Consider the following 57,671-nt stretch of genomic DNA (forward strand, 5'->3'; position numbering starts at 1 on the left):
AGGAGAATCACCATGCGCAAGACCCTTATCGCTCTGATGTTCGCCGCTGCCCTGCCGACCGTTGCCATGGCCGCAATGCCAGAAGGCCCAGGCCCGATGGGCGGCCCAGAAGGCCACATGATGGGTGGCCCGGGCCACGGCGGTGAACACGGTCCGCGTGGCAAAGGCGGCCCCTTCAGCCAGTTGGACCTGACCAAGGAACAGCGCCAGCAAATCGGCAAATTGATGGGTGACCAATGGCACGCCCGCAAAGACCTGGTCAAAAAGTACCTGGACAAGCTGCCAGCCGCTGACCAGAAAGCCATGCAGGATGAAATCGCCGCCGGCAAACAGAAAACCCAGGCTGACATCCGTGCCGTGCTGAAACCCGATCAACAGAAGAAATTCGACGAGATCGTCAAGAAACAGGCCGAGCGCCGCGCCGAGTGGAAGGAATTCCAGGCCTGGAAAGCGCAACAGCCGCAAAAAGCGCAATAATGCTCTAGCGTTACCTACCCAGCCCAGTGGCCCTCGCCGCTGGGCTTTTCCTGTTTGAGGGTTTCCTGTGCGTTCATTGTTCTGGCGCATCCTGGCCAGTTTCTGGCTGGCCATCGCCTTGGTTGCCGGGTTGTCGATCCTGCTTGGGCATATGCTCAACCAGGACGCCTGGATTCTCAGCCGCCACCCCGGCCTCAACAACCTGGCGCAAGAGTGGACCCAACTCTACGAAGCGCAAGGCGAAGACGCCGCCCAGGACTTACTGCAACAGCGCAAGCGCCAGTATCACATCGACGTGCAAGTGCTGAATGAAAGCGGCGAGCCGGTAGTGCGTGGCACCTTCCCGAAGCGCGCCGCCGCCTTCGAAGCTCGGCAGAATGACAGCAAGGACGGCCACCTGCCCTGGCGCCGGCTGACCGCCGAGTACACCAGTGAAAAAACCGGCGACACCTACCTGCTGATCTATCGCATTCCGCACCCGGAACTCGACGAATGGCACCGCAGCAGCCTGACCTGGCCCTTGAGCGCGCTGGCGATTGCGCTGGTGGTGCTGACACTGTTCAGTTTGCTGGTGACGCTGTCCATTACCCGCCCGCTCAGCCGACTGCGCGGCGCGGTGCATGACCTTGGCCAAGCCACCTACCAGCAGAACAGCCTGGCGCAGCTGGCTAACCGGCGCGATGAGTTCGGCGTGCTGGCCACTGACTTCAACCGCATGGGCGCGCGCCTGCAAAGCCTCATCGGCAGCCAGCGCCAGTTGCTGCGGGACGTGTCCCACGAACTGCGCTCGCCCCTCGCCCGCTTGCGCATCGCCCTGGCCCTGGCCGAACGCGCCAGCCCCGAAGAACGGGAAAAGCTCTGGCCGCGCCTGACCCGCGAATGCGACCGCCTGGAAGCGCTGATCAGCGAAATTCTGGTATTGGCCCGCGTCGATGCCGACAACGCCAGTGCGGAAGAGGTGGACCTCAACCCACTGCTCAAAACCCTGCAAAAGGACGCCCAACTCGGTGCCCCGGACCAGACGGTGCAGCTGTCGGCTGACAACGAGCTGCACCTTAAGGGCTGGCCGACCATGATCGAACGCGCAGTGGATAACTTGCTGCGCAACGCCCAACGTTTCAACCCGCCAGGCCAGCCGATTGAGTTGAAGGCCCAACGCCAGGGCGAGCGCATTCTGATCAGCGTGCGCGACCATGGCCAAGGCGTTGACGCCGAACACCTGAGCCAACTCGGCGAGCCGTTCTACCGCGCGCCCGGCCAGACGGCCCAAGGCCACGGCCTGGGCCTGGCGATTGCGCGTCGCGCAGCAGAGCGCCATGGTGGCAGCCTGATCCTGGCCAATCACCCCGACGGCGGTTTTATCGCCAGCATCGACCTGCCGCTGGTGCCCGGAGTTGTCACACCCGTGTGAGGATCTTCTATAGTGGCCCTTCTCTTACGGAGGGCCTTTGATGACTGACCTGCTGACTCCCATCCAAGCCGCACTCGATTTACCGCAAGTCGCGCTGACCTTTACCGAAGCCGGCGCCCTGCCCTCGACCTTCGCCGTGACCGAACTGGCGGCCGCCAGTCTCGGTGCCGCCGGCCAAGCCGTCGCCCAACTTATTCAGCAGCAGACCGGGCGCTTGCCCAGCGTCAGCGTGGACCGGCGCCTAGCCTCCTTCTGGTTCTCGTCCTCGATTCGCCCGGTGGGTTGGCAAGTACCGCCGCTGTGGGACCCGGTCGCCGGCGACTATGCCTGCGCCGATGGCTGGATTCGTTTACACACCAATGCGCCCCATCACCGCGCGGCCGCCGAGCGCGTACTCGGCAAGGTCAATGACCGTGCCGAGATGGCCAGCCACGTCGCAACGTGGAACGCGGCAGAACTGGAGCAGGCGATTGTCGATGAAGGCGGCTGCGCAGCGCAGATGCGTTCGTGGCAGGCCTGGCAAACCCATCCGCAGGGGTTGGCGGTCAATGCGCAGGACCTGGTGCAGCGCCGGACCTTCGATGCCACGGCCGACAAACCCTGGCTCGGTTCCGTGGCGCGGCCGTTGGCCGGCATCAAGGTGCTGGACCTGACCCGCGTACTGGCCGGCCCCGTGGCCAGTCGTTTCCTCGCCGGCCTAGGCGCCGATGTCCTGCGCATCGACTCACCCAGCTGGAACGAGCCGGGCGTGGTGCCGGAAATGACCCTGGGCAAACGCTGCGCTCGCCTGGACCTGAAAAGCCCCCAGGACCGGCAGATTTTCGAAAGCCTGCTCAAAGAGGCCGACATCCTGTTCCACGGCTACCGCGCCGATGCCCTGGAGCAACTCGGCTACTGCGCCGATGACCTGCAAACCGTCGCCCCCGGCTTGATCGACGTAAGCCTCAATGCCTACGGCTGGAGCGGCCCATGGCGTAATCGTCGCGGCTTCGACAGCCTGGTGCAGATGAGCTGCGGGATTGCCGACGCGGGCATGGCCTGGAAACAGTCGGATAAACCGGTGCCGCTGCCGTTGCAGGCGCTGGATCACGCCACCGGGTATTTGATGGCGGCCAGTGCGATTCAGGCGTTAAGCGAGCGCTTGAAAACCGGGCGTGGCGGTTCGGCGCGGTTGTCGTTGGCACGCACCGCGAAGCTGTTGGTGGAGGCCGGGCAAGTGCCGGAGCAACCGGCGTTGCGGGCTGAAGACGCGGGCGATCAGGGTGTGTTGGTGGAGCAAACGGCCTGGGGCCAGGCCCATCGTTTGCTCGCGCCGGTGACCATCAGTGGCACGCCTTTGCAGTGGGATTTGCCAGCGGGGGAATTGGGGTCTCACCGGCCACAGTGGTGATTTGAAAACCGCTTTCGCGAGCAAGCCCCCTCCCACACTTTACCGAGTACATCCTTTGGAATACGGTCAAAATGTGGGAGCAGGCTTGCTCGCGAAGAGGCCCTGGCAGACGCTATCAATCCGCCCGACTCAACGACGTCCACAAATGCTGCGCGGCATACGCCCGCAAAGGCCGCCACGCCTCAGCCCGCGCCAACAATGCGCGCGCGGTTACCGGCCCACCTTCCAACGCCGCCAGCGCATTGATCAATCCGATATCCCCCGAGGCAAACGCATCCGGCTCGCGCAACTGGCGCATGGCGATGTACTGCGCAGTCCAGTCGCCGATTCCCGGCAACGCCACCAGCCGCGCCACGCCCTCCTTCAGGCTGGCTTTGGGCTCAAATAACTGCGGGTCATCCAATAAAGCCTGGGCAACACCCGATAAGGTGCGACCCCGAGCCTTGGGCATGCCCAACGTCGCCAGGTCCGCCGCTGCCAAGACGTCGGGCGTCGGGAAAACATGGGTGATACCGGCGTGTGGCGTGTGCAACGGCTGGCCATACTGCGCCACCAATTTACCCGCCAGGCGAATGGCCGCCACCACCGTGATCTGTTGCCCCAGCACGGCACGAATCGCCAGTTCCAGACCGTCCCACGCACCCGGCACGCGCAGGCCAGGACGGCCAGCAACAAGCTGCGCCATTAACGGGTCGGCGGCCAGTTGCGCATTGATCAATTGCGGCTGGGCATCCACATCGAACATCGCCCTCAAGCGCCGCTCGATCTCGGGAAGCGCGGCGGTGTCCGGAAACTCGACGTCGACCTCCAGCCAATCCCCGGCCCCCGGCGCAACACTGATCCAGCCGTGGGAACCTGCGACGCTGATGCTGCGCCGATACACACCGGCCTCGACAATCTCCAACCCGCTGATTGCCCGCAAGGATAAAAAGTCCACCATCGCCGCCCAGTCATAGGGTGGCTGATACGCCAGTCTCACAACGACAATACCCCGCTGTACAGCCCATACGCCGCCAGCCCCGCGCCCGCGACCACGCAACTGAAAATGCCTTTTTCCATGTGGGTAAACAAGGGCTGGCCCTGCTCGCGCTTGGCCAGGGCAAATAGAATCACACCGGGCGCATACAGCAGTGCCGAGAGCAGCAGGTACTTCAAGCCGCCTGCGTACAGCAGCCATACCGCGTAGCCGAGGGCAATCAGGCTGACCAGCAAATCCTTGCAGCGCTGGCGCGGGGCGCCGTCATAGGTTTCGCCGCGCCCGCTCAACAGCACTGCATAGGCTGCCGACCACAGGTAGGGCACCAGAATCATTGACGAGGCCAGGTAGATGAGGTTGGTGTAAGTGCTGTGGGAAAACAGCGTGATGACCAGGAAAACCTGGATCATTACGTTCGTCAGCCACAACGCGTTGGCCGGCACCTGGTTGGCGTTTTCCTTTTTCAGGAAGGCCGGCATGGTCTTGTCATGGGCCGTGGCGTAAAGAATTTCTGCGCACAGCAGCGCCCAGGACAGCAAAGCCCCCAGCAACGACAACGCCAGGCCGATGCTGATCGCCACCGCGCCCCAAGGTCCGACAATATGTTCCAGCACACCAGCCAAGGATGGGTTCTGCAATTGCGCCAGTTCCGGCTGGCTCATGATCCCCAGCGACAACACATTCACCAGCACCAGCAGCGCCAGCACCCCAAGAAACCCGATCAGCGTGGCCCGGCCTACATCCGAGCGTTTCTCGGCCCGCGCCGAATACACACTGGCGCCCTCAATGCCGATGAAGACGAACACGGTGACCAGCATCATGTTGCGCACCTGATCAACCACGCTGCCGAATTGCGGATTGCCCAAGCCCCAGATATCGCGGGTGAAGATATCGGCCTTGAACGCGACGGCGCTGATGACCACAAACATCACCAGCGGCACGATCTTCGCCACGGTGGTGATCTGGTTGATGAACGCCGCCTCCTTGATGCCGCGCAGCACCAGAAAATGCACAGCCCACAACAACAGCGACGCGCAGCCAATAGCGACCGGCGTATTGCCCTGGCCGAACACCGGGAAGAAGTAACCCAGGGTGCTGAACAGCAACACGAAATAACCGACGTTGCCCATCCAGGCACTGATCCAGTACCCCCAGGCGGACGAGAAACCCATGTAATCGCCAAAACCGGCTTTGGCGTAGGCATACACCCCGGCATCCAGTTCAGGTTTGCGATTGGCCAGCGTCTGGAACACGAAGGCCAGGGTCAACATGCCGACGGCGGTGATCGCCCAGCCGATCAACACGGCGCCCACTCCGGCGCGCGCGGCCATGTTTTGTGGCAAGGAGAAAATCCCACCGCCGATCATCGAGCCCACCACCAGGGCGATCAGCGCGCTGAGACGGAGTTTCTCGACCGATTCAGACATAACAACTCCTACAGAAACAATAATTGAGCGGACAACCGTGTACTCAACTAATTCATTCAGCGAGTGCAACGTTTATTTAAGACGGTAATAAAACCCACAGGCTCATAACATAACGGCATGAAAGTTTGTAAAGTTTAGGCTTATTAACAATTTAAAGACGCAGGCCTTTGGCCGCTATCTAGCGAGCTTCTCGGCGCGTTGTTTAAAAGTTTGCATATTCTGCAAAACAGACTAGTTTCAAACGTCCATCACACGGACTAAATCATTAGTCATCACGCAGAGACCGCTCTAGAAAGCGTCTTCCCGATAAAAGTACCCCTCAAGTGCTTCCCCCCTAAGTCATTAATTCACAATGAAATGTGCCAATGACGTGATCTAAGTCAGCTGTTTGATCAGCGCACAGAATTATTCTGTGGTCTCTCTTCTCCTGCATTGGAGTCATGCAATGTCTGAATCTCCCGGAAAACTTCGACTGGGCGCACTGGTTGCCTTGGTCGTGGGTTCAATGATTGGCGGCGGGATCTTCTCACTTCCGCAAAATATGGCGGCCAGTGCCGATGTCGGCGCGGTGCTGATCGGTTGGGTGATTACCGCCATCGGCATGCTGACCCTCGCTTTCGTGTTCCAGACCCTGGCCAATCGCAAGCCTGACCTCGACGGCGGGGTGTATGCCTATGCCAAGGCCGGCTTCGGCGACTACATGGGCTTCTCGTCCGCCTGGGGGTACTGGATCAGTGCCTGGCTGGGCAACGTCGGGTACTTCGTGTTGCTGTTCAGCACCCTCGGCTATTTCTTTCCGATCTTCGGCGAAGGCAATACGCCTGCGGCGGTGATTGGCGCCTCGGTATTGCTGTGGGCCGTGCACTTTCTGGTGCTGCGCGGGATCAAGGAAGCCGCGTTCATCAACCTGGTGACCACCGTCGCCAAGGTGGTGCCGCTGGTGCTGTTCGTGCTGATCGCCGTGTTCGCGTTCAAACTGGACATTTTCACCGCCGATATCTGGGGCGTGAAAAACCCGGACCTGGGCAGTGTGATGAACCAGGTGCGCAACATGATGCTGGTTACCGTGTGGGTATTCATCGGCATCGAAGGCGCGAGCATCTTCTCGTCCCGTGCGGAAAAACGCTCCGACGTGGGCAAGGCTACCGTCATCGGTTTTATCACCGTGCTGCTGTTCCTGATGCTGGTGAACGTGCTGTCCCTGGGGATCATGACCCAACCGGAATTGGCCAAATTGCAGAACCCGTCGATGGCCGCCGTGCTGGAGCATGTAGTCGGTCACTGGGGCGCGGTGCTGATCAGCGTCGGCTTGATCATCTCCCTGCTGGGGGCGCTGCTGTCGTGGGTGTTGCTGTGCGCGGAGATCATGTTCGCCGCCGCCAAGGACCACACCATGCCGGAGTTCCTGCGTAAGGAAAATGCCAACCATGTGCCGGTCAACGCCCTGTGGCTGACCAACGCGATGGTGCAGGTGTTCCTGGTGATCACGCTGTTTTCCGCCAGCACTTACCTGTCGCTGATTTACCTCGCCACGTCGATGATCCTGGTGCCCTACCTGTGGTCGGCAGCCTACGCCTTGCTGCTGGCGGTGCGCGGTGAGACCTACGAAAACGCGCTGCGCGAACGCAAGAAAGACCTGTTCATCGGCGCCGTCGCCCTGATCTACGCGATCTGGCTGCTCTACGCCGGTGGCACCAAGTACCTGCTGCTGTCCGCCCTGCTCTACGCGCCTGGCGCGATCCTGTTCGCCAAGGCCAAGCATGAACTGGGCAAACCGATTTTCACCAACGTCGAGAAGCTGATATTCGCCGCGGTAGTCGTGGGCGCCCTGGTGGCGGCCTACGGGCTCTACGCCGGCTTCCTGACACTGTAATTGTTCTCACTGGAGGATCTGTAATGACCACGGAAAAAGTGAAGTACGGCGTACATTCCGAAGCCGGCAAACTGCGTAAAGTCATGGTGTGCTCCCCAGGTTTGGCCCACCAGCGGCTGACCCCCAACAACTGCGATGAACTGCTGTTTGATGACGTGCTGTGGGTCGCCCAGGCCAAGCGCGATCATTTCGACTTCGTCACCAAGATGCGCGAGCGGGACATTGATGTGCTGGAAATGCACAACCTGCTGACCGATATCGTCACCATCCCCGAAGCCCTGGACTGGATCCTGCAACGCAAGATCACCGCGAATACGGTTGGCCTGGGCCTGATCGATGAAGTCAGCTCCTGGCTGCGCAGCCTGGAGCCGCGCAAAATCAGCGAATTCCTGATTGGTGGCGTGTCGGCCGATGACCTGCCGAGCAGTTTCGGTGGCAAGACCATCGAGATGTTCCGCGACTTCCTCGGCCACGCAAGCTTCATTCTGCCGCCGCTGCCGAACACGCAGTTCACTCGCGACACTACCTGCTGGATCTACGGCGGCGTGACGCTGAACCCTATGTACTGGCCGGCGCGACGCCAGGAAACCCTGCTGGCCTCGGCCATCTACAAATTCCACCCCGAGTTCACTAACGCAGACTTCCAGATCTGGTACGGCGACCCCGACCAGGAACACGGTGCCGCCACGCTGGAAGGCGGCGACGTCATGCCAATTGGCAATGGTGTCGTGCTGATCGGCATGGGCGAACGTTCGTCCCACCAGGCGATTGGCCAACTGGCACGCAACCTGTTCAAAAACAAAGCCGTGGAACGCGTGATCGTTGCCGGCCTGCCGAAGTCCCGCGCGGCGATGCACCTGGACACCGTGTTCAGCTTCTGCGACCGCGACCTGGTCACGATCTTCCCCGAAGTGGTCAACCAGATCATTCCCTTCACCCTGCGCCCTGATGACAGCAAGCCACACGGCATCGATATCCAACGGGAAAAAACCAACTTCCTCGAAACCGTGGCCGCAGCGCTCAACCTCAAGGCGCTGCGTGTGGTCGAGACCGGCGGCAACAGCTTCGCCGCCGAGCGCGAGCAATGGGATGACGGCAACAACGTGGTGGCGCTGGAGCCTGGCGTGGTGATCGGTTACGACCGCAACACCTACACCAACACCCTGCTGCGCAAGGCCGGTGTGGAAGTCATCACCATCAGCGCCGGTGAACTCGGCCGCGGCCGTGGCGGCGGCCACTGCATGACCTGCCCGATCATCCGCGACCCAATCGACTACTAAACCTAACTTTTAACTTATTACGACCCGGCGCTGTGAAAGCGTAGCGAGCGTAGGAAAGACAAGGAAAAAACAGGCGAGGAAGCGGAGTTTACTGGTTGTAAATGAGCATTCCGAGCCTGTTTTTAACGCAGAATTTCCAAGCGCAGTAGCTTTCACAGTGTCGGGGAAGGAGATCCATCATGGCTTTTAATATGCGCAACCGCAGCCTGCTCTCGCTGATGCACCACACCACTCGCGAGCTCAACTACCTGCTGGACCTGTCCCGCGACCTCAAACGCGCCAAATACACTGGCACCGAGCGTCCGCACCTGCAGGGCAAAAACATCGCGCTGATCTTCGAAAAAACCTCGACTCGCACCCGCTGCGCGTTCGAAGTGGCGGCCCATGACCAGGGCGCCCACGTCACCTATATCGACCCGGTGTCGTCGCAAATCGGCCACAAAGAAAGCATGAAAGACACTGCCCGCGTATTGGGCCGGATGTTCGACGCCATCGAGTACCGTGGCTTTGAGCAGGAAATCGTCGAAGAGTTGGCCAAGTTCGCCGGCGTGCCGGTGTTCAACGGCCTCACCGCCGAATTCCACCCGACGCAAATGATCGCCGACACCCTGACCATGCGCGAACACAGCGACAAGCCGCTGCATGACATCAGCTACGCCTACCTGGGCGACGCGCGTTACAACATGGGCAATTCGCTGCTGATGATCGGCGCCAAGCTGGGCATGGACGTGCGCATCGGCGCGCCGAAAGCGTTGTGGCCGCATGAAGATTTCATCAAGCAGTGCCAGGCGTTTGCCGAAGAAAGCGGCGCACGCATCACCATCACCGAAGACCCGAAAGAGGCGGTCAAAGGCGTCGACTTCATCCACACCGATATCTGGGTGTCGATGGGCGAGCCGGTGGAAGCGTGGGACGAGCGTATCGAGCAACTGCTGCCGTACCAGGTCAACGCCAAGATGATGAAAGCCTCGGGCAACCCTCGCGTGAAGTTCATGCACTGCCTGCCGGCGTTCCATAACAGCGAAACCAAGGTCGGCAAGGACATCGCTGCGCGCTACCCAAACCTGGCCAATGGTGTGGAAGTGACCGAGGACGTGTTCGAGTCGCCGGCCAACATCGCGTTTGAGCAAGCGGAAAACCGCATGCACACCATCAAGGCAATCCTGGTGTCGGCGCTCGCGGATATCTAACCCTCACTGTCGAAACACAGTCGGTGTAGGAGCTGGCTTGCCTGCGATGCGGGCACCTCGGTTTCTCAGGAATACCTGGGTGATGCCATCGCGGGCAAGCCCGGCTCCCACACTGATTGCTCTTCGCTCGGAGACCTCGCTGAATTCTAGAAGGACATTTATTATGCGTATCGTCGTTGCACTGGGCGGTAACGCCCTGCTCCGCCGTGGTGAACCCATGACCGCGGACAACCAACGCGCCAATATCCGAATCGCCACCGAACAGATCGCCAAGATCCACCCCGGCAACGAACTGGTGATCGCCCACGGCAATGGCCCACAAGTCGGCCTGCTGTCGTTGCAGGCAGCGGCCTACACCCAGGTTTCGCCTTACCCGCTGGACGTGCTGGGCGCTGAAACCGAAGGCATGATCGGCTACATCATCGAACAGGAACTGGGCAACCTGCTGGACTTCGAAGTGCCGTTTGCGACCCTGCTCACCCAAGTGGAAGTGGACCCCAAAGACCCGGCCTTCAAGAACCCCACCAAGCCTATCGGCCCGGTGTACACCAAAGCCGAAGCCGAAAAGCTCGCTGCCGAAAAAGGCTGGGCCATCGCCCCCGATGGCGATAAATACCGCCGCGTGGTGGCGAGCCCGCGCCCGAAACGCATCTTCGAAATTCGCCCGATCAAGTGGTTGCTGGAAAAAAGCGCCATCGTGATCTGCGCCGGTGGCGGCGGGATTCCAACGATGTATGGCGAAGACGGCACACTGCGCGGCATTGAGGCGGTCATCGACAAAGACCTGTGTTCCTCGCTATTGGCCGCGCAACTGGACGCCGATCTGCTGGTGATCGCCACCGACGTCAACGCGGCCTTTATCGACTTCGGCAAGCCAACCCAGAAGGCCATCGCCCAGGCTCACCCCGACGCAATGGAAAAACTCGGCTTCGCCGCCGGCTCCATGGGGCCGAAGGTGCAAGCGGCGTGTGAGTTCGCCCGCCAGACTGGCAAAACCGCCGTCATCGGTTCACTCTCGGACATCGAAGCCATCGTCCAGGGCAGCGCCGGCACACGCATCAGCACAGCCAAACCCGGGATCAGTTACCTGTGAAGTAGAGGAGAAATGCCTATGGCCACCTTTGAACCTGGTCACCTGCACATCGAACGCCACGCGCTCAACAAGGACGACTACAGCTACAACCTGTGTATCGACTACGAAGTCAGCCAGGATCCAGAGGAAGGCAAGGGAATGCTCTTCAAGATGCACGGCTCGGTGCAAGGCAAGGAGCTCAAGGAGGAGTTCTTCTTGCCCAAGGATCAATCTTTCGACTTCGCCAGGCACGCAATGAAAATCGCGCAGAACTATGGGATGCCGAAGGTTGCGACGCTCAATGGCACGATGCATAAACAGTACGACTTGATGTTTGAAGATGTGCGGCATCAGTTGGATGTGAAGGCGGGAGACCCCATCAAGCCGGAACACCTGGGGTAACCTGCTTGCACTGACACAACACCCTCAATGTGGGAGCGGGCTTGCTCGCGAATACGGTGTATCAGCCATCTATGTGCCGACTGACACACCGTATTCGCGAGCAAGCCCTCTCCCACATTTTGATCTCCATCAGCGCCAAGGCATACTGGCCACCCTCCGCACTCCAGAATCAAGATCCGCCCCATGCGTATCCACGTCAGCTTCATCGACCGCGTCGGCATTACCCAGGAAGTCCTGGCCTTGCTCGGTGGGCGCAATCTCAACCTGGATGCGGTGGAGATGGTGCCGCCCAACGTCTACATCGACGCGCCGACCCTCAGCGCCGAGGTGCTGGAGGAACTGCGCGACGCGTTGTTCAGCGTGCACGGCGTGCAGGCGGTCACCGTGGTGGATATCCTCCCCGGCCAACGCCGCCACCTGCAACTCGATGCCCTGCTGGCCGCTATGACGGACCCGGTGCTGGCCGTGGACAGCGCGGGCAAGATCCTGCTGGCCAACCCGGCGCTGATCGCCCTGTACGGCCGCGAGCCGGCCGGGGAAAGCATCAGCGAACTGTTCAACGACCCGGCGCTGTTGGACACCTTGCTGGAGCAAGGCTTTCGCCTGCCTCTGCGCGAGATCAGCGTCAATGGCCAGACCCTGCTGCTCGACGCCACGCCGATCACCGACGCCGGCGCCCTGCTCACCCTGTACCCACCCAACCGGATCGGCGAACAGTTGTCGGCGCTGCACCACGACCATGCCGAAGGGTTTGACGCGCTGTTGGGCGAGTCGCCAGCAATTCGCACCCTGAAGGCGCGTGCGCAACGGGTGGCGGCGTTGGATGCCCCGCTGTTGATCCAGGGCGAAACCGGCACCGGCAAAGAGCTGGTGGCGCGTGCCTGTCACGCCATCAGCGCACGCCACAGTGCGCCGTTCCTGGCCCTGAACTGCGCGGCATTGCCGGAAAACCTCGCCGAAAGCGAGCTGTTCGGTTATGCCCCGGGCGCCTTTACCGGTGCGCAACGCGGTGGCAAACCTGGGCTGATGGAACTGGCCAACCAGGGCACCGTGTTCCTGGATGAAATCGGCGAAATGTCGCCATACTTGCAGGCCAAGCTGTTGCGGTTTCTCAATGACGGCAGCTTCCGCCGCGTGGGCGGTGACCGCGAAGTGAAGGTCAATGTGCGCATTCTCAGCGCCACCCACCGCGACCTGGAAAAGATGGTCAGCGAGGGCACCTTTCGCGAAGACCTGTTCTACCGCCTCAATGTGCTCAACGTCGAAGTCCCGCCGTTGCGTGAACGCGGCCAGGACATTCTGCTGCTCGCCCGCTACTTCATGCAGCAGGCCTGTGCACAGATCCAGCGCCCCGTGTGCCGTCTGGCACCGGGCACTTACCCGGCGCTGTTGGGCAACCGCTGGCCGGGCAATGTGCGCCAGTTGCAGAACGTGATCTTCCGCGCCGCCGCCATCTGCGAAAGCAGCCTGGTGGACATCGGCGACCTGGACATCGCCGGCACCTCGGTAGCCCGCCAAAACGACGGCGAGGTCGACAGCCTGGAACAGGCGGTGGAAGACTTCGAGCGTAGCCTGCTGGAAAAGCTCTACGCCAGCTACCCCTCGACCCGCCAACTGGCGAGCCGCTTGCAAACCTCTCATACCGCCATTGCCCATCGGCTGCGCAAATACGGCATCCCCAACAAGCCCTGAACGCACCCGATCTAAATGTGGGAGCTGGCTTGCCTGCGATCGCATCACCTCGGTTCAGCTGACAGACCGAGTTGCCTGCATCGCAGGCAAGCCAGCTCCCACAGGGGACTGCATTGCGAATTTGGTCTGAGAACGACATCCGCTGTACTGAAAGCGCTACAGCGTAACGATATCGCTACAACCCTGTTTTTTGCGCGCCATGCAAGGCTTTGATCCACATAGGCTTTTTTTCGCTCGCCCAGCTGTAGCGAAATCGCTACAGCCAGAACGCATAACCTCATAACCAATCTAATTAACTAGTTGATTTATAACGATTTAATGAGATTGGCCGCGATATTGCTAAGCAACTCCCCATTATTCCAATCCCGTCCACCAGACGAATCTGGCCCTGAGGAGTTTCCATGAGCGAGTTGCGTTTCACTGAAGATCACGAATGGCTGCGCGCCGAAGCCGATGGCAGCGTCACCGTGGGTATCACCGCTTTCGCGCAGAACGCGTTGGGTGATGTGGTTTTCGTGCAACTGCCGGAGTTGCAGTCCTACGAGAAGGGCGCAGAAGCCTCCACCGTTGAATCGGTCAAGGCCGCGAGTGGCGTCTACATGCCGCTGGACGGCGAAGTCCTCGAAGTCAACGTCCAACTCGATGGCAGCCCCGAGCTGGTCAACGAAGACCCGATGGGCGAAGGTTGGTTCTTCCGCTTTAAACCCGCCGATGCCGATGCAGTGGCTAAGCTGTTGGATCAGGATGCGTACGACCGCCTGATCAAAGCCAACGCTGAAGCCTGAGGAGCGCGCCATGACTATCAATTTGAGCACCGCCAACGAATTCATCGCCCGTCATATCGGCCCGCGCCAGGAAGACGAGCAGCACATGCTTGCCAGCCTGGGCTTTGACTCCCTGGAAGCCCTGAGCGCCAGCGTGATCCCGGAAAGCATCAAGGGCACCAGCGTGCTCGGCCTGGAAGACGGCCTGAGCGAAGCCGAGGCCCTGGCCAAGATCAAGGCCATCGCCGGCAAGAACCAACTGTTCAAGACTTACATCGGCCAGGGCTACTACAACTGCCACACGCCGTCGCCGATCCTGCGTAACCTGCTGGAAAACCCGGCCTGGTACACCGCCTACACCCCGTACCAGCCAGAGATTTCCCAAGGCCGCCTGGAATCGCTGCTGAACTTCCAGACCCTGATCAGCGACCTCACCGGCCTGCCGATCGCCAACGCCTCCCTGCTCGACGAAGCCACCGCCGCCGCCGAAGCCATGACCTTCTGCAAGCGCCTGAGCAAGAACAAAGGCAGCAACGCGTTCTTCGCCTCCGTGCACAGCCACCCACAAACCCTCGACGTACTGCGCACCCGTGCCGAGCCGCTGGGCATCGACGTGGTGGTGGGCGATGAGCGCGAACTGACCGACGTCAGCCCGTTCTTCGGCGCCCTGCTGCAATACCCGGCCAGCAACGGTGACGTGTTTGATTACCGCAAGCTGACCGAACGCTTCCACGCCGCCAACGCGCTGGTCGCCGTGGCTGCCGACCTGCTGGCCCTGACCCTGCTGACTCCGCCGGGTGAGTTCGGCGCCGACGTGGCCATCGGCAGCGCGCAACGCTTCGGCGTGCCGCTGGGCTTTGGTGGCCCGCACGCGGCCTACTTCTCCACCAAGGATGCGTTCAAGCGCGACATGCCGGGCCGTCTGGTCGGTGTGTCTGTCGACCGTTTCGGCAAGCCGGCCCTGCGCCTGGCCATGCAGACTCGCGAGCAACATATCCGCCGCGAGAAAGCCACCAGCAACATCTGCACCGCCCAGGTATTGCTGGCCAACATCGCCAGCATGTACGCCGTGTACCACGGCCCTAAAGGCCTGACCCAGATCGCCCAGCGCATTCACCAGCTGACTGCGATCCTGGCCAAAGGCTTGACCGCCCTGGGCTTGAAGGTCGAGCAGGAACACTTCTTCGACACCCTGACCCTCAACACTGGCGCCCACACGGCCGCCCTGCACGACAAGGCCCGCGCCCAGCGCATCAACCTGCGTGTGGTCGATGCTCAGCGTCTGGGCCTGTCGGTCGACGAAACCACCACCCAGGCCGATATCGAAACCCTGTGGACCCTCTTTGCCGACGGCAAAACACTGCCGGACTTCAATGCCAAGGTCGACAGCACCCTGCCGGCCGCGCTGCTGCGCCAATCGCCGATCCTCAGCCACCCGGTGTTCAACCGTTATCACTCGGAAACCGAGCTGATGCGCTACCTGCGCAAGCTGGCCGACAAGGACCTGGCACTGGACCGCACCATGATCCCGCTAGGCTCGTGCACCATGAAGCTCAACGCCGCCAGCGAAATGATTCCGGTGACCTGGGCCGAGTTCGGTGCCCTGCACCCGTTCGCCCCGGCCGAGCAAAGTGCCGGCTACCTGCAACTGACGTCCGAGCTGGAGGCCATGCTCTGCGCAGCCACCGGTTATGACGCCATCTCGCTGCAACCGAACGCCGGTTCCCAGGGCGAGTACGCCGGCCTTTTGGCCATCCGTGCCTACCACCAGAGCCGTGGCGAAGAACGCCGTGACATCTGCCTGATCCCATCGTCGGCCCACGGCACCAACCCCGCTACCGCCAACATGGCCGGCATGCGCGTGGTCGTGACCGCGTGCGACGCACGTGGCAACGTGGACATCGAAGACCTGCGCGCCAAGGCCATCGAGCACCGCGAACACCTCGCCGCACTGATGATCACCTACCCGTCCACCCACGGCGTGTTCGAAGAAGGCATCCGCGAAATCTGCGGCGTCATTCACGACAACGGCGGCCAGGTGTACATCGACGGCGCCAACATGAACGCGATGGTCGGCCTGTGCGCACCGGGCAAGTTTGGCGGCGACGTGTCCCACCTGAACCTGCACAAGACCTTCTGCATTCCCCACGGCGGTGGCGGCCCGGGTGTTGGCCCGATTGGCGTCAAATCCCACCTCACGCCATTCCTGCCCGGCCACGCAGCCATGGAACGTAAGGAAGGCGCGGTGTGCGCGGCGCCATTCGGCAGCGCGAGCATCCTGCCGATCACCTGGATGTACATCAGCATGATGGGCGGCGCGGGCCTCAAGCGTGCTTCGCAGCTGGCGATCCTGAATGCCAACTACATTTCCCGTCGCCTCGAAGAGCACTACCCAGTGCTGTACACCGGCAGCAACGGCCTGGTGGCGCACGAGTGCATCCTGGACCTGCGCCCATTGAAAGACAGCAGCGGCATCAGCGTGGACGACGTGGCCAAGCGCCTGATCGACTTCGGCTTCCATGCGCCGACCATGTCGTTCCCGGTAGCGGGCACGCTGATGATCGAGCCGACCGAAAGCGAATCCAAGGAAGAGCTGGACCGCTTCTGTGACGCGATGATTGCCATCCGTGAGGAAATTCGCGCGGTGGAAAACGGCACCCTGGACAAGGAAGACAACCCACTGAAAAACGCCCCGCACACGGCGGCCGAACTGGTGGGCGAATGGAGCCACCCGTACAGCCGTGAACAAGCGGTGTACCCGGTTGCGTCGTTGATCGAAGGCAAGTACTGGCCGCCGGTTGGCCGGGTCGACAACGTGTTTGGCGATCGCAACCTGGTGTGTGCGTGCCCGTCGATCGAGCTTTACGCGTAAAGCAGTCATAAAAAAGCAGCCATAAGCTGCAAGCTTCAAGCGGCAAGTTAAGAGCCGAGTGGCTCATTCTTGCGGCTTGCGGCTTGCCGCTGCCCCTATAACAAGAAACCGGAGAACAACAATGTCTTTAAGCGTGTTCGACCTGTTCAAGATTGGCATCGGCCCCTCCAGTTCCCACACTGTTGGCCCGATGCGCGCTGCCGCCCGATTCGTCGAAGGCCTCAAGCGCGATAACCTGCTGAGCGCCACCACCGGCATCAAGGTGGAACTCTATGGATCGCTGGGCGCCACCGGCAAAGGCCACGGCAGTGACAAGGCCGTGCTACTGGGCCTGGAAGGCGAACACCCGGACACCGTCAATACTGAAACCGTGGCTGCACGCCTCGCGCAAATGCGCAGCGACGGTCGCTTGAACCTGCTCGGCGAACACAGCATTGCGTTCAATGAGAAAGAACACCTGGCGATGATTCGCAAACCCCTTGCCTACCATCCCAACGGCATGATTTTTCGTGCCTTCGATGCGGCGGGTATCCAGATTCGCAGCCGCGAGTACTACTCGGTCGGCGGCGGGTTTGTGGTGGATGAAGATGCCGCCGGCGCCGACCGCATTGTCGAAGACACCACGCCGCTGACCTTTCCCTTCAAGCACGCCAAGGACTTGTTGGGGCATTGCGCCACCTACGGGCTGTCGATCAGCCAAGTGATGCTGACCAATGAAAGTGCCTGGCGCCCGGAAGCGGAAACCCGCGCCGGTCTATTGAAAATCTGGCAAGTGATGCAGGACTGCGTCGACGCCGGCTGTCGCAACGAAGGGATTTTGCCCGGCGGCTTGAAGGTCAAGCGCCGCGCCGCCGCCCTGCATCGCCAGCTGTGCAAGAACCCGGAATCGGCGCTGCGCGATCCGCTGTCGGTGCTCGACTGGGTCAACCTGTACGCGTTGGCGGTCAACGAAGAAAACGCCAATGGCGGCCGCGTGGTGACCGCGCCCACCAACGGTGCAGCCGGGATTGTGCCGGCCGTGTTGCATTACTACATGCGGTTTATCCCCGGCGCGAACGAGGACGGCGTGGTGCGCTTTCTGCTCACCGCCGCCGCCATCGGCATTTTGTACAAGGAAAACGCTTCGATCTCCGGGGCCGAAGTCGGCTGCCAGGGTGAAGTCGGCGTGGCCTGCTCGATGGCGGCCGGCGCGTTGTGCGAAGTGCTGGGCGGCAGCGTGTCCCAAGTGGAAAACGCCGCCGAGATCGGTATGGAGCACAACCTCGGCCTGACCTGCGACCCGATTGGCGGGCTGGTGCAGGTGCCGTGCATCGAGCGCAATGCCATGGGCTCGGTCAAGGCGATCAATGCGGTGCGGATGGCTTTGCGCGGTGACGGGCAGCACTTCGTCTCGCTGGATAAAGTCATCCGCACCATGCGCCAGACCGGCGCCGATATGAAAAGCAAATACAAGGAAACCGCCCGTGGCGGTTTGGCGGTCAACATTATCGAGTGCTGACGCCTACAAGCGCGTCCGCACGTTTTTCAGGAGCTGAACATGTCCACCGAAACCCTGTTGAAAACCCCATTGCACGCCCTGCACCTCGAACTGGGCGCGCGCATGGTGCCCTTCGCCGGCTACGACATGCCGGTGCAATACCCGCTGGGCGTGATGAAAGAACACCTGCACACCCGTGAACACGCCGGGTTGTTCGACGTGTCCCACATGGGCCAAATCCGCCTGACCGGCGCCAATGCCGCCAAAGCCCTGGAAACGCTGGTGCCCGTCGACATCATCGACCTGCCGGTCGGCATGCAGCGCTACGCCATGTTCACCAACGACCAGGGCGGCATTCTCGACGACCTGATGGTGGCCAACCTGGGTAACGACGAACTGTTCCTGGTGGTCAACGCCGCCTGCAAGGACCAGGACCTGGCGCACCTGCGCAAACATATCGGCGACCAGTGCACCATTGAGTCGCTGTTCGAAGAGCGCGCCTTGCTGGCCCTGCAAGGCCCGGCGGCCGTGAAGGTCCTGGCGCGCCTGGCCCCTGAAGTGACCAAGATGACATTCATGCAGTTCGCCAGCCTGCGCCTGTTGGGTGTGGACTGCTACGTCAGCCGCTCCGGTTACACGGGCGAAGACGGTTTTGAAATCTCGGTGCCGGCCGCCAACGCCGAAAGCCTTGCGCGCAGCCTGCTGGCCGAAGCCGAAGTGCAAGCCATCGGCCTGGGCGCCCGCGACTCGCTGCGCCTGGAAGCGGGCCTGTGCCTGTACGGCCACGACATGAACACCGAGACCACCCCCATCGAAGCCAGCCTGCTGTGGGCGATCTCCAAGGCCCGCCGTGCCGACGGCGCACGTGCCGGTGGTTTCCCGGGTGCCGAGCGCATTTTCAGCCAACAGCAAGCCGGTGTGAGCCGCAAGCGTGTCGGCCTGCTGCCACAGGAACGCACGCCCGTGCGTGAAGGCGCCGAAATCGTCGATGAACACGGCACCGTGATCGGCAGCGTGTGCAGCGGTGGCTTCGGCCCGACGTTGGGCGGCCCGCTTGCCATGGGTTACCTGGACAGTGCGTTTATTGCACTCGACACCGAAGTGTCTGCGTTGGTACGTGGGAAAAAGGTGCCACTGCGTGTAAGTAAAATGCCATTTGTACCGCAGCGTTACTATCGTGGCTGATTGACTGTTCCTATAAGTAACGCGGTTGCGTTAACGTGCACTAAACTGTAACGCAACCGCCATAAAACAGTGCATCCGCGATAGTCAATGTAATAGGGGCCCACCGATAACAAGTGATCAACTCTATCGAATAAGCGGGTTCCATATTGTTGATCAAACAGTCATGAAGCCAAGCAAACGCTGGGCTTTTGGCAGGGCTTGTTTTTTCTCCATTAGTTGGCGTAGAGTTTGCTCACTGTGTTTGCATGGGTCGCTTTGAACCTGGACCTGGGCAGTAGCCAAAGTTTGCTACAACCCGTTCGACGTCTCTTACTTTCCTGCAACCCAGCCCAGTACTCTTTCATGTGAAAGGGGCTGTCATTAATTTTTAGCGTCAAGGAAATAAGAAAATGGCTGATCGTCAGAGCGGTACCGTCAAGTGGTTTAACGACGAGAAAGGGTTTGGTTTTATCACTCCAGAAAGCGGTCCGGATCTGTTCGTCCATTTCCGCGCTATTCAGGGCAACGGCTTCAAGAGCCTCAAAGAAGGCCAGAAAGTGACTTTCATCGCCGTGCAGGGCCAGAAAGGCATGCAGGCTGACGAAGTACAAGCAGAAGGCTGATCCCTGCTGCGACAAAAAGCCCCTGATGGTGACATCAGGGGCTTTTTTATAAGCGTTTATCCGTAAAATGGCTTTTTTCTTAAGAGAAACTGCCATGTCCAAACCCCTGCTGAGCCCCCAAGGCGAGTTTCCCGCCGTCGGCCTGGGCCGTCGTCTGGCAGCGATGTTCTATGACTTTCTGTTGTGCACGGCCCTGCTGATCGTCACGGCGTTTATCTACAAGATGGTGTGGATGGCGTTTATCGGCGAAGCCAAGATGCGCACGCTCACCGAATCCGGCGCGCTGGACGGCGACCCGCTGCTGTCGACGATTTTGTTTTTTGTATTGTTTGGTTTTTTTGCCAAATTCTGGACCCATTCCGGGCAGACGCTGGGCATGCAGGTGTGGGGCGTGCGCGTACAGAACGCCGACGGCTCACGCATCAGCCTGTGGCAGGCGCTGTTGCGGTTTGTGGTGTCGATTGCGTCGTGGTTGTGCGTGGGGCTGGGGTTTATCTGGTCGCTGTTTGATAAACAGAAACGCAGCTGGCATGACATTTATTCGGATACCCAACTGGTGCGGATTCCGAAGCAGAAGAAATAATTCCAAACTGCACAAAACAACTGTGGGAGCTGGCTTGCCTGCGATGCGGGCACCTCGGTCTATCAGGCAGACCAGGGTGATGCTATCGCAGGCAAGCCAGCTCCCACATTTTGACCGCGTTTACAATTAAATTAAGCGTTGCCGGCGAGCTTCAAGCGCGCAGCCTGGGTGAAGTCCAGCATGCGCTTTAACGGGCGCACGGCGTGTGGAATCACCGACGGCTCGACGAAGATCTCATTACTGCCCTCACGCAAGCACTGCAGTGTGCGCTCCAGCGTGTTCATCGCCATCCACGGGCAGTGCGCGCAACTGCGGCACGCCGCGCCGTTGCCGGCAGTAGGCGCTTCGATGAAGACTTTATCCGGGCACAACTGCTGCATCTTGTAGAAAATGCCGCGGTCGGTCGCCACGATGAACGTCTTGTTCGGCAAACGCTGTGCGGCGGCAATCAGCTGGCTGGTGGAGCCCACCGCGTCCGCCAGCTCGATCACCCCGGTCGGCGACTCCGGGTGCACCAGAATCGCCGCGTCCGGATACAGCGCCTTCATGTCTTCAAGCTGCTTGGACTTGAACTCCTCGTGGACGATGCACGCCCCGTCCCACAGCAACATATCCGCGCCGGTCTGGCGCTGGATGTAGGTGCCCAAGTGCTTGTCCGGGCCCCAGATAATTGTCTCGCCGTTGTCCATCAGGCTTTCGACGATTTCCAGTGCGCAGCTGGAGGTCACGACCCAATCCGCCCGGGCTTTGACCGCCGCCGAGGTGTTGGCGTAGACCACCACGGTGCGCTCGGGATGCTGGTCGCAAAATGCCGAAAACTCATCCACCGGGCAGCCCAGGTCCAGGGAACACGTGGCTTCCAGGGTGGGCATGAGGATGCGTTTTTCGGGGGTGAGGATTTTGGCGGTCTCGCCCATGAAACGCACACCGGCAACCAATACGGTCTTGGCCGGGTGGGCAGCGCCGAAGCGCGCCATTTCCAGGGAGTCGGAGACACAGCCGCCGGTTTCTTCGGCCAGGGCCTGAATCACCGGGTCGCAATAAAAGTGGGCAACCAGCACCGCGTCTTGAGCCTTGAGCTCGGCGGCGATGGCGACACGCAGGCTCGCCTCTTCTTCGGCGCTGAGGGCCTTGGGCTGCTTGGCGTCGAGGTGAGCTTGAACCAGTAGGCGTTCGGAAATTTGCGTCATGTTCGCAAGACCTGCAGGCGCAGTTGCGCGAAAGTCGAGTGTACCACCGGCTCTGGAGCCCTTCGGGCGCCGCCGGACGAAGTGATTGTGTTCATCAAGCACGGGTGAAGCTGCGCAAGGCTACAGAATATCGAATGGATTCAAAAGCCTAATCTGGCATTCACAGGTGCATCGGTTGGGCAAAAAAAAACGGGAAACCCGACGCAGGGGTTTCCCGTTTTCCAACCGGTGTCAGCGCTGCAGTACGGAAGGGTCTTCCTGCAGCATCACCGAGTCATGCAGGCTCGCCAACGCATCCTTTAGCGTTGACTGCTCCAGCGCATCCTTGGATTTTTTGCTTTCCTGGGCCGCGTGCTCAAGCAACGCCAGGTAGTCGCGCCTGGATGAGCCCTCCTTCGGCACCACGGTGTCCTCTACCAGCTTGGCCATCACATATTTCTGCGTATGGGTGTTCTGTACAGCCGTTTGCGAGACAGACGCGCGGGCCAGTTGGCCGTCTTTGTAGGCGAAGCTCGCCGTACTGCTGGCCTTGTCCTGCACTTGCACATACAGGTAGTTCTGCGATTCACGGTTGCCGTCAAAAACCGGCGGTTTGCCACCGTTGAGGCTGGTGTGGAAGTTCGCAGAAAGCGCCGACTGCTGGTGCTGGGTAACGCTACGATCTGCGGTACTGCGCCCGTTGACCTGGGTTTTCTGCGACACGTTGTAGGAAAAGCTATCGACTTCCGACGGGCGCATTGGGTTGGTGCCGTCAACAGCCTGCTGGATCGAGGCTTTGAAGTCAGCCAGGCCAGTCAACAGGCCTTTGTCGCTTGGGTTGTTGCTCAAGGCGGCGGGAGCGGTCGTGCCTTGTGGATAATTGCTGTTCATGGCGCTGAATGCGTCCTTGAACATTGCCATCAAGTCCGCATTGGCACTGCCGCGCTGTTGCACCCGGTCAAATTGGGCAAGGTAGGTTTTCAGCGCATTGGCTTGTTGTTTGGCATCGCCAAGGATCGTCGCGTTTTTGAGGTCCACTGCCAGGTCAATGTTACCGGCCGGGCCACTCATTCGTGTGGTACGGCTCTGACTGTCGGCGTGAAAAGCCAGGCTCAGGTCCTTGCCGTCCAGGGCCTTCAGGTTGGCATTGAGGTCGACGGAAGCCAGCACCTGGGTATCGAACTGGGTCAACTTGCTCAGATCGAGTTTTGGTGGCACGGCGGTCAGCCCGTCCACCGAGGCCTGGAAGGCACTGCCCAATTGACCGACGGCCTTGAGCTCATCAGCCGTCAAGTCGCCGCCCTCTACCGTGGCCTGCACACCCAGGCCATCTTTCTGGCTGGACAGGCTGAAGGTGACGGTCTTGCCGCTGGCGGTCTTGATGCTGAGGCTGACCTGGTTGTCGGCCTTGTTGTGCAGTACCGTCTGGTCGGTCTTGATCGCGCCGGCGTCCCCGGCCCGGGCAGCCGTGGTGTTGAGCACGGACTGTGAAATACCGACACCGCCGCCCTGGGTGAACTGATCCACCAACGCCGCGCCCAGGCCGCTGTAGCGACTGGCCGTGGAGATCGAATTAAAGCTGCTGTTGATGGCCTTGGTCACTGCATCCTGGCTGCTGTTTTCCCAGGCCCGCACCGTTTCCTGGCCGGGCATCTGCCCGTCTCGAGAGTAGATATCGACGACATCAGCCGCTGGATTGCCGAGGCTGACCACCGCAGAGGGCCGAACCGGAGAGACATCGACAGTGTTCGCCACGGTGGCCGGCGACGGCGTGGTGGCCGCGCGAACGATGAGGGGATTGGTAGCGATGATAGGCGTTAGCGTAGTCATGACAGTCCGTGTCTTGAAAGCTGAGTAGCGTTCAATTTAACCAAGACGCATCGGCATTGACAGCATTGAAGCCGAAATAAATAACAAAGATCCATGCCAAAAAACCGGCTCTTTGCCGTATTGCGCAGATCAGAACCGGTAAGTCACCTAACCGCCAAGACCATTGGCGCTGTTTTCATACCTGGCGTCGCAGGTCAGGCCACATGCTGGTGGGATCTGGCGAACCTTGATCGGTTCTTCTTTCAAGTCTGCCCGCGGTTTATTGAGCACGCGCCCGTGTAATCACGCTCAAGTCGCTGGTGGGATAGGTATCGTAATGACATGATGAAGGCCATTTAACGCATTCGGCCAAACTCAAATGAATAGCACCGTCGGGATGGGCCCCGAGGCAAGTCACGCGCCCAATCCCATCAAAGGCGGCGCAAGCGAGCTGGCCACCACTGGCTTGGGTAGAAACGAAGCGTTCACCGAGCGCGTGCTGGCCAGCATCAACGATTGCATCAAAGTCCTGGACCTGGACGCCCGCCTCACCTTCATGAGTGAAGGTGGCCAGAAAATCATGGAAGTCAGTGACTTCAACAGCATCCGCGGCTGCCCCTGGCCCGACTTCTGGCAGGACCAGGGAAACCTGGATGCCAAGGCCGCCGTGCAGGCTGCCGAAAACGGTGACAGCGCGAGCTTTATCGGCCCCGCCCAAACCTTGGCCGGCAACCTGAAATGGTGGCATGTGCAGGTCAGTCCGATCCTGGACAGCGACGGCCGGCCGGAGCAGATCCTCTGCGTCTCCCGTGATATCACCGCCCTGCGTGAAGCCGAAGAGTCACTGCGTAAACTCAATGAATCCCTGGAGCAGCGGGTGGTGGAGCGTACCCGTGATCGCGACCGTATCTGGCGTCTGTCGCCGGACCTGATGCTGGTCGCTCAGCTCGACGGTGTTATCTCTGCCGTCAACCCGGCCTGGACACGCATGCTCGGTCACACCGAACACGACCTGGTGGGCAGTCAATTGCTGGCCCTGGTGCACCCGGACGACCTGGCCGTCTCGTCATCGGCGGTCAGCCGCCTGGGAGATGGCAAGAACTTTCCCAACTTCAAGAATCGTTACCGCCACCAGGATGGCAGCTACCGCATGATCGCCTGGACCGCTGTGCCCGACAGCGACTACATCCACGCGGTCGGCCGTGATATCCAGGCCGAGGAAGAGGCCAAGGAAGCCTTGCGCTTGTCGGAAGACGCCCTGCGTCAATCACAGAAACTGGAAGCGATTGGCCAACTCACCGGCGGCGTCGCACACGATTTCAATAACCTGCTGACAGTGATCAAGTCCTGTGCCGACTTGCTCAAAACGCCTTCGCTGAGCGAAGTACGGCGCATCAAGTATGTGGAAGCCATCGCCAATACCGTGGACCGTGCCGCCCGCCTGACGGCGCAGCTGCTGACATTCGCCCGCCGCCAGGCCCTGCGCCCGGAAGTCTTCAACGTCGGCGACAGCGTATTACGGGTGGGCGAAATGATGGACAGCCTGACCGGTTCACGCATCAAGGTCACTATCGAGGTGCCGCAGAAACCGCGCTTTATCAACGCCGATGAAAGCCAGTTCGAGACCGCCCTGGTGAATATGGTGGTCAACGCACGCGATGCCATGGCTGGCAATGGCCAATTGTCGATCAAAGTGGCGACGGCCAACTGGCTCCCTTCGGTGCGTGCCCATCCGGTACGTATCGCCGACTACGTGACCATTGAGCTAAGCGATACCGGTTCAGGCATCGCGCCGGAAAAGCTCGACGCCATCTTCGAACCGTTCTACACCACCAAGGGCATCGGCCAGGGCACCGGCTTGGGGTTGTCACAGGTGTACGGTTTTGCCAAACAATCGGGGGGTGAAATCCTGGTGCAGAGCGAATGCGGCAAAGGCAGCCAGTTTGTTTTGTACTTGCCTGAAGTCGAGGCGGGCGTGACGTCAGCCACCCCGGAAAACCAGTGCGCCCCGATTGCTTGCGACTTGTGCGTGCTGATGGTCGAGGACAACGCCGACGTCGGCCTCTACACCTCGCAGACTCTGGAGCAAATGGGTTTTAAAGTGCTGTGGGTGCCCGACGCCAACAGTGCACTCGACGCCCTGGCGCCCAACCCGGAGAGCTTCCAAGTGGTGTTCTCCGACATCTCGATGCCAGGCATGAGCGGGCTGGAATTGCTCGACGCGATCGAAGCCCTCTACCCGTGGCTCCCCGTGGTACTGACCACAGGCTACAACGATGAATACGCACGCATCGCCCAGGAAGAAGCGCAACGCTTTGTGCTGCTGCAAAAACCCTATTCCACCGAGACGTTGGCAGTGCAGCTGCACAAAGTGGTCAAGAGCCGCCTGAACCTGATTCCACAAGACTGAGCCTGAGCCGCTTGTATAAACACGCCGATTAAACCGTTATTTCGCAACAATCAAAAACCTCGCACCACTCCGTTAATACGAAAGAACCCGCAAAGCCAACCCCATCAGGTGCCCACAGGGCACCTGCGCACCACCTTTGTGCATTTTTTTGCTGAATAACGCGGCATTCCTCACGTTTTACGTAATAAATCCTACAGACGATGTAACAAACCGTTTATTGATAACTCAAGTGCGGCAAGTCCCCGAGTTGATGGTTTGGCTCGATGGGCATGAATCGAGTGTATTTCTACGTTAAGGATGTCGAGTGCCGAATCAGCCCTCAACCAATCGCCCGTGTTGTATCCAGAAAATAGGCGCCGCCCTGCTCTGCCTGTGTGCGCTGCCGGTGGCCGCCGCCGAGGGACCGCAGCTCGGTCAGGAAGCCCTGCGCCTGCAGCAACAACAGCAGCGCGACTTGCAACAACTGCAACTCGAGCAACGCCAGCGGCAGATACAAAGAGGCAGTTTCGGCGCGCAACCGGCCACACCGGCCTTGCCTGAGGGGGTCGCCAAAGACCAACGCTGCTGGCCCTTGCGCGGTACACGCGTGGCCGGTGTGACCTTGTTCAGTAACGCTGAGCTGAACAAACACGTCGAACCCTATGTGGCCGCCTGCATGGGCGTCACCCAGATCAACCGCCTGTTGGCCGAGATTACCCGCCTGTACGTTGAGGCCGGCTACATCGCCAGCCGTCCGTACCTGATCAGCACGCCGGCCGCTGGGCACCCGCTGGATATTCACGTCGAAGAAGGCTACGTCGAAGCCGTCGAATTGACTGACCAGAGCTTGCCCGTGTCGTTACGCGGAGCGTTTCCCGGGATGCTCGGCAAGCCGCTGAACCTGCGCGACCTGGAACAAGGCCTGGACCAGCTCAATCGCCTGCGCTCGGTGGACCTCACCGCCGACATCGCCCCTGGCAGCGAACCTGGCGCATCGCGAATCATCCTGCACTCGCGCAGCACAGCCTCGCGTTGGGGGCTCGGACTGGGTGTGGATAACCTCGGCAGCGCCGGCACCGGCCGTGATCGCAATGCCATCAGCCTGAGCCTGGACAGCCCGTTGGAACTCAACGATTCGCTCAACCTGAGCTTCAGCGACACGCTCAATCACGGCCCGCGCTACAGCCGCAGCAACAGCCTGTTTTATTCCATCCCTTACGGCTACTGGACCTATAGCCTGTTCGCCAGCCATGCCGAATACCGCTCGCCCTTCAAGCTCAGCAGCGCCACGTTTTATAACAGCGGCCGCACCGATCAGGTCAGCTTGCGCACCGACCGGGTGTTGTGGCGCGACCAGGGCCATCAACTCAGCGCCAACCTGCAACTGGCCTACAAGGACGTCGACAGCTACCTGCAAAAGGTTCGCCTGGGCATCCAGAGCCCAACGCTGACCGTGGCCGAGGCCGGCGTGAATCTGTTCTGGCTCAACAGCGCGGTGTGGAACCTCGACGTCAATTACGCCCAAGGCCTGACCTGGTTCGGCGCCGATCGCGATGCCGACCACGTGCAGAAAAACCTGCCTCAGGCGCAATTCCACAAGTACCGCGCCAACCTGACTCAATGGCGCAACGGCCAATGGCTGGGCCAACCGTGGCAGTGGCAGAGCCAGCTGTCGGCGCAATACAGCCCGGACACGCTGCCCGCCATTGAACAACTGCTGGGCACCGACGACTCGGCCGTGCGTGGCTACCGCGAAAACAGCGCGTCGGGAGCCATCGGCGCGGTATGGCGCAACACCTTGCGCCTGCCGCTCAACAGCGACCTGGCGGTCAAGATCACGCCACGCCTGGGCCTGGACAACGGCTGGGTCAAACGCGAACACGGCGCCCAAGGCCAACGCCTGAGCGCTGCCAGTGCCGGGCTCAACCTGAGCTGGAAGAACGTGCAGCTCGACCTCGATTACCAACGCAACCTCAACACCCCCGCAGGTTTTGCCCAGGAGCCGGATGTGTGGCTGACGCGCCTGAGCCTGCAAATATGAGCCGATATCTGTTTAGCCTGAATTAACCGTAATCCCTGACCACCACAGCAGCGTTGCAACGAACAACGCACGTCGCGGATCAGCCAACACAGAGCGAAATTATTTATGCCGACTGACACACATACGTTTCACCTTTCACCTCAAGGCAGACTGCGCTGGGCCATCGCCAGCCTGTTTCTGCTGCCGCAACTGGTGGTGGCCGCAGGGTTGACCGTCGTCGAAGGGCCCGGCGGTACGCCGCAACTGCAAAACCAGGGGGGCGTGCCGATCATCAACATCGTCGCGCCGAATGCCGGTGGCCTGTCCCATAACCAGTTTCTGGACTACAACGTCGACCGCCAGGGCGTCGTGCTGAACAACGCCTTGCAGGCCGGCCAATCCCAACTCGCCGGGCAGTTGGCAGCCAACCCGCAGTTCCAGGGCCAGGCGGCAAGCGTGATCCTCAACGAAGTGATCAGCCGCAACGCCTCAACCCTCAACGGCGCCCAGGAGATTTTTGGCCGGGCGGCCGACTATGTGCTGGCCAACCCTAACGGCATCTCTGTCAACGGCGGCAGTTTCATCAACACCCCGAATGCCAGCCTGGTGGTGGGCCGCCCTGAACTCAACGACGGCAAGCTGCAAGCCTTGAACACCCGTGATGCCCGTGGCCAGCTGACGGTACAAGGCCAAGGCCTGCAAAACCGCGAGGGTTCGATCAACCTGATCGCGCCGCGCATCGACAGCGACGGTCGCCTGAGTGCGCGTGATCAATTGAACCTCACCGTCGGCCGCAACCAGGTCGACTACGCCAGCGGCCAGGTGCGCCAGGTAGACCCGGCCAGCAAAACCCAGGACCAGCGTATCGACGCCCGTCTGTTCGGGGCGATGCAGGCCGGGCGCATCAACATCGTCAGCACCGCCGACGGCGCCGGCGTGCGCGTGGGTGCCGTAAACGTGGAGGGGCGTGATGGGGTGAAGATCAGCTCGGCCGGCGACCTCGATATCAGCGGCCAAGTCCACGCCAACAGCCTCGACGCCACCCGCGCGAGCGTGCAAAGCCGCCAGGGCGATGTCGACGTGCACAGCGCCAAGGACCTGAGCCTGGCCGCCACCGATGTCAGCGCGCGCAACGTCAAACTCGACGCCGGCCGCAACCTGACGCTTGGCAGCCTGGAAAGCCGCAAGCTCCAGGAAAAGCGTGAACAGTGGGACAACAGCAACTTCCTGTTCACCTATGAAACCTATGACCGCACCACCACCGACAAGGACTCGCGCCAGCACGGCAACAAGGTCGTAGCGCAACAGGACGCAGCGCTGTCGTCCGGCGCCAAAACCGAGATCAAAGCGAGCAACGTGGAAGCGGGGGCTGCTTTACACGTCAACAGCGGCGCCGACCTTCAGGTGATCGCTGCCACCGAAACCCATGAAACGCGCGATCAGGGCAATCATCGCAAGCACCTGTGGAAAGCCAACTGGGACACCTCCAGCAGCGAACAGCGCAGCGTCACCAGCAGCCTCAAGGCCGGCAAGGCCCTGGAGCTGACCAGCCAGCAGAAACTGCAATTGCAAGGTGCCGAGCTGAAAACACCGGGTGACCTCCAATTGGCCGCCCGCCAAGTGGAGATCACCAGCGCCAGCCGCACTCAACGCAGCAGTAATACGGCGTACTCCGGCGACCTGACAGGTGGCAGCTTCTTCGGCAAAAACGGCGACGGGGATAAAGGCAAAACCTTGAACACCGGCAGCAAGGTCAACGCCGACGGCAAGCTGATCGTCAAGGCGGATGAAGTGCGCATCAGCGGCAGCCAGGCCCGTGGCGGCAAACAGGCCAGCGTGATCAGCGACAAAGGTTCGCTGGTGATCGACGGCGTACAAGACACGTCCCACGACAATAGCTACAGCAAGGACAGCAAATTCTTCGGCATCGCCAAGGATGAAAGCCGCCAGAACCTCAAGGACAGCACCGTGGTTGCCAGCAACCTGCGCTCGGACAGCAACCTCAAGCTGCAAAGCGCCAAGGACATCCACGTCAGCGGCTCACAGGTGTCCGCCGCTGGTGAACTGCAGGCGGATGCCAAGGGTGATATCAAGGTCACTGCTGCTGAAAACACCTCCCACAACACCACCAGCACCCACACCCGAGGCTTTGAGGGCTACGCCAGGGAAACCGCCGATGGCACCCGCCAGTACCGCGCGGGCGTGAGCTACGAAGACCAGCAACACACCAACAAGACCGACACCACGCAACAGCAGGCGTCCAGCCTCAGCGGCGTCAGCGTGGCCGTTACGGCCGGTGGCGACGTAAGCATCAAGGGCTCCGACCTCAAGGCCACCGAGGGCGATGCGACCTTGAGCGGCAAAAACGTCGAACTGCTGTCGGCCCATGACAGCACTCACAGCGACACCGACCAGACCACCATCGGCGGCGGCGTCTACTACACCGCAGGCCTTGACCGCGCCGGCAACGGCGCGCAGTTCAGCCACCAGAGCAGCAATGACACCCGCAGTACAACCACCGCGCAAACCAGCAACGTCGCGGCGGCCGGCAAACTGACCCTCAACGCCGGCAACACCCTCACCAGCCAGGGCGCGCAGGTGCAGGCCGGTGCCGAGTTAGTGGTCAATGCAGGTCAGGTCGATAACCAGGCGGCGCATAACAGCGAGACCAGCACCCACAAGGAGAACGGTTGGACCGCCGATGTCGGCGCCAATGTCGAATACAAAGGTGTCACCCGGCCTATCGAAAAAGCGATCGAAGGCATGGCCCAGGCCAAATTCCATCAGCCAGGTTTGCTCGATGCCTTCGAGCAACCCAATGTCGGACTGGATGTGGAAGTCGGTCATACCAGCAAAAGTCGCACACAGCAGGACAGCACGGCCGTGGTCAGCCAGTTCAGTGGTGCCACGGTGCAGGTCAATGTTGCCGGCAAGTTGCAGGATGAAGGCACTCAATACCGCGCCACCGATGGCGGCCTGAAGATCGATGCCGGCGAGCATGTCGCCACGGCGGCGGCCAATACCCACAGCAGCAGCGAGCAAGGCGTGGACGCCAAGGCGGGCGTGCGGGTCTACACCACCACCGGTGAAGACCTGAACCTACGCGGCAGCGGCACAGGCGGCAGCAGCGACGTGCGCCAAACCACCAGCACGGCGGTGGTCGGCAGCTACGCCGCCACCCAAGGCGTGAACATCGAGGCCAAGGGCGATGCACGTTATGAGGGCAGCCAGTTCAACGGTGGCCAGGCGGGCATCAACCTCAAGGCGGGGGGTGAGTTGGCGCTCAATCAGGCCAACGATACCCAGAGCGAAACCAGCAGCAGTCTGCGCGGCAATGGTTCATTGACCGTGGGCACGGCGCCAGGCGCGAACGGCACAAACGTCAACCTCGGTGCCGGTGTGCAGTTGGACCATAAGCAACTGGACACCCGCGACAGCCAGGCACGTGTCGCGACGCTTCAGGGCAGCGGGCCCATCGCACTCAGCAGCGGCGGCGACATGACCCTGCAAGGCACCCAGTTCGGCAGCAGCACCGCCAACACCGGCGATATCAACCTGACTTCCGGCGGCAAGCTGGACCTGCAGGCGGCAACCGACACCCACGTGAGTAACGGCAGCAACCTGGGCGGCGGCCTGACCGTCGGTGCCGGCAAGACCAGCAGTGCCGAAAGCAGCGGCAAGACCGGCAACCTGAGCGCCAACTTCAACATCGGCAAGGTCGCCGAAAACGATCAGACTGCAGTCGTTGGGCAGTTGCACAGCAACGGCAAGGTCAGCCTCGCCAGCGGCGCGGATGCGAAGGATGCCATCCACTTGCAAGGTACGCAGATCACCGCCGCCAACGTCAAACTCGACGCGCAAAAAGGCGGCGTCCTGCAAGAGTCGGCGCAGTCCACTCAGGCCCATGACAGCTGGGGCGTCACCCTCGGCGCGGGCGGCAGTGGCGGCAAGACCACCCTGGCCGATGCCGGTGAGCACGACACACCCAAGACCCAACTTGGCATCAATGCCCGGGCCAAGGTCGACGTGGATCACCTGCAAAGCACTGCGCAGCACGACAGCCTGATCAAGGCAGATAGCGTGACGATCAACAGTGCCGGCGATACCCACCTGGCTGGCGCACGGATCGAAGCGGGTCAGGTGAGCGGCAAGGTTGGCGGAGACTTGGTGGTCGAGAGTCGCCAGGACCACATCAGCAGTACTCAGGTCAATGTCGATGCCAAGCTCGACGTCGAGAAAAACCAGCCCGGCGTGGTCAACAAACTGGCCAAGACCACCGGGCCGCTCAAGGACAAGGTGCAAGCCAAGGCCGAGGGCGCCTTCGACAAGCACCGCGAAAAGCTGGAGAACGCCGTCGACAAGGGCACCGAACACCTCGCTTCAGCCAAGGAAAACGTGGCCAACGCCAAGGAGCGCCTGGGCGAGAAACTCACCCGTAGCGACAGCTACGACGTGAACCCGCAACCCCGTGGAGCGATCGGTACCCGCGTCGACAAGGCCAAGACGTACCTCGCGGACAAGAAGGATGCTTTGGGCTCTCACCTGTCCAACCTCAAGGATAAGGTTTGGCCAAAAACCAGTGACAGCGTTGCCGTCAGTGGCAAGAACACCCCTGGCAGCTCGGTGGCTGATACCGCAGAAAGCGTGCTGTTCGGTGACAAGAGCGGTAAAACCACCTACACCCCGACCTTGAACCTGGATGTCAGCCATGTCGCCAAAGACAGCGTCACTCAAGCGTCCGGTATCCGGGGTACTCAGGGCGTCAATCTGCAGGTGAGCGGTGAAACGCACCTGACCGGCGCACGGATCAGCGCGCCGGCAGGCAACGTCGATTTGGGCGGTTCCAAGGTGAAGGCAACGACGTTGGCAGGCAGCGATTATCGCGTCGATGTCGGGCTGAACGTTTCAAAATCACCGGTCAACCTGGTGCTGGGCGCCAAGGACGAATTAACCCAGAAACAGGACGACGCCACACGTAAGGATCAAGCCATCAACCTTGGGCCGCTGCGGGTAGGCGGGCACAGTGACAGCCAGCAATTGCAGGCGGGGATTGATCAGGACGTCAACTAAGCAGCAATGCCCCGGTGGAAAAGGTTAAGCCCGTTTTCACCGGGGTATACATTTCTAAATGTTTCTTCATAAAGCCAAACCGTCATTAAACAGACACATCCCAGGAATTAAATCGTCACGTCTTAGACAGGTGGACCTATCCACTTACCCCTTCCTTGAGGTGTTGTCGTGATGTTGCCGAGCAAAAAAAGTCTGTCCGTTTTGTTGACCGCCCTGTGCCTGAGCGGCGTGGCCCACGCCACTGACGTTACCGGTGCCGGGTCGAGCTTCGTCTACCCGGTGCTGTCCAAGTGGTCACAGGACTACAGCAAGAACTCCAGCAACCGCATCAACTACCAGTCAATCGGCTCCGGCGGCGGTATCGCCCAAATCAAGGCGGCCACCGTTGACTTTGGCGCCTCTGACGCGCCGCTGTCCGCCGATGAACTCAAAGCCGGCGGCCTGGGCCAGTTCCCCAGCGTGATTGGCGGCATCGTGCCGGTGATGAACGTCGAAGGTGTGGCCGCAGGCCAGTTGAAACTCGATGGTGACGTCCTGGCGAAGATCTTTCTCGGTGACATCAAGGCCTGGAACGACCCGGCAATTGCTGCGCTCAACCCCGGCTTGAACCTGCCGGTGGCGAACATCACCGTGGTGCACCGCTCCGACGGCTCGGGCACTTCGTACAACTTCACCAACTACCTGTCCAAAGTCAGCGAGAGCTGGAAAACCAAGATCGGCTTCGGCACCACCGTGCCTTGGCCGGTCGGCGTGGGTGGCAAGGGTAACGAAGGCGTTTCTGCCTACGTGAAGCAGATCAAAAACTCCATCGGCTTTGTGGAATACGCCTACGCCTTACAGAACAAGATGACGTACGCCCAGTTGAAGAATGCTTCGGGGAAGTTCGTCAAACCTGACGCCAAGGCGTTCCAGGCCGCCGCTGACACCGCCGACTGGGCCAACGCCAAAGACTTCAACCTGATCATGACCAACGCGCCAGGCGAAGGCGCGTGGCCAATTACGGCCACCACCTGGATCATCATGTACAAGCAGCCCAAGAACGCCGAGCAGAGCCAGGCGGCGTTCAGCTTCTTCAAGTGGTCACTGGAAAAAGGTCAGCAACAGGCAGCGGCACTGGACTACGTAGCATTGCCGGACTCTCTGGTGACGCGAATCGAAGGTTACTGGAAGTCTGACTTCACCAACTGATTCGCCCTATGACCGCCTTCCTCATTGGTTGAGGAAGGCGGTGAGCACATCTGATATGAACGAAAGCGTCCAAACCCTGGTTATGACAACTCACGCGGGCGACTCACGGAGCGACAGCCGCGCGGCCCGCGATCAACGCCACGATCTGTGGTTCAAACGCACACTGTTCGGCGCAGCCATGTTGGTCTTACTGCTGCTGGCAGCCATTGCAGCCTCGACGCTTTGGGGAGGCGCACTGGCGTTCAAGACCTTTGGTTTCGATTTCATCACCAGCACCGAGTGGAATGCGGTCAATAACCACTTTGGCGCCGTGGTGCCGATCTACGGCACCCTGGTGACCTCGTTTCTGGCCTTGCTGATTGCCGTCCCGGTCAGTTTCGGCATCGCGATTTTTCTCACGGAAGTCGCGCCGCCCTGGCTGAAGATGCCGGTCGCCTCAGCCATTGAATTGCTCGCTGGTATTCCATCGATCATCTATGGCATGTGGGGCCTGTTCGTTTTCGGGCCGTTTATGGCCGAACACCTGTCGCCCTTGATCAATGACTACCTGGGCGCCCTGCCCTTTGTCGGCTCGCTGTTCCAGGGCCCACCGCTGGGGATTGGCATGCTGACCGCCGGCATCGTGCTGGCGGTGATGATCATGCCGTTTATCACGTCGGTGATGCATGAGGTGTTTCGCAGTGTGCCGACACAGTTGAAAGAATCCGCCTACGCCTTGGGCAGCACCACGTGGGAAGTGGTGTGGGACATCGTCTTGCCCTACACCCGGTCGGCGGTGGTCGGCGGCATCTTTCTCGGCCTGGGTCGTGCCCTTGGCGAGACCATGGCCGTGACCTTCGTACTGGGTAACGCCCAGCAGTTTTCCGCCTCGTTGCTGATGCCCAGCAGTTCCATCGCGTCCGTCATCGCCAACGAGTTCAGCGAGGCCTACACCGACCTGCATCGCTCGGCGCTGATCGCCTTGGGCTTCCTGCTGTTTATCGTGACCTTCATCGTACTGGCATTGGCGCGGTTGATGCTGATGCGCCTGTCGCGTAAGGAAGGGCTATGAACGCGAACGAACGCCTTTATCGAACACGCGCGCTTAAAAACGGCGTGGCCATGTTCCTCAGTTGCGGCGCTACGGCCTTTGGCCTGCTGTGGCTGGCGTGGATTTTAGTGACGACCATCATCAACGGCTTCCAGGCGCTCAACCTGCGCCTGTTTACCCAGATGACCCCACCGCCCGGCACCGAAGGCGGCCTGGCCAATGCGTTTTATGGCAGCGCATTGATGTCCGCTATCGCGTTGCTGATCGGCACACCCATCGGGCTGATGGCGGGCATCTGGTTGGCAGAGTTCGCACGACACTCGCGCCTGGGAACTACCGTGCGGTTCATCAACGACATTCTGCTGTCCGCGCCGTCAATTGTGCTGGGGCTGTTCATCTACACCGGCGTCATCTTGCCGCTGAACCTGCTGACCAATCATCAGGTCGGCTTTTCTGCCATCGCGGGGGCATTGGCCTTGGCCCTGCTGGTAATTCCGGTGGTGGTACGCACCACCGATGAAATGCTCCAGCTACAACCCTCGACCATGCGCGAGGCGGCCCTGGCACTGGGTGTGCCGCAATGGAAGCTGACGCTGCAGATCGTGTTGAGGGCGGCCAAAGCCGGCGTGGTCACCGGCATCCTGCTCGCGCTGGCCAGGATTACCGGGGAAACGGCCCCGCTGCTGTTCACCGCCTTCGGCAATCAGTTCTGGAGCAGCAACCTGCTCAAGCCGATTGCCAGTGTGCCTGTGGTTATTTTCCAGTACGCCATGAGCCCGTTCGACGACTGGCATGCGCTCGCGTGGGCCGGTGCATTGGTCCTCACGCTGTTCGTGCTGGTACTCAGCCTGGCATCCCGCCTGATTCTTTTACGCAATAGGTCTCACTGATGGACGCCACCGGCATTGCTCACGAAAAAACCAAAATCCAGGTGCGCGGGTTGGAGTTTTTCTACAACAACCAACGCTCCCTGAAATCCATCGACATCGACATTCCGGAAAAGCGCATCACCGCCATCATCGGTCCCTCGGGCTGCGGCAAGTCCACCTTGCTGCGGGTGTTCAATCGCATCTACTCGATGTACCCCAAGCAAGAAGCGCGTGGCGAAGTGCTGCTCAATGGCGAAAACATCCTCGCCCCCGGCTACTCGATGAACCGCCTGCGCAGCCATGTGGGCATGGTGTTCCAGAAGCCCGTGCCGTTTCCAATGTCGATCTTCGACAACATCGCCTACGCGGTGCGCCATCATGAAAAATTGTCCCGGCGTGAAATGAATGACCGCGTCGAGCAAGCCTTGCGCGGCGGCGCCCTGTGGGATGAAGTGAAAGACAAACTCAACCAGAGCGCGCAGAGCCTCTCGGGTGGCCAGCAACAGCGACTGTGCATCGCGCGCACCATTGCCCTGCGACCGCAGGTGTTACTGCTGGACGAACCGACCTCAGCGCTCGACCCCATCTCGACCGGGCGTATCGAGCAGTTGATTACAGAGTTGAAGACGCAGTACACGGTGATCATCGTGACCCACAACATGCAGCAAGCCGCGCGGGTGTCGGACAACACCGCGTTCATGTTCATGGGGGAATTGATTGAGTATGGGAATACGGACGAGATCTTCACCAAGCCGCAGATGAAGCAGACGGAGGACTATATTACCGGGCGGTTTGGTTGAGCGGACGCCAATACTCTTTAACCAAAAAATCCGGAACGCCTCATTTGCGTGAGCCGTCCGGATTTTCTAAACCGCCATAAGGCGGTGGGAATAAAGTTTTACAGGCCCTTCGAAAACACTACCTATACTGCCAGCCGTCAGTTTGCGCCTAAGAGCCAACACCTTGCAAAGAGAACTCCAACTCCTTACCTATGCCCTGTTCTTTGACAATATGCTGTTTACCTACCGTCGAATTTTTATACCTGCCATACAGACCTGTGCTCATGATTTCACCCACCTTTACATCCCCCTTGTCATCAGTAGTAAAGGGTGCAAAAAAACTACCGCGGGTAGGCGCTATCTGCGAGCTTTTATTTATTTTCGCGCCGTATTGTTCGACGAAGCCAGCGTCACTACCCGCTAGCGCAACATTCTGATCGACGTGTATATCTTTGACATGTTGTTTTGGCCCAGGGTAATCAGGATCCGTAACATCCTGAACATAGGCGCTCAACATTCGCGGGGCTGCGGGGTCTCGTTCGACAGTAAGTTCATACTTATTGCCAAACTTAAAGTCCACCAAGGTGCTATTGCTCGCGCCTGTTACCCCATCAAATTCAGCACGCCCTTTGGGCGCATTGAAATGCGGGCCATATCCGGAAAAAATAATCAGCGCCTTGCCATCCCCTCGGGGTTGCATCCCGATATAGCCACGACCAAGGGCTGTACCTTTCTCAGTATTGACGCCGAACATCATCGCGTAGTAAATCCCTGCGTCCTTATCAGCCTTTTTTTGAAGACCTTCGTCGATAATGATAGGGAACGTAATGTTGCTCAACCCAGGGCGCGGAGCGGCAAGCGAGTACTTCACACCAAACAATCCGTTGGGGGATGTGAACTCTTTCTTCATTTCAAATTTTGGATCGCTTACTTTATCGAGCACTGAGGCATCGGAAATAAGCGGAGTACGCGAAGCACTGTCTTCAGATTTTTTTACCGTCACACTCGCTGGCGATTGTGTTGGCAGTTGAACATGTATTGCTTGTGGAGAAAGTTGCGAACGGTAGATATTCATAACAACCACAGCCCTCTTTTGGAACAGCCATCAATAGGCGTCAATGCAATGCCCGTTCATAGGCATGGTTATAAGGCCTCACACGCATCCATAGTGCTGACACCGATGAATGCCCTAGCGGTGTGAACGTCGTCATTGTCGGCTGTAAATAATTGCTGATTTCGATCAAGGCAACTGACGACTTGTACGCACATTTCACGATATGACAGTAAATGGCTGACACCAAACCGCGCTATCAGAAAGAGCGCTCGGACGGCGTGGACTTTTCCTAAAGCAGATAAGGTCTATAACTGACAATTGCGGGAGATATATCTGAGTTGCCCATCACTCAAGACATTCTATTGAAACCTCGCGTAGCGAACGCCGCGACGGCACGCCCCCTGCACCGGCTTTAGTGGTAACCCCTCACCCAGGCTCTACTTCTCAACCAAATCCCAGGCAAAAAAAAACCCGGAAATCCTCACTTGCGTGGGCCTTCCGGATTTTCTAAACCGCCAAAAATGGTGGGTCGTGTGGGATTCGAACCTACGACCAATTGGTTAAAAGCCAACTGCTCTACCAACTGAGCTAACGACCCGCTGTGTTGTGGCGCGTATAATACTGATTTCTAAGGATTATTCAACACCTTATTTGAAATAAATCAGAAATAACGCGTTGGGTCTGTAATTCCGGCCGTTTGGAAGCCTTCTGCACGCAGTCGGCAAGCGTCACATTTCCCACAAGCGCGGCCAGCATCGTCTGCCTGGTAGCAGGAAACAGTCAGCGCGTAATCCACGCCAAGTCCTACGCCAGCCTTCACAATGTCTGCCTTGCTCATGTTCTGCAGCGGGGCCTGGATACGAAAACTTTGCCCTTCCACACCAGCCTTGGTCGCCAGGTTGGCCATGCGCTCGAATGACTCGACGTACTCTGGACGGCAGTCCGGATAACCGTTGTAGTCCAGTGCATTGACGCCGATGAAGATGTCACGGGCATTCAATACTTCGGCCCAACCAAGGGCCAGCGACAGGAACACGGTATTGCGCGCCGGCACGTAGGTCAGCGGGATGCCTTCGCTGGGCGCCTCGGGCACATCGATGCTGCTGTCGGTAAGGGCCGAGCCGCCGATGCCATTGAGGTTGAGTCCGATCACTTTGTGCTCGACCACACTCAGGTCACGGGCGACACGCGCGGCGGCGTCCAGCTCGGCGCGGTGGCGTTGGCCGTAGTCGAAGCTCATGGTGTAGCAGCGGTAGCCTTGCGCCTGCGCCATGGCAACCATGGTGGCGGAGTCAAGGCCGCCGGACAGCAAGATGACGGCGCGTTTTTGATCCGTCATGTCAGCGCCCCGGCTCGTCATTCCACAGGTATTTATGCAACTGCAATTGCAGGCGTACCGGCAGGTTGTCCGCCACGACCCAGTCGGCCAGGTCGCGGGCGTTCAGGTCATGATGGCTCGGCGAGAACAGCACTTCGCCGGCACGGCGGTCGAGGCCGTATTGGATCAGCTTGGAAGCCGCCCAGTCATAATCGTCACGCGAACAGATCACGAACTTGACCTGATCGTTGGCCGTCAGCAGATCGATGTTCTCGTAAAGGTTACGGTGCGCTTCCTTGGAGCCTGGCGTCTTCAGATCGACCACTCGGCTTACGCGCGAATCCACAGCAGAGATGTCCAGGGCACCGCTGGTCTCCAGCGAGACTTCGTAACCGGCATCACACAGTTGCTTGAGCAACGGGATGGCATTGGGCTGGGCCAGAGGCTCGCCACCGGTCACACAGACGTAGCGCGGCTTGAAGCCGGCAACCTGCTCAAGGATATCGTCGAGAGTGCGCACAGTGCCGCCACTGAAAGCGTAGGCGCTGTCACAGTATTGGCAACGCAACGGGCAGCCGGTCAGCCGTACAAATACGGTGGGCAGGCCAGCGGTTCGCGTTTCACCCTGCAACGAGTAAAAAACTTCGGTAATACGTAATGTGTCTTGCATAGTCGCCACGGGCGTAACAGCTAAACAGGCTGTCCGCCTCCGTCAGGCACTTCAAGGGATTGCGCCAACGCGCCAACCCCGGGAAGCGTGTTTCATAAAAGGGCGTGGATTCTAACGAAAAAACCCGCGCCAGGCGCGGGTTTCTTCTAAACGGGCTACATCGCTTACAAGCGCTGCAGATCCCGCTGGGCCAACTGGGCAGCAGACGTACCCGGATATTGGGCAACCACTTGCTGCAGAATGCCTTTGACCTTATCGGTATGACCCAGGCGGCGCTCTACGTCAGCCAGTTTGTACAGCGAGTCAGGCACCTTGGCGTGCTTTGGGTACAGCTGGCTGACCTTGGCAAATGCCTGGCCCGCCGCTTGTAAATCACCCTTTGCCAGGTTCACCTCACCCAACCAGTACTGGGCATTGCCCGCGTATTGGCTGTTCGGGTATTTGCGCAGGAATGCGGTAAAAGCCTGGCTGGCCTTATCGAAATCCTTGGCTTTGATCAGGTCGAAGGCTGCATCGTAATACAGTTTTTCCTTCGCCGGATCACCCGGTTCGCTGCTGGCGGCAGGGGCTTGGCCAGCAGCCGCTGCCCCTGCTGCGGCACCACCGGCAGCAGCGCTTGGCGCGCCACCGGCAGAAGAATTATCAGGAGTTGCGGCAGGTGTTACGCCGGCTCCAATACGTCGATCAAGATCCTGGTAACGCTCCAGGCCTTCTTGCTTCAGCTGGTTCACTTGATTCTGCAGAACTTCAATGGTGCCTTGTTGCTGCGACAATTGATCCTGCATGCGTTGCAGCTGGTTGAACAGTTCGCCCTGTGCCGAGGGAGCGGACGTAGCCGCCCCCCCAGCATAGGCGCCGTTCGTGCCATAACCCGCTGGCGGATAACTGCTCCCGCTATTGTTATAGCCAGAGTTGCTATCTTCCACAGGAACCGCAGCCCACACCGCAAGCGGTGCGAAGCTGAGAGCCAATACAGTTAGAGCACGACGGCACGTTCGCATGACGAATTACTTACGCAGTTCGACGCGACGGTTTTGAGCCCAGGACTGCTCGTCGTGGCCAGTAGCAACTGGACGCTCTTTACCGTAGGAAACCAGTTCCAGTTGGCCCGGAGCAACACCTTGCAGTACCAGGTAGCGCTGAACGGCTTTCGCACGACGCTCGCCCAGTGCCATGTTGTACTCACGAGTACCACGTTCGTCGGTGTTACCTTCCAGAACAACGCGAGCGCCGTTAGCTTTCAGGTCCTTCGCGTGAACGTCCAGAGCGCGCATGGCTTCTGGCTTCAGGTCCGAACTGTCGTATTCGAAGTAGAAAGTGGTGATAGCGCGCAGAGCAGCTTCTTCGCTCAGGGAGCCGTCAACTGCACCAGTGTTAGCGCCGTAACCAGCGTTTGGATCAACAGCTGCGCCTTCACCGGCATTGTCGCCGCCTTTAGACGAGCAACCAACGGCTACGGACAGAGCCAGAGCCAGAGCAGCAAACTTACCAAACTTCAGCATTTCCATCGTGAAACTCCTAATGAACCCCAGTGTGTTAAGCAAATCTTTTTGTAGCGCCGCGTCAGTTCAGGTAAGGGGACCAGGACGGTTCTCTGACTTCGCCTTGTGCGGTAGGAAGCGGGAGCCTTACGCGTCCATTAATGGACACGAGCATCAAGACTCCCCGGCCCTGCTGGCGGGTGGCGTAGATTACCATGGTGCCGTTGGGCGCAACAGTAGCTGACTCATCAAGGTTGGTGTCTGTGAGGATTTTTACCGTTCCACGCTGCAAATCCTGGGCCGCAACCCGGAAATTAGTGAAACCATCCTGACGGTGAATCATCACCAACGTCTTTTCATCAGCCGAAAGCTTAGGGTTGGCATTGTAGTTACCAATAAAGGTCACGCGTTCTGCGCCACCGCCACCTACGCTTGTTTTGTAGATTTGAGGCTTGCCGCCACGGTCAGAGGTGAAATAGATGGTCGAACCATCCTTACCCCAGAACGGTTCGGTGTTGATGCCCGGGCCGCTGGTAACTCGGCTGATCTGGCGCGAAGCCATGTTCATCACGTAGATATCCGGGTTGCCATCCTTGGACAGCACGAATGCCAGGCGCGAACCATCCGGTGACCATGCAGGTGCGCCGTTGAGGCCTTCGAAGTTGGTGATCTGCTCACGACGGCCAGTATCGATGTGCTGGACGAAGATACGCGGACGGCGCTGTTCGAAAGACACGTAGGCAATACGCTTGCCATCCGGCGCAAAGCGCGGCGACAGGATTGGCTCACGGGACTGCAGCAAGGTCACGGCGCGTGCACCGTCGTAGTCCGAGCGCTGCAACGTATAACGAGTGTTGTCTACAGAGAAACGCTCAGCCGTTACATAAAGCAGGCGTGTCGAGAACGCACCTTTGATACCGGTGAGTTTTTCAAACGACTGGTCCGAGATGTAGTGGGCCATGTCCCGCAGTTGTTCGGCGGTGCCCGATACGCTGCCGGTCAAGACCTGCTGCTCGGTAGCCACGTTGAACAACGTGTACTGGATCTGCAGGCGACCACCGGCTGGCGTGATATTGCCGACCATCAGGTACTGGGCGCCAACGGCCTTCCAGTCACGGAACACAACTTCGCTGGCCTGGTTCGGCTGGCTGATCATGTTGCCTTTCGGAATCGGCGCGTAGTAGCCGGAGTTGCGCAGGTCGTCGCTGACGATCTGGGCCATGTCGTCCGGCAGCACGCTGCCGCCCTGCCAGCCGAACGGTACTACCGCGATCGGGGTGGCCCGATCGCTACCGCTGGTGACCAGGATGTTCTTTTCATCCGCCGCCGCTATCCCTGCCATACAGCAAATAACGACAAGCATTCCTCGAAGAAGGTTTCTCACAAGGCTAGATCCTCAGGTGTGAATGTCATCTTGAATGAACGATAGGGAGCGAAGTCGCTTGGTTTCATTCCCTGCATCTCGGTCAACCGGCCAATGTTCTTGACCGCGGCAACCGCCGAACTGTCGAACGAACCGTCACCACTGGACTTGGCCACGCTGACCGAAGTCACCGTACCGTCCGGCAACATGCCGATCTGCAGCACTACTGTCATACCTTTGCGTGCCGAAGGTGGACGTGTCCAGCCTTCCGCTGCCCGTGCCCGAATCAGGTCGTCGAAACTGCCCGCGACTTCATCACCACGTTCATCGGCCAAGGCTTGCTGACGCTGCGGCGTGTCGGAAAGCAAATCTGCCAAGGCCTGGGCCTTTTTCTCTTCGGCGGATTTACGTGCTGCTTCCTGGGCCTTTTTCTTGGTGGCGTCGGCGGCAGCTTTCTTCTTCGCGTCGTCGGCGATCTTTTTCTTCGCCTCGTCTGCTTCAGCTTTTTTCTTGGCGTCTTCGGCGGCTTTCTTCTTCGCGTCTTCGACTATCTTTTTCTTGGCGTCTTCAGCGGCCTTTTTCTTGGCCTCTTCTTCGGCCGCTTTTTTGGCTTCTTCTTCAGACTTCTTCTTGGCTATATCAGCCAATTGTTTCTCTTCAGCCTTTTTAGCTTCGGCAGCTTTGTCGGCTTTCTTGGCTTCATCAGCCTTTTTCGCCTCGTCAGCTTTCTTGGCTTCGTCAGCCTTTTTCGATTCCTCGGCCTTTTGAGCCGCCTCTTCTTTCTTTTGTTCCGCAGCAGCCTTCACCGCTTCCTGCTCGACCTTCTTCTGTTCCATCTGCTCGACTTCGGTCTGGCGCGCAGCCGACTTCTGGGCCTCACCCGCAATCTTCTGATTGGTCTGGGTAGTGGCCTGACTTTTCGATTTCAGCTGATACAGGGTCGCCTGCACGATCGGCTTGGCTGGCGGCAGGTCCGGGGTCATGGCAAAGCTGACGAACAGCATGCCAAACACCAGGACGTGCAGGGCAATTGCCCAGACGCTAGGCCAGAAGAAGCTTTCCGAGGCGGACGGCTCTCGCTGTTGGTGCATCAGGGCGCCTCGGTAATCAAGCCAACGTTACCGACGCCGGCCTTCTGCAGCCCACCCATGGCGCCCATGACGGAGCCATAGTCGACCACTTTGTCGCCGCGAATGAACACTTGCGTGTGCTTGCCGCCTTCGTTGCCGGACCGGATGATCTTGGTCACGGCGTCGGTCATCTGCGGCAAGGTCATGGCCTTGTCCTGCTGTTTCTGAGTGTCGACTTCGCTGCCAAGGTTCCAGTAATAGGTCTTGTCAGCCTTGATCGAAATGGTCAGGACCTGAGTGTTGTTGTCTTGCGGCAAGGCTTCGCTGGAAACCTTGGGCAGATCAACCTTCACGCCCTGATTGAGCATCGGCGCGGTCACCATGAAGATGACCAGCAGCACCAACATCACGTCGATGTAGGGCACTACGTTCATCTCGGCGACCGGCTTGCGCTTTTTGCGAGCTCGAGCGATTAAAGCCATTGGGAATTACCTGCTTATTCTTCGCTGGTGTGCACTTTACGGTGCAGGATCGCCTGGAACTCGTCGGCGAAGGTGTAGTAACGGCTGATCAAGGTTTCGCCGCGTGCGGCAAAACGGTTGTAAGCGATCACTGCTGGGATAGCAGCGAACAGGCCGATCGCGGTAGCGACCAGGGCTTCGGCGATACCCGGGGCCACAGTGGCCAGGGTCGCTTGCTGGGCCTGAGCCAGGCCACGGAAGGAGTTCATGATCCCCCAGACGGTGCCGAACAGACCGATGTACGGGCTGACGGAGCCGACGGTAGCGAGGAACGGCAGGCTCTGCTCCAGTTTCTCTTCTTCGCGTGAAATCGCGACGCGCATGGCACGGGCCACACCTTCCATGACCGCTTCAGGGTCGACGCCCGGCTGCTGGCGCAGGCGCGAGAATTCCTTGAAACCGGCGCGGAAGATCTGCTCGACGCCCGAATCCGGGTCCGGGTTGCTGCCCGCCTGACGGTACAGCTTGGACAGGTCGATACCCGACCAGAAGCGCTCTTCGAAGCTCTCCAGGGCACGTCGACCGGCACGCAGCAAGTTGCTGCGCTGAAAAATCATGACCCAAGAGGTAACCGATGCGGCTACCAGGATCAGCATTACCAGTTGAACCACAACACTGGCATTGCTGACCAGGCTCCACATGGAGGAATGGTCGACGACGGTAGGTTCCACGCTAAATCTCCTGCTTTGATTGTTTACCCGCGCCGCTTACGCCGGCAAAGGCCGCACGTAGAGCTTCGGGAATGGCCCGGGGTTTCAAACTATTGGTGCGCACACAGGCCACCAGGAACTGCCCCTCACAGAGCAGCGTTGCATCCGTTGCCCGCCTGACTTGCTGTTTAAAGCGCAGGCTGACACGGTTCAATTCGATTACTTGCGCGCTGACCAGCAGTTCATCGTCCAGCCGCGCCGGCGCGTGGTAACGCGCCTCGCAGGAATGCACGACAAACAACAGGTCTTCCCCCGCAAGCGTGGATTGGGCAAAGCCCAACTCCCGTAGCCGCTCGGTTCGAGCCCGCTCCATGAACTTGAGGTAGTTGACGTAATACACGATGCCGCCAGCATCGGTGTCCTCGTAATAAACGCGACAGCGATGTACGAACGACTGATCCCCGTTTTGCGCGCGCATACTCTAGTGCTTACTCCTCAGGTTGCCAATCCGGCCAGGCAACTGTTTTTTCATTCCAAGCAACATTTCTAACGACTGAATGACGACACCAGCCACTAGGACAGCACAAACTTCAGATAAATCGACTGGCGTGACCTTTTTAATCGTCCACTGCATCGAGGAATTCGTCTACTACAGGCATCTCGCCCAATCGTGACGGAATGTTTAACCCAAAGTGCAAATAGGCGTGGCGCGTCACCACTCGCCCCCGTGGCGTACGCATGATGTAGCCCTGCTGGATCAGGTACGGCTCCAGCACATCCTCAATGGTATGGCGCTCTTCACTGATGGCGGCTGCCAGGCTGTCCACGCCCACCGGGCCACCGTCGAACTTCTCGATCATGGTCAAGAGTAGACGTCGATCCTGATGATCGAAGCCATGCTCGTCCACATCCAACAGGTTCAAGGCCAGGTCAGCCACGGCCTTGGTGATATGCCCCTTGGCCCGCACCTCGGCAAAATCGCGTACGCGACGCAACAAACGGTTGGCGATCCGTGGCGTGCCACGGGCCCGGCGGGCGATTTCGAAGGCGCCTTCCGGGTCCAGGGGCAAGCCGAGAATGCTTGCGGACCGGCTGACGATGGTCGCCAGGTCAGCGGTGCTATAGAACTCTAGACGTTGCACAATGCCGAAACGGTCTCGTAGCGGGTTGGTCAGCATGCCCGCGCGGGTGGTTGCGCCGACCAGTGTGAAAGGCGGCAGGTCGAGCTTGATCGAGCGGGCCGCCGGGCCCTCGCCGATCATGATGTCGAGCTGGAAGTCTTCCATGGCCGGGTACAGCACTTCTTCGACGATCGGCGACAGCCGGTGGATCTCGTCGATAAACAGCACGTCGTGGGGTTCAAGATTGGTCAGCAACGCCGCCAGGTCACCCGGACGCTCCAACACCGGGCCGGAGGTGGACTTGATCGACACGCCCATTTCATGGGCGATAATCATGGCCAGCGTGGTTTTACCCAGCCCCGGCGGACCGAAGATCAACGTGTGGTCGAGGGACTCACTGCGCCCGCGCGCGGCCTGGATGAACAACTCCATCTGCTCGCGCACGGTGGGCTGGCCAATGTAGTCGGCCAGGCTCAGGGGGCGGATGGCGCGGTCCTGGACCTCTTCACGGTCGCGCGGGCCGGTGGCCGCGATCAGACGATCAGCTTCAATCACTTAAATCATTCCCTTCAGGGCTCGGCGGATCATGTCTTCGCTGCTCAGGTTCTTGTCCTTGATGGCCGACACCGCTTTGCTGGCCTCCTGCGGCTTGTAGCCCAAGGAGATCAACGCGCTGACGGCATCGCTTTCGGCACTGGCAACCTGCCCCACCGGCATATCCGGCTGGTTCGGCACCAGGGCAAACATGCTCGGTACGACTTCCCAGGCCTTGAAGCGGTCCTTGAGTTCCACCAGCAGGCGCTCCGCGGTTTTCTTGCCGACACCCGGCACCTTGGTCAGCGCGGAGGTGTCCTGGGCCGAAACAGCGCGTACCAATTCATCCACTTCCAGGCTCGACATCAACGCCAGCGCAAGCTTGGGCCCCACGCCATTGAGGCGAATCAGTTCGCGGAAGAAGTCGCGGTCGCGCTTGCCTATGAAACCATAGAGCAATTGCGCATCTTCGCGCACCACCAGATGTGTGTGCAGCGTTATTGGCTCGCCGATCGACGGCAGGCGATAGAGGGTGGTCATGGGCACTTCCAGCTCATACCCCAACCCATTTACATCCAGAATCAGGTGCGGCGGCTGTTTTTCAGCCAGGGTGCCGCGCAAGCGTCCAATCACGGTTCAGATCCTTAAAGCTTGGGGTCAGAACAAGGCCTGACCGGAAATAACGATTGCGCTGATGCTATCAGAGACGCAGCCGCCCGCCACGACTGCGTGCCGTGCCCAGGCCATGTGGCAACAGGCTGGAGCGGGTGTGGGCATGGCAAATGGCAATGGCCAGGGCGTCGGAGGCGTCGATTTGCGGTTTTGAGGTGAGCTTGAGCATGTGCATGACCATCATCTGCACCTGCTCCTTGTTTGCCGCACCGGTGCCCACCACGGCCTGCTTGACCTGGGTCGCCGTGTATTCGGCGATTTCCATGCCCTCTTCCGCACCGGCGACGATCGCGGCGCCACGGGCCTGGCCGAGTTTCAGGGCGGAGTCGGCGTTTTTGGCCATGAAGACTTTTTCGATGCCCATGGTGACCGGCCCGTAGGTCTGGATCACTTCACGCACGCCGCGATAGACGATCTGCAGGCGCTCGGCCAACTCGCCCGCGCCAGTGCGGATGCAGCCCGAGGCGACGTAGACGCAGCCACGCGGGGTGTGTTGCACCACGCCAAAACCGGTAATGCGCGAACCGGGGTCGATACCTAGGATTAAAGTCATAACGCCTGCGGGGTGGGGGAAACACAATTCTTGCGGCCAACATCGATCAACTGTGGGAGCTGGCTTGCCTGCGATGCAGGCACCTCGGTGCGTCTTCTAAACTGAGGTGATGCTATCGCAGGCAAGCCAGCTCCCACATGTTGATCTACATCATTTTTCAGACTAGCTGTGCTGCGACTTCTTCTGGAATGTCGGCATTGGAATAAACGTTCTGCACATCGTCCAGGTCTTCGAGCATATCGAGCATCTTCAGCACTTTCTGCGCGCCGTCCAGGTCCAGCTCGGCGCTGGTGGTCGGCAGCATCACGATTTCCGCGTCAGTGCCTTTGAAACCGGCCGCTTCCAACGCGTTACGCACGGTATAGAACCCGGCAAACGAGGTGAATACGTCGATGGAGCCGTCTTCGTTGGTGACTACGTCGTCGGCGTCCGCTTCCATGGCGGCTTCGATCAGTGCGTCTTCGTCCACGCCCGGTGCGAAGGAGATCTGCCCCTTGCGTTCGAACAGGTAGGCCACCGAACCGTCGGTACCGAGGTTGCCGCCACATTTGCTGAACGCATGGCGCACGGCTGCCGCCGTACGGTTGCGGTTGTCGGTCATGCACTCGACCATCACCGCCACGCCACCCGGGCCATAGCCTTCATAGCTCAGCTCGACCATGTCGTCGGTGTCAGCTGCACCGGCACCACGCGCCACGGCGCGATCAATAATGTCGCGGCTCATGTTGGCGCCCAACGCCTTGTCCAGCGCCAGGCGCAGACGCGGGTTGGAGCCCGGGTCACCGCCCCCCTGGCGAGCAGCGACGGTCAGCTCGCGAATCCACTTGGTGAAGATCTTGCCTTTCTTGGCATCCTGACGCTCTTTGCGGTGCTTGATGTTCGCCCACTTGGAATGGCCAGCCATAACACAACTCCGAAATTCTCTAGAAACCTTATCGATCCAGCCCCAGGCCGGACTTCTCTCTTTAAAGCACAACCCTTGTAACGCAAAGGCGCATCCGAAGATGCGCCTTTTTAGACTGCGTAAACCTCAGTGCGCGTTCACGCAGCGGCCTTACTCAGCCTTCGGCGCCTCACGCAGACGGATGTGCAGTTCGCGCAGGGCCTTGGCATCCACCACGCCCGGAGCCTGGGTCATGACGTCCGCAGCACTCTGGGTTTTCGGGAAGGCGATCACTTCACGGATCGACTGGGCGCCGGTCATCAGCATCACCAGACGGTCCAGACCGAACGCCAGGCCACCGTGCGGCGGCGCGCCGTATTTCAGGGCGTCGAGCAGGAAGCCGAATTTCTCTTCCTGTTCCGCTTCGTTGATGCCCAACAGGCGGAAGACCGCTTGTTGCATCTCTTTGCGGTGGATACGGATCGAACCGCCACCCAACTCAGTGCCGTTCAACACCATGTCGTAGGCGCGGGACAGAGCGCCAGCGGGGTTGGCTTCCAGCTCTTGCGGCGAGCACTTCGGCGCAGTGAACGGGTGGTGCAAGGCGCTGAAGCTGCCGTCGTCGTTCTCTTCGAACATCGGGAAGTCGACCACCCACATCGGTGCCCACTTGCAGGTCAGCAGGTCCAGGTCGTGGCCCAGCTTGATCCGCAGCGCGCCCAGGGCTTCGCTGACGATCTTGGCTTTGTCGGCACCGAAGAACACGATGTCGCCGTCAACCGCGCCAACGCGATCGAGGATCGCGTTCAGGTTGTCCAGCGGGATGTTTTTCACGATCGGCGATTGAAGACCATCAACACCGTTAGCACGCTCGTTGACCTTGATGTACGCCAGGCCTTTGGCACCGTAGATGCCGACGAACTTGGTGTAGTCGTCGATCTGTTTGCGCGGCATGCTCGCGCCGCCTGGTACACGCAGGGCGGCGATACGGCATTTAGGGTCGTTGGCCGGGCCGCTGAACACCTTGAAGTCGACTGCTTTGAGCTGGTCGGCCACGTCCACCAGTTCCAGCGGGTTACGCAGGTCTGGCTTGTCGGAACCGTAGCGGCGCATGGCTTCTTCGAAGGTCATGTGCGGGAACTCGCCGAACTCCAGGTCCAGCACTTCCTTGAACAGGTTGCGGATCATTTGTTCGGTCAGGCCCATGATCTCTTTTTCATCGAGGAAGCTGGTCTCGATGTCGATCTGGGTGAATTCAGGCTGGCGGTCGGCACGCAGGTCTTCGTCGCGGAAGCACTTGGCGATCTGGTAGTAACGGTCGAAGCCGGCCACCATCAGCAGTTGTTTGAACAGCTGCGGCGATTGCGGCAAGGCGAAGAAGGAGCCGGCGTGGGTACGGCTTGGCACCAGATAGTCACGCGCGCCTTCCGGGGTGGCCCGGGTCAGGATCGGCGTTTCGACGTCGAGGAAGCCGTTCTCGTCGAGGAAGCGGCGGATGCTGGTGGTCATGCGCGAACGCAGACGCAGCTTCTCGGCCATTTCCGGACGACGCAGGTCCAGGAAGCGGTAGCGCAGGCGAGTTTCTTCGCCCACGTCGGAATACTCGTTGAGTGGGAACGGCGGGGTTTCCGACTCGTTCAGCACTTCCAGCTCGTAGCCCAGCACTTCGATGGCGCCGGAGGCCATGTTCGCGTTCACGGCACCGGCCGGACGCAGGCGAACCTTGCCGGTGATCTTGACAACGTACTCGCTGCGCACGCGGTCGGCGGCGGCGAAGCTCTCGGCGCGGTCCGGATCGAACACCACCTGGGCCAGACCATCACGATCACGGATATCGAGGAAAATCACCCCGCCGTGGTCGCGGCGACGGTGAACCCATCCGCAAAGGGTGATTTCCTGACCTTCCAGGGTCTCGTTCAGTTGGCCGCAATAGTGGCTGCGCATCATGGTAGTGGTTTCACTTCTCGTAATTCGAAATTCGGTGGAGGCTCGCCTCGTCACCGTACATTTAAGCAGGGGACGGATAATGCAGGAGCCTGCGCGTAGAGTTCAACTCAGTCTGCTTTGTCGCCGCCCGCCAGGTTCTTCTTGGCGCCGGTCTTGAAGTCGGTCTCGTACCAGCCGCCGCCGCTCAGGCGGAAGCCCGGCATGGACAACATCTTCTTCAGCTCAGGAGCCTGGCAGGCAGGGCAATCGACCAGCGGCGCTGCGCTGATCTTCTGAATGGCTTCCAACTGATGACCACAGGAAGCACATTGATAGTCGTACATGGGCATGGAGATGTCTCGGCGATCAGATCGTTACTGCGCCACGCCCTGCCCTGTGGATAAACCCCAGGCATGCGCAGCAAAGCGCGGGATTATATCTGGTAAATCGAGGCAGTGCAGCCGGCTTTCTGCCCGAAGCCTGGCCCGCCTTGACGGTGGACCCGCTTCGCAACGGCCGTATTAATCGAGGTCAAGGGCGCTGACACGCCCTTTTAATACGTGAACCACGCACACCACCCTGACCAGCCCGCTGAAGTTCTTCACCCCTCCGTACCTCAAATGCACTTCCCGGTCGACGTAAGACAGCAACGCACTGACCGAGCAGGCATTGATCCCGGCTATCTCCGTGAGGATATTCCAGTAGATCTGTTCGAGCCGCAGGCAGGTCGAAAACCCGTTGAGCCTGACTGACCGGGACAATGGCTTGGCCAGCCCCATGTCGAACCCTTTTGCAAAGGGGTCGACCTTTATCTTATGAAAACCACCGGCTTCCATCACTCCATTACCCACACCACGTGACATACACCTGACACTCCATTGCCAAACAGCAGCCCACGGGTTTCTCCCATTGGACAGTGGCTCTATAAAACAGCAGGACGAGAGGGGCAGCCAGAAGACGGGGCGTTGATAATCGTAGGACAACGCCAGGAAGCGCAGAGAAACAAGCGAGCGGCGCCAGGAAGGCGCCACTCAGGCACGAAGCTTATTGATTTTCGAGCAGGGAACGCAGCATCCACGCGGTTTTCTCGTGTACTTGCATGCGCTGGGTCAACAAGTCCGCCGTGGGCTCATCGCTGACCTTGTCCAGCAATGGGAAGATCCCGCGTGCGGTACGTGTCACTGCTTCCTGGCCGGCCACCAGCTGCTTGATCATTTCTTCGGCGCTAGGCACACCCTCCTCTTCCTTGATGGAAGACAGGCGGGCATAGATCGAATAAGCCCCCGGTGCCGGGAAGCCCAAGGCGCGGATACGCTCGGCAATGGAGTCCACGGCCAGTGCGAGTTCGTTGTACTGCTCTTCAAACATCAAGTGCAGCGTACGAAACATGGGGCCCGTGACGTTCCAATGGAAGTTGTGGGTTTTCAAATACAGTACATAGGTATCGGACAGCAGTCGTGAAAGCCCATCGACGATGGATTTACGATCTTCTTCACTGATACCAATATCGATTGCCATGTTTTTCCCCTTCAATTGACGAATATTCATTGATCAGGTGCAGGACCACTCTAGCAAGAGTACCGCCTGTGTGCAGCCCACCTCACGCAGGTGCCGTGCGACAAATCGCCCCGCTACCCCAACGCGGTCGCTCGCCTGCGACCGGCGGGCAAGCCTTTGCGCCGGTCAGGAAACATTCAAAATGTCGCCCGAACAGCCCGCACCTGTCTAGGACAAGCGTTTGCTGCACAAATGCTCCGCTGGCTTTAACGCCCCGAAATGCTTGATTTGAGTAGGCACAGCCTTTGCTGTTAAATAGACGTCGTGTGGCTAGCCGTTTATTTCTGCGGCCGCCACATAGGCTGATACCCGCGCACGTGCTCAACGCCTCCCATTGTTCAGAAGCGAACCGTGCCAGTCAGCTCTTCCTTGTGATCCTTCTTAACGTGAGTTAATCAAAATGTTGAAAATCGTCCACCTGCTAACGGGCGTTGCAGCGTTGCTGCTGTCCTTTATACCGAGCTTGCAACAGGGAAGCCCTCCCTACCTGGAACAACACGACGCTCTGTACCTGGCCTTGTTCGGCCTTCTTAACCTGACGCTGGTACCGGTAATCCCTTACTGGAACAAAGGCACGCGTCATCAACTGCAAAACCTGGTCAGCGCGTTGCTGGTACTGACCGTTGTCGTTCAAACCCTCACCCTCCTGGCACCGATGCCTGAAGTGGGCGGCCACCCGGCCATCCTGCTCAGCCTGGTGATTGCTGTGGTCGCCATCGTTCTTCACCTGGCCATCAGCTTCTACCGTTCGTCCCCTGCCGCTGCGTCGCAAAACTACGACATGACCAACCGGGATACCGGGACCGTCAAGTGGTTCAACACCTCCAAAGGCTTCGGCTTTATTTCCCGCGATTCGGGCGACGATATCTTCGTCCACTTCCGGGCCATCCGTGGCGAAGGCCACCGCGTTCTGGTTGAAGGCCAGCGCGTGGAGTTCTCCGTCATGAACCGCGACAAGGGCCTGCAGGCCGAAGACGTGATTGCGGCATTACCGCGTCGCTGATTCCCACCCGCAGCGCAAAAAAAACCGCGATCCAGCTTGGCTGGGTCGCGGTTTTTTATTGCGTGCTTATTAATAGTGAGGCGGCGGCGCCTCTTCTTCGGATGACTCGAACTGGCCACCCATTTCTTCCTGGCGCTTGAGCAGCGCCATCATCTGCAGTTGCAGGCGCTCAACCGCACGCTGCTGAGCGACGAGGATGCCATTGAGGGTATCGATGGTGTCGTCCTGAAAAGCCAGGCGGCTTTCCAGGTCGGTGACGCGTTCTTGCAGGTCCATGATTCAGTCCTGGGTAAAGATGAAGCCGGCGGGCAATAACACGCGCAGTCGGCTGCGGATCGCCGCCACTTGCTCCTCGGTATAAGGCTGGGCCGGGTGTTTGCCCCAGACCGGTGCGGGCCACGCGGCGTCATCCCGTTTGCGCACAATCACATGCACATGCAGTTGGCTGACAACGTTGCCCAAGGCGCCAATGTTCATCTTGTCGGCCACAAAGCCTTCATTGAGCAGTTGCGCCAAGGCCGTTGTTTCTTGCCACAGTGTTTGTTGATCTGCGACATCCAGCTGAAACACTTCACTGATACCCTCAATGCGCGGCACCAGGATGAACCAGGGGTAATTCGAGTCATTGGACAGCAGCAGGCGACAGAGCGGAAAGTCCCCAATGGCCAGTGTGTCTTGTTGCAGGCGTTGATCTAAGGCGAACACGCGGGCACTCCGTTCGGCAGGTCGATATCAGGTGCCCAGCATACCTTTGAATGCTTGAGGCTTCACAGCGAATGCAGGGAAGCCGTGATGCAACCTAATAAAAAACCTGCACCCTTTCGAGGCAGCCGAATAATTGAGCTACGCTGATTCGGGCCTTAACGGGGTGCACCAAAATGACCCACCTGTGCTTCAAAGAGATCCGCCAACTACCCACTCAAGGGGGTGAACCGGTAACGTTTTGTTCTGGCGCAGGATTTATGTACCTCCTCACCGGTGACATGCCCGGGCGTCAAGCCCAAACCAAACGACGTAAGAAGCCCGTGCTTATGCGGTTTTTACACTGCCGTAACGGTTTTCACGAAAAAATGACATTCGGTTACCGCTTTGTGCACGCTTGTTGCATTGACACCCGTATAGTCGGCAAGGGCACCCGCCTGGAAGCAGGTGTTTCGCGATAAAAATCAGCAGCGTTTGAGTGCACACCAAGGACGAATTCAAACTTCGAAAGCGGTCTGAAAACAGCACTTAAGTTGTCAGCCTTGTTACATTCGGGCTGTGAATTTGCGACATGGAACTAGCAATTTACGACAGCCTCGTAAAGAAGCTGAAAGGATAGATGGGTAAGTATCGTCAATAGGGTCTGCGTGATATAACTTTGCGCCGACACAAAAAAGAAAGAGCCGCCCAGATAAAAATACAGGTGGGACGGCAGTACTCTTCCTAAAACCAAAGGAGCAAATCACGATGCGCGTGATGAAGTGGAGCATGATCGCCCTGGCTGTTTCAGCAGGCACCTCGCAATACGCAATGGCGTCCGCACAAGACGACGCCAAGGGTTTTGTTGAAGACAGCACTTTCAGCATCAACACCCGGTTGCTGTATTTCAGCCGTGACAAGCGCAACAACGACTCCGGCCAAAGCCGCACCGAAGAAACCGGTCTTGGTTTCAACGGCCTGTACCAATCCGGCTTTACCCAAGGCACCATTGGTGTCGGTGTTGATGCCATTGGCCTTTTGGGCGTCAAGCTCGACAGCGGCAAGGGTCGCGCCGGTACCGGCCTGTTCCCTACCGGTTCTGACGGTCGCTCCGAAGACGATTACTCCAAAGGCGGCGCTGCGGTTAAGTTCCGTATTTCCAACACCGTGCTGAAAGTGGGTGATCAATACACCACCGCACCGGTGTTCGCCTCCGATGACAGCCGTCTGCTTCCAGAGCTGCCGCAAGGCTTCTCTCTGACCAGCAACGAAATCAAAGACCTGAAACTTGAAGCCGGTCACTTCACCTCGATCGTTGCCCAGGACCACACCTACAAAGACAGTATCAGCAGCTCCGAACCCAACACCGGTCGCGGCCTGAGAGATGCTAACTTCGTGGGTGGCGTTTACGCCTGGACCCCTGAGTTCACCACTAGCCTCTACTACTCGAAAGTCGAAGACTATTGGAAGAAACTCTACGCCAACGTGAACTGGACCCACGCGCTTACCGACAACCAGTCGGTGGCCGTTGACTTCAACATCTACGACACCAAAAGCGATGGCGCCGGCCTGCAACGCGCTGAAAAAGACAACACCACCAAGCTCAACAACCGTGCATTCAGCTTGCAAGGCGCGTACACCCTCGACGCTCACACCTTTACCCTGGCCTATCAGAAGGTTAGCGGTGATGGCGACTACGGCTACGGCGTAGACGGCGGCGGCTCGATCTTCCTGGCTAACTCCGTTGCACGTTCCGACTTCAACGCCGAGGGTGAAAAATCCTGGCAAGCTCGCTACGACCTGAACATGGCCAAATTCGGCGTTCCAGGCCTGAGCTTCATGACCCGCTATGTCACTGGCAGCGGCGCCGACAACGGCACCACCACCAATGCCAAAGAATGGGAACGTGATATCGAAGCCAAATACGTGATCCAGAGCGGCCCAGCGAAAGACCTGAGCCTGCGCGTACGTCAAGCGACCTATCGTTCGTCTGACGGCGTGTACTACGGTTCGGCGTCTATCGACGAGCTGCGTCTGATCGCGCAATACCCGCTGAACATCTTGTAATTGGCTGTTTGATTACAACGATGACTTAAGGCTTCGGCCTTAACTAAAAAGCCGCTCCCTTGCATGCAAAGGAGCGGCTTTTTTATTGCAGTTTTATTTCAATGGCGACATAACTAGCAAGCTAACTAACGAGATTAAACGCTTGCATCGAACCTGACCTATCGGCCAAGTTCGACGTCCTGCTGCTTAGTTATTTTGCAACCGGTTCCTGCATCACGCGAATCACTCGCTGCGGGAACGGAATATCAATCCCCGCGCCTTTCAGGCGGTCACGCGACAGTTCATTCAGCATGAACACAACGTCCCAATAATCTGCAGTCTTGGTCCAGCAACGCAACGACACCGTGATCGAGCTGTCGCCCAGGGTCGACACCACGACCACTGCCGCCGGGTCAGCCATTACGCGCGGGTCTTTCGCCAGTTCCAGCAGCACTTCACGGGCTTTCTGCAGGTCGGCTTCATAGTCGACACCCACGTCGAACACCACCTTGCGGGTAGGCTGACGGTTGGTGTTGGTGATGATGCCGTTGGAGAGGATACCGTTCGGCACGATCACGGTTTTGTTGTCACCGGTACGCAGCACGGTATGGAAGATCTGGATGCTGTCGACAGTGCCGGAAGTGCCTTGGGCTTCAATCCAGTCACCGATGCGGAACGGGCGGAACAGCAGAATCAGCACACCACCGGCGAAGTTGGCCAGGCTGCCTTGCAGCGCCAGGCCGATCGCCAGGGTAGCCGCGCCGATTGCGGCGACGAACGAGGTTGTTGCCACGCCAATCATCGAGGCCACGCTGACGATCAGCATGACTTTCAGCGCGATATTCGCAAGGCTGGTAATAAAATGCTGCAGTGCCAAGTCCGCGTTACGCAGCGCCAGCAAGCGTCCCACCCGGTGCGTCAGTCGGTTGATGAGCCACCAGCCGATGGCCAGGGTGATTACCGCCAGCAACACCCGGCTGCCATATTCCATAATCATCGGGATCCAAGACTGCGAGGTCTTGATCAGGCGATCCACTTCAGCATTCAAATCCATCTACATTCTCCAGTTTTGCGGATGTGCGGCTTTATTGACTACCTGAAAACGCAATTGAGCCCCGTAGGGCTCAAGTGTAGGCGCAGGTTCTGGGGCGTGGGACGTCAAAAACGCCCACAGGTTCCACAAAGTGCCATCAGTCGCGGAAGTTATTGAACTGCAGCGGCATGTCGAAGGTCTTCGCGCGCAGGGCAGCGATTGCTTCCTGCAAATCATCACGCTTCTTGCCAGTGATGCGAACCTGCTCACCCTGGATGGCGGCCTGGACTTTCAGCTTGGCATCCTTCACATGAGCAACGATCTTCTTCGCCAGCTCTTTGTCGATGCCTTCCTTGAGAACCGCTTCCTGCTTCATCAGCTTGCCGGAGGCGTAGGCTTCTTTGATTTCAAGGCACTGCGCGTCGATCTTGCGCTTGACCAGGGACAACTTAAGGATCTCGATCATCGCTTCCAGCTGGAAATCGGCTTCAGCGGTCAGGTTGACGGTCAGTTCCTTTTCCTTGAATTCGAAGCTGCCC

At 59.4% G+C, this 57,671-nt stretch carries 50 protein-coding genes and 1 tRNA gene (1 of these 51 cut by a window edge); 24 read left to right on the forward strand and 27 right to left on the reverse strand.

Features of this window, described 5'->3' with window-relative positions:
• Positions 1–12: 12 nt before the first annotated feature.
• The 3 genes from ACDZ94_RS01750 (at position 13) to ACDZ94_RS01760 (ending at position 3,278) form a co-directional block, all read left to right on the forward strand.
• Positions 13–477 carry an LTXXQ domain-containing protein gene (locus tag ACDZ94_RS01750; RefSeq protein WP_017139156.1) on the forward strand — a complete coding sequence of 155 codons (465 nt, stop codon included), beginning with the start codon at positions 13–15 and terminating at the stop codon, positions 475–477.
• A 67-nt stretch (positions 478–544) separates the two neighbouring features.
• Positions 545–1,888: a sensor histidine kinase gene (locus ACDZ94_RS01755; RefSeq protein WP_064453898.1), complete on the forward strand. Its 1,344-nt coding sequence runs from the start codon at positions 545–547 to the stop codon at positions 1,886–1,888.
• 40 nt (positions 1,889–1,928) lie between these two features.
• The gene (locus tag ACDZ94_RS01760) at positions 1,929–3,278 is read left to right on the forward strand and encodes a CoA transferase (protein WP_432750990.1); all 1,350 of its coding nucleotides are present in this window, start codon (positions 1,929–1,931) and stop codon (positions 3,276–3,278) included.
• 115 nt (positions 3,279–3,393) lie between these two features.
• Here ACDZ94_RS01760 and ACDZ94_RS01765 read toward each other — a convergent pair whose 3' ends face one another.
• Both ACDZ94_RS01765 and arcD (ACDZ94_RS01770) read right to left on the reverse strand, forming a co-directional pair.
• Positions 3,394–4,257, reverse strand: a complete 864-nt coding sequence (locus ACDZ94_RS01765) for a DNA-3-methyladenine glycosylase family protein (protein ID WP_432750991.1) — start codon at positions 4,255–4,257, stop codon at positions 3,394–3,396.
• Positions 4,254–5,681: an arginine-ornithine antiporter gene (gene arcD / locus ACDZ94_RS01770; RefSeq protein WP_064453901.1), complete on the reverse strand. Its 1,428-nt coding sequence runs from the start codon at positions 5,679–5,681 to the stop codon at positions 4,254–4,256. The genes ACDZ94_RS01765 and arcD (ACDZ94_RS01770) overlap by 4 nt, the downstream gene beginning before the upstream one ends.
• A 445-nt stretch (positions 5,682–6,126) precedes the next feature.
• On the opposite strand from arcD (ACDZ94_RS01770), the gene arcD (ACDZ94_RS01775) reads away from it, so the two are divergent.
• The 12 genes from arcD (ACDZ94_RS01775) (at position 6,127) to ACDZ94_RS01830 (ending at position 20,673) form a co-directional block, all read left to right on the forward strand.
• Entirely contained in the window at positions 6,127–7,554 is a 1,428-nt protein-coding gene (arcD, locus tag ACDZ94_RS01775) for an arginine-ornithine antiporter (protein WP_064453902.1), read from the forward strand.
• 23 nt (positions 7,555–7,577) lie between these two features.
• On the forward strand, positions 7,578–8,834 hold the full coding sequence (arcA, locus tag ACDZ94_RS01780; protein ID WP_064453903.1) for an arginine deiminase: 1,257 nt from the start codon (positions 7,578–7,580) through the stop codon (positions 8,832–8,834).
• Between the two features lie 179 nt (positions 8,835–9,013).
• Entirely contained in the window at positions 9,014–10,024 is a 1,011-nt protein-coding gene (locus tag ACDZ94_RS01785; RefSeq protein WP_064453904.1) for an ornithine carbamoyltransferase, read from the forward strand.
• A gap of 163 nt (positions 10,025–10,187) precedes the next feature.
• Entirely contained in the window at positions 10,188–11,117 is a 930-nt protein-coding gene (gene arcC, locus ACDZ94_RS01790) for a carbamate kinase (protein ID WP_064453905.1), read from the forward strand.
• A gap of 18 nt (positions 11,118–11,135) precedes the next feature.
• The gene (locus tag ACDZ94_RS01795; RefSeq protein ID WP_064453906.1) at positions 11,136–11,498 is read left to right on the forward strand and encodes a DUF5064 family protein; all 363 of its coding nucleotides are present in this window, start codon (positions 11,136–11,138) and stop codon (positions 11,496–11,498) included.
• 183 nt (positions 11,499–11,681) lie between these two features.
• Positions 11,682–13,190 carry a sigma-54-dependent transcriptional regulator gene (locus ACDZ94_RS01800; protein ID WP_432750992.1) on the forward strand — a complete coding sequence of 503 codons (1,509 nt, stop codon included), beginning with the start codon at positions 11,682–11,684 and terminating at the stop codon, positions 13,188–13,190.
• Between the two features lie 401 nt (positions 13,191–13,591).
• On the forward strand, positions 13,592–13,975 hold the full coding sequence (gcvH, locus tag ACDZ94_RS01805) for a glycine cleavage system protein GcvH (RefSeq protein ID WP_407016256.1): 384 nt from the start codon (positions 13,592–13,594) through the stop codon (positions 13,973–13,975).
• Positions 13,976–13,985: 10 nt separating this feature from the next.
• Positions 13,986–16,826, forward strand: coding sequence for an aminomethyl-transferring glycine dehydrogenase (gene gcvP, locus ACDZ94_RS01810; protein WP_432750993.1), 2,841 nt, complete (start codon positions 13,986–13,988; stop codon positions 16,824–16,826).
• Between the two features lie 121 nt (positions 16,827–16,947).
• Positions 16,948–18,324 (forward strand): L-serine ammonia-lyase, encoded by a 1,377-nt coding sequence (locus ACDZ94_RS01815; protein WP_064453910.1) that lies wholly within the window; start codon positions 16,948–16,950, stop codon positions 18,322–18,324.
• 39 nt (positions 18,325–18,363) lie between these two features.
• Positions 18,364–19,488, forward strand: coding sequence for a glycine cleavage system aminomethyltransferase GcvT (gene gcvT / locus ACDZ94_RS01820; RefSeq protein ID WP_432750994.1), 1,125 nt, complete (start codon positions 18,364–18,366; stop codon positions 19,486–19,488).
• Positions 19,489–19,877: 389 nt separating this feature from the next.
• Entirely contained in the window at positions 19,878–20,090 is a 213-nt protein-coding gene (locus ACDZ94_RS01825; protein WP_003220045.1) for a cold-shock protein, read from the forward strand.
• Between the two features lie 94 nt (positions 20,091–20,184).
• Positions 20,185–20,673: an RDD family protein gene (locus tag ACDZ94_RS01830; RefSeq protein ID WP_064453912.1), complete on the forward strand. Its 489-nt coding sequence runs from the start codon at positions 20,185–20,187 to the stop codon at positions 20,671–20,673.
• 131 nt (positions 20,674–20,804) lie between these two features.
• On the opposite strand, the gene nadA is transcribed toward ACDZ94_RS01830, so the two are convergent.
• Both nadA and ACDZ94_RS01840 read right to left on the reverse strand, forming a co-directional pair.
• Positions 20,805–21,863: a quinolinate synthase NadA gene (gene nadA, locus ACDZ94_RS01835; protein ID WP_432750995.1), complete on the reverse strand. Its 1,059-nt coding sequence runs from the start codon at positions 21,861–21,863 to the stop codon at positions 20,805–20,807.
• Positions 21,864–22,094: 231 nt separating this feature from the next.
• The gene (locus ACDZ94_RS01840; protein ID WP_432751478.1) at positions 22,095–23,495 is read right to left on the reverse strand and encodes a lactate dehydrogenase; all 1,401 of its coding nucleotides are present in this window, start codon (positions 23,493–23,495) and stop codon (positions 22,095–22,097) included.
• Positions 23,496–24,030: 535 nt separating this feature from the next.
• Here ACDZ94_RS01840 and ACDZ94_RS01845 point away from each other — a divergent pair.
• From ACDZ94_RS01845 to pstB, 7 genes are all read left to right on the forward strand, one after another.
• The gene (locus tag ACDZ94_RS01845; protein WP_432750996.1) at positions 24,031–26,061 is read left to right on the forward strand and encodes a PAS domain-containing protein; all 2,031 of its coding nucleotides are present in this window, start codon (positions 24,031–24,033) and stop codon (positions 26,059–26,061) included.
• A gap of 304 nt (positions 26,062–26,365) precedes the next feature.
• Positions 26,366–28,081, forward strand: a complete 1,716-nt coding sequence (locus ACDZ94_RS01850) for a ShlB/FhaC/HecB family hemolysin secretion/activation protein (RefSeq protein ID WP_064453915.1) — start codon at positions 26,366–26,368, stop codon at positions 28,079–28,081.
• A gap of 105 nt (positions 28,082–28,186) precedes the next feature.
• Entirely contained in the window at positions 28,187–33,130 is a 4,944-nt protein-coding gene (locus ACDZ94_RS01855; protein WP_432750997.1) for a hemagglutinin repeat-containing protein, read from the forward strand.
• Positions 33,131–33,301: 171 nt separating this feature from the next.
• Positions 33,302–34,318, forward strand: a complete 1,017-nt coding sequence (gene pstS / locus ACDZ94_RS01860; protein WP_082895948.1) for a phosphate ABC transporter substrate-binding protein PstS — start codon at positions 33,302–33,304, stop codon at positions 34,316–34,318.
• Between the two features lie 82 nt (positions 34,319–34,400).
• Entirely contained in the window at positions 34,401–35,369 is a 969-nt protein-coding gene (gene pstC, locus ACDZ94_RS01865) for a phosphate ABC transporter permease subunit PstC (RefSeq protein WP_432751479.1), read from the forward strand.
• Positions 35,366–36,238, forward strand: coding sequence for a phosphate ABC transporter permease PstA (gene pstA, locus ACDZ94_RS01870; RefSeq protein ID WP_064453919.1), 873 nt, complete (start codon positions 35,366–35,368; stop codon positions 36,236–36,238). Before pstC ends, pstA begins: the two co-directional genes overlap by 4 nt.
• Positions 36,238–37,017, forward strand: a complete 780-nt coding sequence (pstB, locus tag ACDZ94_RS01875) for a phosphate ABC transporter ATP-binding protein PstB (protein WP_064453920.1) — start codon at positions 36,238–36,240, stop codon at positions 37,015–37,017. The genes pstA and pstB overlap by 1 nt, the downstream gene beginning before the upstream one ends.
• A gap of 148 nt (positions 37,018–37,165) precedes the next feature.
• Here pstB and ACDZ94_RS01880 read toward each other — a convergent pair whose 3' ends face one another.
• From ACDZ94_RS01880 to ACDZ94_RS01970, 19 genes are all read right to left on the reverse strand, one after another.
• Positions 37,166–38,071, reverse strand: a complete 906-nt coding sequence (locus ACDZ94_RS01880) for a hypothetical protein (RefSeq protein ID WP_432750998.1) — start codon at positions 38,069–38,071, stop codon at positions 37,166–37,168.
• Positions 38,072–38,572: 501 nt separating this feature from the next.
• Positions 38,573–38,648: transfer RNA gene (locus ACDZ94_RS01885), tRNA-Lys, on the reverse strand.
• 63 nt (positions 38,649–38,711) lie between these two features.
• A complete protein-coding gene (gene queC / locus ACDZ94_RS01890) occupies positions 38,712–39,389 on the reverse strand; it encodes a 7-cyano-7-deazaguanine synthase QueC (protein ID WP_064453921.1) in 678 nt (225 codons plus the stop codon).
• 1 nt (position 39,390) lies between these two features.
• Positions 39,391–40,038 carry a 7-carboxy-7-deazaguanine synthase QueE gene (gene queE, locus ACDZ94_RS01895; RefSeq protein ID WP_053257751.1) on the reverse strand — a complete coding sequence of 216 codons (648 nt, stop codon included), beginning with the start codon at positions 40,036–40,038 and terminating at the stop codon, positions 39,391–39,393.
• Positions 40,039–40,202: 164 nt separating this feature from the next.
• A complete protein-coding gene (gene ybgF, locus ACDZ94_RS01900) occupies positions 40,203–41,039 on the reverse strand; it encodes a tol-pal system protein YbgF (RefSeq protein ID WP_128589859.1) in 837 nt (278 codons plus the stop codon).
• A gap of 6 nt (positions 41,040–41,045) precedes the next feature.
• Complete coding sequence (gene pal / locus ACDZ94_RS01905) at positions 41,046–41,546, reverse strand: peptidoglycan-associated lipoprotein Pal (RefSeq protein WP_003209827.1); 501 nt, start codon at positions 41,544–41,546, stop codon at positions 41,046–41,048.
• Positions 41,547–41,601: 55 nt separating this feature from the next.
• The gene (tolB, locus tag ACDZ94_RS01910) at positions 41,602–42,882 is read right to left on the reverse strand and encodes a Tol-Pal system beta propeller repeat protein TolB (RefSeq protein WP_152745290.1); all 1,281 of its coding nucleotides are present in this window, start codon (positions 42,880–42,882) and stop codon (positions 41,602–41,604) included.
• Positions 42,883–42,899: 17 nt separating this feature from the next.
• A complete protein-coding gene (tolA, locus tag ACDZ94_RS01915; RefSeq protein WP_064453923.1) occupies positions 42,900–43,973 on the reverse strand; it encodes a cell envelope integrity protein TolA in 1,074 nt (357 codons plus the stop codon).
• On the reverse strand, positions 43,973–44,425 hold the full coding sequence (gene tolR / locus ACDZ94_RS01920; RefSeq protein WP_161630238.1) for a protein TolR: 453 nt from the start codon (positions 44,423–44,425) through the stop codon (positions 43,973–43,975). The genes tolA and tolR overlap by 1 nt, the downstream gene beginning before the upstream one ends.
• Positions 44,426–44,448: 23 nt before the next feature.
• Complete coding sequence (gene tolQ / locus ACDZ94_RS01925; RefSeq protein ID WP_024077143.1) at positions 44,449–45,144, reverse strand: protein TolQ; 696 nt, start codon at positions 45,142–45,144, stop codon at positions 44,449–44,451.
• Between the two features lies 1 nt (position 45,145).
• On the reverse strand, positions 45,146–45,601 hold the full coding sequence (gene ybgC, locus ACDZ94_RS01930; protein ID WP_262666176.1) for a tol-pal system-associated acyl-CoA thioesterase: 456 nt from the start codon (positions 45,599–45,601) through the stop codon (positions 45,146–45,148).
• A gap of 139 nt (positions 45,602–45,740) precedes the next feature.
• Positions 45,741–46,799: a Holliday junction branch migration DNA helicase RuvB gene (gene ruvB / locus ACDZ94_RS01935; protein WP_064453925.1), complete on the reverse strand. Its 1,059-nt coding sequence runs from the start codon at positions 46,797–46,799 to the stop codon at positions 45,741–45,743.
• Entirely contained in the window at positions 46,800–47,411 is a 612-nt protein-coding gene (ruvA, locus tag ACDZ94_RS01940) for a Holliday junction branch migration protein RuvA (RefSeq protein ID WP_064453926.1), read from the reverse strand.
• A gap of 67 nt (positions 47,412–47,478) precedes the next feature.
• Entirely contained in the window at positions 47,479–48,003 is a 525-nt protein-coding gene (gene ruvC, locus ACDZ94_RS01945; RefSeq protein ID WP_024077147.1) for a crossover junction endodeoxyribonuclease RuvC, read from the reverse strand.
• 157 nt (positions 48,004–48,160) lie between these two features.
• Positions 48,161–48,907 carry a YebC/PmpR family DNA-binding transcriptional regulator gene (locus ACDZ94_RS01950; RefSeq protein WP_064453927.1) on the reverse strand — a complete coding sequence of 249 codons (747 nt, stop codon included), beginning with the start codon at positions 48,905–48,907 and terminating at the stop codon, positions 48,161–48,163.
• Between the two features lie 150 nt (positions 48,908–49,057).
• Complete coding sequence (gene aspS, locus ACDZ94_RS01955; RefSeq protein ID WP_064453928.1) at positions 49,058–50,833, reverse strand: aspartate--tRNA ligase; 1,776 nt, start codon at positions 50,831–50,833, stop codon at positions 49,058–49,060.
• Between the two features lie 107 nt (positions 50,834–50,940).
• A complete protein-coding gene (locus ACDZ94_RS01960) occupies positions 50,941–51,162 on the reverse strand; it encodes an FmdB family zinc ribbon protein (protein WP_017139808.1) in 222 nt (73 codons plus the stop codon).
• A gap of 171 nt (positions 51,163–51,333) precedes the next feature.
• Positions 51,334–51,675 carry a ribbon-helix-helix domain-containing protein gene (locus ACDZ94_RS01965; protein WP_064453929.1) on the reverse strand — a complete coding sequence of 114 codons (342 nt, stop codon included), beginning with the start codon at positions 51,673–51,675 and terminating at the stop codon, positions 51,334–51,336.
• 181 nt (positions 51,676–51,856) lie between these two features.
• Entirely contained in the window at positions 51,857–52,330 is a 474-nt protein-coding gene (locus ACDZ94_RS01970; RefSeq protein WP_003193874.1) for a Dps family protein, read from the reverse strand.
• 439 nt (positions 52,331–52,769) lie between these two features.
• On the opposite strand from ACDZ94_RS01970, the gene ACDZ94_RS01975 reads away from it, so the two are divergent.
• Positions 52,770–53,372 carry a cold-shock protein gene (locus ACDZ94_RS01975; RefSeq protein ID WP_064453930.1) on the forward strand — a complete coding sequence of 201 codons (603 nt, stop codon included), beginning with the start codon at positions 52,770–52,772 and terminating at the stop codon, positions 53,370–53,372.
• Between the two features lie 69 nt (positions 53,373–53,441).
• Here ACDZ94_RS01975 and ACDZ94_RS01980 read toward each other — a convergent pair whose 3' ends face one another.
• Both ACDZ94_RS01980 and ACDZ94_RS01985 read right to left on the reverse strand, forming a co-directional pair.
• Entirely contained in the window at positions 53,442–53,648 is a 207-nt protein-coding gene (locus ACDZ94_RS01980; RefSeq protein ID WP_053257763.1) for a SlyX family protein, read from the reverse strand.
• Positions 53,649–53,651: 3 nt separating this feature from the next.
• The gene (locus tag ACDZ94_RS01985; protein ID WP_432750999.1) at positions 53,652–54,077 is read right to left on the reverse strand and encodes an HIT domain-containing protein; all 426 of its coding nucleotides are present in this window, start codon (positions 54,075–54,077) and stop codon (positions 53,652–53,654) included.
• A 744-nt stretch (positions 54,078–54,821) separates the two neighbouring features.
• Here ACDZ94_RS01985 and ACDZ94_RS01990 point away from each other — a divergent pair.
• Complete coding sequence (locus ACDZ94_RS01990) at positions 54,822–56,120, forward strand: OprD family porin (protein WP_064453932.1); 1,299 nt, start codon at positions 54,822–54,824, stop codon at positions 56,118–56,120.
• A gap of 190 nt (positions 56,121–56,310) precedes the next feature.
• On the opposite strand, the gene ACDZ94_RS01995 is transcribed toward ACDZ94_RS01990, so the two are convergent.
• Together ACDZ94_RS01995 and ACDZ94_RS02000 are read right to left on the reverse strand one after the other, a co-directional pair.
• Positions 56,311–57,153 carry a mechanosensitive ion channel family protein gene (locus ACDZ94_RS01995; RefSeq protein WP_064453933.1) on the reverse strand — a complete coding sequence of 281 codons (843 nt, stop codon included), beginning with the start codon at positions 57,151–57,153 and terminating at the stop codon, positions 56,311–56,313.
• 136 nt (positions 57,154–57,289) lie between these two features.
• Positions 57,290–57,671, reverse strand: partial view of a YajQ family cyclic di-GMP-binding protein gene (locus tag ACDZ94_RS02000; protein WP_053257767.1) — the 3' portion only. The gene runs 104 nt beyond the window's last position; 382 of the gene's 486 nt are visible here — the last part of the coding sequence; its start codon lies off the right edge, out of view; the stop codon is at positions 57,290–57,292.

Source organism: Pseudomonas sp. UBT (genome assembly GCF_050915955.1).
GTDB classification, from domain to species: domain Bacteria; phylum Pseudomonadota; class Gammaproteobacteria; order Pseudomonadales; family Pseudomonadaceae; genus Aquipseudomonas; species Aquipseudomonas antarctica_A.

Bases quoted from the DNA above. Each gene is read 5' to 3' on its own strand.
- aspS (WP_064453928.1), bottom strand. From the start codon at position 50,833: ATGATGCGCAGCCACTATTGCGGCCAACTGAACGAGACCCTGGAAGGT.
- ACDZ94_RS01795 (WP_064453906.1), top strand. From the start codon at position 11,136: ATGGCCACCTTTGAACCTGGTCACCTGCACATCGAACGCCACGCGCTC.
- ACDZ94_RS01800 (WP_432750992.1), top strand. From the start codon at position 11,682: ATGCGTATCCACGTCAGCTTCATCGACCGCGTCGGCATTACCCAGGAA.
- arcC (WP_064453905.1), top strand. From the start codon at position 10,188: ATGCGTATCGTCGTTGCACTGGGCGGTAACGCCCTGCTCCGCCGTGGT.
- arcA (WP_064453903.1), top strand. From the start codon at position 7,578: ATGACCACGGAAAAAGTGAAGTACGGCGTACATTCCGAAGCCGGCAAA.
- pal (WP_003209827.1), bottom strand. From the start codon at position 41,546: ATGGAAATGCTGAAGTTTGGTAAGTTTGCTGCTCTGGCTCTGGCTCTG.
- gcvH (WP_407016256.1), top strand. From the start codon at position 13,592: ATGAGCGAGTTGCGTTTCACTGAAGATCACGAATGGCTGCGCGCCGAA.
- pstA (WP_064453919.1), top strand. From the start codon at position 35,366: ATGAACGCGAACGAACGCCTTTATCGAACACGCGCGCTTAAAAACGGC.
- ACDZ94_RS01750 (WP_017139156.1), top strand. From the start codon at position 13: ATGCGCAAGACCCTTATCGCTCTGATGTTCGCCGCTGCCCTGCCGACC.
- ACDZ94_RS01845 (WP_432750996.1), top strand. From the start codon at position 24,031: ATGAATAGCACCGTCGGGATGGGCCCCGAGGCAAGTCACGCGCCCAAT.
- ACDZ94_RS01855 (WP_432750997.1), top strand. From the start codon at position 28,187: ATGCCGACTGACACACATACGTTTCACCTTTCACCTCAAGGCAGACTG.
- ybgC (WP_262666176.1), bottom strand. From the start codon at position 45,601: ATGCGCGCGCAAAACGGGGATCAGTCGTTCGTACATCGCTGTCGCGTT.
- ACDZ94_RS01965 (WP_064453929.1), bottom strand. From the start codon at position 51,675: ATGTCACGTGGTGTGGGTAATGGAGTGATGGAAGCCGGTGGTTTTCAT.
- arcD (WP_064453901.1), bottom strand. From the start codon at position 5,681: ATGTCTGAATCGGTCGAGAAACTCCGTCTCAGCGCGCTGATCGCCCTG.
- ACDZ94_RS01950 (WP_064453927.1), bottom strand. From the start codon at position 48,907: ATGGCTGGCCATTCCAAGTGGGCGAACATCAAGCACCGCAAAGAGCGT.
- pstS (WP_082895948.1), top strand. From the start codon at position 33,302: ATGTTGCCGAGCAAAAAAAGTCTGTCCGTTTTGTTGACCGCCCTGTGC.
- ACDZ94_RS01840 (WP_432751478.1), bottom strand. From the start codon at position 23,495: ATGCCCGGCCAGGAAACGGTGCGGGCCTGGGAAAACAGCAGCCAGGAT.
- ybgF (WP_128589859.1), bottom strand. From the start codon at position 41,039: ATGCGAACGTGCCGTCGTGCTCTAACTGTATTGGCTCTCAGCTTCGCA.
- ACDZ94_RS01825 (WP_003220045.1), top strand. From the start codon at position 19,878: ATGGCTGATCGTCAGAGCGGTACCGTCAAGTGGTTTAACGACGAGAAA.
- gcvT (WP_432750994.1), top strand. From the start codon at position 18,364: ATGTCCACCGAAACCCTGTTGAAAACCCCATTGCACGCCCTGCACCTC.
- ACDZ94_RS01830 (WP_064453912.1), top strand. From the start codon at position 20,185: ATGTCCAAACCCCTGCTGAGCCCCCAAGGCGAGTTTCCCGCCGTCGGC.
- ACDZ94_RS01995 (WP_064453933.1), bottom strand. From the start codon at position 57,153: ATGGATTTGAATGCTGAAGTGGATCGCCTGATCAAGACCTCGCAGTCT.
- ruvC (WP_024077147.1), bottom strand. From the start codon at position 48,003: ATGACTTTAATCCTAGGTATCGACCCCGGTTCGCGCATTACCGGTTTT.
- queC (WP_064453921.1), bottom strand. From the start codon at position 39,389: ATGACGGATCAAAAACGCGCCGTCATCTTGCTGTCCGGCGGCCTTGAC.
- ACDZ94_RS01960 (WP_017139808.1), bottom strand. From the start codon at position 51,162: ATGCCCATGTACGACTATCAATGTGCTTCCTGTGGTCATCAGTTGGAA.
- ACDZ94_RS01785 (WP_064453904.1), top strand. From the start codon at position 9,014: ATGGCTTTTAATATGCGCAACCGCAGCCTGCTCTCGCTGATGCACCAC.
- ACDZ94_RS01975 (WP_064453930.1), top strand. From the start codon at position 52,770: ATGTTGAAAATCGTCCACCTGCTAACGGGCGTTGCAGCGTTGCTGCTG.
- queE (WP_053257751.1), bottom strand. From the start codon at position 40,038: ATGCAAGACACATTACGTATTACCGAAGTTTTTTACTCGTTGCAGGGT.
- ACDZ94_RS01760 (WP_432750990.1), top strand. From the start codon at position 1,929: ATGACTGACCTGCTGACTCCCATCCAAGCCGCACTCGATTTACCGCAA.
- ACDZ94_RS01970 (WP_003193874.1), bottom strand. From the start codon at position 52,330: ATGGCAATCGATATTGGTATCAGTGAAGAAGATCGTAAATCCATCGTC.
- nadA (WP_432750995.1), bottom strand. From the start codon at position 21,863: ATGACGCAAATTTCCGAACGCCTACTGGTTCAAGCTCACCTCGACGCC.
- arcD (WP_064453902.1), top strand. From the start codon at position 6,127: ATGTCTGAATCTCCCGGAAAACTTCGACTGGGCGCACTGGTTGCCTTG.
- ACDZ94_RS01880 (WP_432750998.1), bottom strand. From the start codon at position 38,071: ATGAATATCTACCGTTCGCAACTTTCTCCACAAGCAATACATGTTCAA.
- pstB (WP_064453920.1), top strand. From the start codon at position 36,238: ATGGACGCCACCGGCATTGCTCACGAAAAAACCAAAATCCAGGTGCGC.
- tolA (WP_064453923.1), bottom strand. From the start codon at position 43,973: ATGCACCAACAGCGAGAGCCGTCCGCCTCGGAAAGCTTCTTCTGGCCT.
- ACDZ94_RS01815 (WP_064453910.1), top strand. From the start codon at position 16,948: ATGTCTTTAAGCGTGTTCGACCTGTTCAAGATTGGCATCGGCCCCTCC.
- pstC (WP_432751479.1), top strand. From the start codon at position 34,401: ATGACAACTCACGCGGGCGACTCACGGAGCGACAGCCGCGCGGCCCGC.
- gcvP (WP_432750993.1), top strand. From the start codon at position 13,986: ATGACTATCAATTTGAGCACCGCCAACGAATTCATCGCCCGTCATATC.
- ACDZ94_RS01990 (WP_064453932.1), top strand. From the start codon at position 54,822: ATGCGCGTGATGAAGTGGAGCATGATCGCCCTGGCTGTTTCAGCAGGC.
- tolB (WP_152745290.1), bottom strand. From the start codon at position 42,882: ATGCTTGTCGTTATTTGCTGTATGGCAGGGATAGCGGCGGCGGATGAA.
- ACDZ94_RS01980 (WP_053257763.1), bottom strand. From the start codon at position 53,648: ATGGACCTGCAAGAACGCGTCACCGACCTGGAAAGCCGCCTGGCTTTT.